This window comes from Bradyrhizobium sp. PMVTL-01 (genome assembly GCF_051861855.1).
Lineage (GTDB): Bacteria > Pseudomonadota > Alphaproteobacteria > Rhizobiales > Xanthobacteraceae > Bradyrhizobium.
Map to the genome: position 1 here is coordinate 6,949,444 of NZ_CP193982.1, position 55,699 is coordinate 7,005,142.

Annotated in this window: 54 protein-coding genes and 1 other RNA gene (2 of these 55 running past the window's edge); 14 read left to right on the top strand and 41 right to left on the bottom strand. The window is 65.1% G+C overall.

What is annotated here, in order from left to right; genetic code table 11:
* Positions 1–624, top strand: partial view of an ABC transporter substrate-binding protein gene (locus ACRQ5Q_RS33565; protein WP_439369887.1) — the 3' portion only. 357 nt of this gene lie to the left of the window's left edge; only the last 624 of its 981 coding nucleotides appear in the window; its start codon lies off the left edge, out of view; the stop codon is at positions 622–624.
* 124 nt (positions 625–748) lie between these two features.
* On the opposite strand, the gene ACRQ5Q_RS33570 is transcribed toward ACRQ5Q_RS33565, so the two are convergent.
* On the bottom strand, positions 749–1,195 hold the full coding sequence (locus ACRQ5Q_RS33570; RefSeq protein WP_439369889.1) for a hypothetical protein: 447 nt from the start codon (positions 1,193–1,195) through the stop codon (positions 749–751).
* Between the two features lie 319 nt (positions 1,196–1,514).
* Between ACRQ5Q_RS33570 and glgC the strand changes: the two genes are divergently transcribed.
* The 3 genes from glgC to ACRQ5Q_RS33585 all read left to right on the top strand — a co-directional run bounded on the left by glgC (position 1,515) and on the right by ACRQ5Q_RS33585 (position 4,750).
* The gene (gene glgC / locus ACRQ5Q_RS33575; RefSeq protein ID WP_439369891.1) at positions 1,515–2,777 is read left to right on the top strand and encodes a glucose-1-phosphate adenylyltransferase; all 1,263 of its coding nucleotides are present in this window, start codon (positions 1,515–1,517) and stop codon (positions 2,775–2,777) included.
* Complete coding sequence (gene glgA, locus ACRQ5Q_RS33580) at positions 2,774–4,228, top strand: glycogen synthase GlgA (RefSeq protein WP_439394217.1); 1,455 nt, start codon at positions 2,774–2,776, stop codon at positions 4,226–4,228. The genes glgC and glgA overlap by 4 nt, the downstream gene beginning before the upstream one ends.
* Positions 4,229–4,489: 261 nt before the next feature.
* On the top strand, positions 4,490–4,750 hold the full coding sequence (locus ACRQ5Q_RS33585) for a SemiSWEET transporter (protein ID WP_183241954.1): 261 nt from the start codon (positions 4,490–4,492) through the stop codon (positions 4,748–4,750).
* Positions 4,751–4,942: 192 nt separating this feature from the next.
* Here the strand turns inward: ACRQ5Q_RS33585 and ACRQ5Q_RS33590 are convergent, their stop codons facing one another.
* Complete coding sequence (locus ACRQ5Q_RS33590; protein WP_439369893.1) at positions 4,943–5,737, bottom strand: DODA-type extradiol aromatic ring-opening family dioxygenase; 795 nt, start codon at positions 5,735–5,737, stop codon at positions 4,943–4,945.
* Between the two features lie 157 nt (positions 5,738–5,894).
* On the opposite strand from ACRQ5Q_RS33590, the gene ACRQ5Q_RS33595 reads away from it, so the two are divergent.
* Positions 5,895–6,074: a hypothetical protein gene (locus tag ACRQ5Q_RS33595; RefSeq protein WP_027547875.1), complete on the top strand. Its 180-nt coding sequence runs from the start codon at positions 5,895–5,897 to the stop codon at positions 6,072–6,074.
* Between the two features lie 7 nt (positions 6,075–6,081).
* Here ACRQ5Q_RS33595 and ACRQ5Q_RS33600 read toward each other — a convergent pair whose 3' ends face one another.
* On the bottom strand, positions 6,082–7,557 hold the full coding sequence (locus ACRQ5Q_RS33600; protein WP_439394219.1) for a carboxylesterase/lipase family protein: 1,476 nt from the start codon (positions 7,555–7,557) through the stop codon (positions 6,082–6,084).
* Between the two features lie 273 nt (positions 7,558–7,830).
* Complete coding sequence (locus ACRQ5Q_RS33605) at positions 7,831–8,079, bottom strand: hypothetical protein (RefSeq protein WP_439369896.1); 249 nt, start codon at positions 8,077–8,079, stop codon at positions 7,831–7,833.
* Positions 8,080–8,269: 190 nt separating this feature from the next.
* Here ACRQ5Q_RS33605 and ACRQ5Q_RS33610 point away from each other — a divergent pair, with 190 nt between their 5' ends.
* The 3 genes from ACRQ5Q_RS33610 to ACRQ5Q_RS33620 all read left to right on the top strand — a co-directional run bounded on the left by ACRQ5Q_RS33610 (position 8,270) and on the right by ACRQ5Q_RS33620 (position 11,754).
* Complete coding sequence (locus ACRQ5Q_RS33610; RefSeq protein ID WP_439394221.1) at positions 8,270–10,960, top strand: flavin-containing monooxygenase; 2,691 nt, start codon at positions 8,270–8,272, stop codon at positions 10,958–10,960.
* A gap of 131 nt (positions 10,961–11,091) precedes the next feature.
* Positions 11,092–11,364, top strand: coding sequence for a hypothetical protein (locus tag ACRQ5Q_RS33615; RefSeq protein ID WP_439394223.1), 273 nt, complete (start codon positions 11,092–11,094; stop codon positions 11,362–11,364).
* Between the two features lie 84 nt (positions 11,365–11,448).
* Positions 11,449–11,754: a hypothetical protein gene (locus ACRQ5Q_RS33620; protein WP_439369899.1), complete on the top strand. Its 306-nt coding sequence runs from the start codon at positions 11,449–11,451 to the stop codon at positions 11,752–11,754.
* 269 nt (positions 11,755–12,023) lie between these two features.
* Here ACRQ5Q_RS33620 and ACRQ5Q_RS33625 read toward each other — a convergent pair whose 3' ends face one another.
* The 4 genes from ACRQ5Q_RS33625 to ACRQ5Q_RS33640 form a co-directional block, all read right to left on the bottom strand.
* Positions 12,024–12,179, bottom strand: a complete 156-nt coding sequence (locus ACRQ5Q_RS33625) for a hypothetical protein (protein WP_439394224.1) — start codon at positions 12,177–12,179, stop codon at positions 12,024–12,026.
* A 103-nt stretch (positions 12,180–12,282) separates the two neighbouring features.
* Complete coding sequence (locus ACRQ5Q_RS33630) at positions 12,283–12,801, bottom strand: septal ring lytic transglycosylase RlpA family protein (protein ID WP_439394226.1); 519 nt, start codon at positions 12,799–12,801, stop codon at positions 12,283–12,285.
* Positions 12,802–13,256: 455 nt separating this feature from the next.
* Positions 13,257–14,852: an NAD-dependent malic enzyme gene (locus tag ACRQ5Q_RS33635; protein ID WP_439375668.1), complete on the bottom strand. Its 1,596-nt coding sequence runs from the start codon at positions 14,850–14,852 to the stop codon at positions 13,257–13,259.
* A 600-nt stretch (positions 14,853–15,452) separates the two neighbouring features.
* Entirely contained in the window at positions 15,453–17,783 is a 2,331-nt protein-coding gene (locus ACRQ5Q_RS33640; protein ID WP_439394228.1) for a mechanosensitive ion channel domain-containing protein, read from the bottom strand.
* A gap of 725 nt (positions 17,784–18,508) precedes the next feature.
* On the opposite strand from ACRQ5Q_RS33640, the gene ACRQ5Q_RS33645 reads away from it, so the two are divergent.
* The gene (locus tag ACRQ5Q_RS33645; protein ID WP_439394230.1) at positions 18,509–19,393 is read left to right on the top strand and encodes an MBL fold metallo-hydrolase; all 885 of its coding nucleotides are present in this window, start codon (positions 18,509–18,511) and stop codon (positions 19,391–19,393) included.
* A 208-nt stretch (positions 19,394–19,601) separates the two neighbouring features.
* Here ACRQ5Q_RS33645 and ACRQ5Q_RS33650 read toward each other — a convergent pair whose 3' ends face one another.
* The 9 genes from ACRQ5Q_RS33650 to ACRQ5Q_RS33690 all read right to left on the bottom strand — a co-directional run bounded on the left by ACRQ5Q_RS33650 (position 19,602) and on the right by ACRQ5Q_RS33690 (position 28,081).
* Positions 19,602–20,639: a patatin-like phospholipase family protein gene (locus ACRQ5Q_RS33650; protein ID WP_439394232.1), complete on the bottom strand. Its 1,038-nt coding sequence runs from the start codon at positions 20,637–20,639 to the stop codon at positions 19,602–19,604.
* The gene (locus tag ACRQ5Q_RS33655; RefSeq protein ID WP_439394234.1) at positions 20,636–21,565 is read right to left on the bottom strand and encodes a polyphosphate kinase 2 family protein; all 930 of its coding nucleotides are present in this window, start codon (positions 21,563–21,565) and stop codon (positions 20,636–20,638) included. Before ACRQ5Q_RS33655 ends, ACRQ5Q_RS33650 begins: the two co-directional genes overlap by 4 nt.
* Positions 21,525–22,544 carry a branched-chain amino acid ABC transporter permease gene (locus ACRQ5Q_RS33660; protein WP_439369908.1) on the bottom strand — a complete coding sequence of 340 codons (1,020 nt, stop codon included), beginning with the start codon at positions 22,542–22,544 and terminating at the stop codon, positions 21,525–21,527. The genes ACRQ5Q_RS33655 and ACRQ5Q_RS33660 overlap by 41 nt, the downstream gene beginning before the upstream one ends.
* Entirely contained in the window at positions 22,541–23,422 is an 882-nt protein-coding gene (locus ACRQ5Q_RS33665; protein ID WP_439394236.1) for a branched-chain amino acid ABC transporter permease, read from the bottom strand. Before ACRQ5Q_RS33665 ends, ACRQ5Q_RS33660 begins: the two co-directional genes overlap by 4 nt.
* A gap of 5 nt (positions 23,423–23,427) precedes the next feature.
* Positions 23,428–24,132 carry an ABC transporter ATP-binding protein gene (locus ACRQ5Q_RS33670; protein WP_439375669.1) on the bottom strand — a complete coding sequence of 235 codons (705 nt, stop codon included), beginning with the start codon at positions 24,130–24,132 and terminating at the stop codon, positions 23,428–23,430.
* Positions 24,132–24,902, bottom strand: a complete 771-nt coding sequence (locus ACRQ5Q_RS33675; RefSeq protein WP_439394238.1) for an ABC transporter ATP-binding protein — start codon at positions 24,900–24,902, stop codon at positions 24,132–24,134. Before ACRQ5Q_RS33675 ends, ACRQ5Q_RS33670 begins: the two co-directional genes overlap by 1 nt.
* A gap of 12 nt (positions 24,903–24,914) precedes the next feature.
* Positions 24,915–26,225 carry an ABC transporter substrate-binding protein gene (locus ACRQ5Q_RS33680; protein ID WP_439394239.1) on the bottom strand — a complete coding sequence of 437 codons (1,311 nt, stop codon included), beginning with the start codon at positions 26,223–26,225 and terminating at the stop codon, positions 24,915–24,917.
* A 94-nt stretch (positions 26,226–26,319) separates the two neighbouring features.
* Complete coding sequence (locus ACRQ5Q_RS33685; RefSeq protein WP_439394240.1) at positions 26,320–27,027, bottom strand: NUDIX hydrolase; 708 nt, start codon at positions 27,025–27,027, stop codon at positions 26,320–26,322.
* 28 nt (positions 27,028–27,055) lie between these two features.
* Positions 27,056–28,081, bottom strand: a complete 1,026-nt coding sequence (locus ACRQ5Q_RS33690; protein ID WP_439369914.1) for an ABC transporter substrate-binding protein — start codon at positions 28,079–28,081, stop codon at positions 27,056–27,058.
* Between the two features lie 138 nt (positions 28,082–28,219).
* On the opposite strand from ACRQ5Q_RS33690, the gene ACRQ5Q_RS33695 reads away from it, so the two are divergent.
* A complete protein-coding gene (locus tag ACRQ5Q_RS33695; RefSeq protein WP_439394242.1) occupies positions 28,220–28,669 on the top strand; it encodes a cupin domain-containing protein in 450 nt (149 codons plus the stop codon).
* Positions 28,670–28,832: 163 nt separating this feature from the next.
* Here ACRQ5Q_RS33695 and ACRQ5Q_RS33700 read toward each other — a convergent pair whose 3' ends face one another.
* Positions 28,833–29,621, bottom strand: coding sequence for an ABC transporter permease (locus ACRQ5Q_RS33700; RefSeq protein ID WP_212376374.1), 789 nt, complete (start codon positions 29,619–29,621; stop codon positions 28,833–28,835).
* Positions 29,621–30,439, bottom strand: coding sequence for an ABC transporter ATP-binding protein (locus ACRQ5Q_RS33705; RefSeq protein ID WP_439394244.1), 819 nt, complete (start codon positions 30,437–30,439; stop codon positions 29,621–29,623). Before ACRQ5Q_RS33705 ends, ACRQ5Q_RS33700 begins: the two co-directional genes overlap by 1 nt.
* A 278-nt stretch (positions 30,440–30,717) precedes the next feature.
* Here ACRQ5Q_RS33705 and ACRQ5Q_RS33710 point away from each other — a divergent pair, with 278 nt between their 5' ends.
* Positions 30,718–31,500, top strand: coding sequence for an ATP-binding cassette domain-containing protein (locus ACRQ5Q_RS33710; protein WP_439369919.1), 783 nt, complete (start codon positions 30,718–30,720; stop codon positions 31,498–31,500).
* Complete coding sequence (locus ACRQ5Q_RS33715) at positions 31,497–33,053, top strand: glycine betaine ABC transporter substrate-binding protein (RefSeq protein ID WP_439394246.1); 1,557 nt, start codon at positions 31,497–31,499, stop codon at positions 33,051–33,053. Before ACRQ5Q_RS33710 ends, ACRQ5Q_RS33715 begins: the two co-directional genes overlap by 4 nt.
* Positions 33,054–33,092: 39 nt before the next feature.
* On the opposite strand, the gene ACRQ5Q_RS33720 is transcribed toward ACRQ5Q_RS33715, so the two are convergent.
* From ACRQ5Q_RS33720 to miaA, 10 genes are all read right to left on the bottom strand, one after another.
* Positions 33,093–34,805, bottom strand: a complete 1,713-nt coding sequence (locus ACRQ5Q_RS33720; protein WP_439394248.1) for a sulfatase-like hydrolase/transferase — start codon at positions 34,803–34,805, stop codon at positions 33,093–33,095.
* A 234-nt stretch (positions 34,806–35,039) separates the two neighbouring features.
* A complete protein-coding gene (locus ACRQ5Q_RS33725) occupies positions 35,040–35,474 on the bottom strand; it encodes a hypothetical protein (protein WP_439369924.1) in 435 nt (144 codons plus the stop codon).
* 44 nt (positions 35,475–35,518) lie between these two features.
* Complete coding sequence (gene ilvC, locus ACRQ5Q_RS33730) at positions 35,519–36,538, bottom strand: ketol-acid reductoisomerase (RefSeq protein ID WP_439394250.1); 1,020 nt, start codon at positions 36,536–36,538, stop codon at positions 35,519–35,521.
* 133 nt (positions 36,539–36,671) lie between these two features.
* Complete coding sequence (locus ACRQ5Q_RS33735) at positions 36,672–37,274, bottom strand: LysE family translocator (RefSeq protein ID WP_439369926.1); 603 nt, start codon at positions 37,272–37,274, stop codon at positions 36,672–36,674.
* 7 nt (positions 37,275–37,281) lie between these two features.
* On the bottom strand, positions 37,282–38,148 hold the full coding sequence (locus ACRQ5Q_RS33740) for an EamA family transporter (protein ID WP_439394252.1): 867 nt from the start codon (positions 38,146–38,148) through the stop codon (positions 37,282–37,284).
* Positions 38,149–38,194: 46 nt separating this feature from the next.
* Complete coding sequence (locus ACRQ5Q_RS33745; protein WP_439369928.1) at positions 38,195–38,890, bottom strand: class I SAM-dependent methyltransferase; 696 nt, start codon at positions 38,888–38,890, stop codon at positions 38,195–38,197.
* 3 nt (positions 38,891–38,893) lie between these two features.
* Positions 38,894–39,436 carry an acetolactate synthase small subunit gene (ilvN, locus tag ACRQ5Q_RS33750; RefSeq protein WP_080139379.1) on the bottom strand — a complete coding sequence of 181 codons (543 nt, stop codon included), beginning with the start codon at positions 39,434–39,436 and terminating at the stop codon, positions 38,894–38,896.
* A gap of 23 nt (positions 39,437–39,459) precedes the next feature.
* On the bottom strand, positions 39,460–40,431 hold the full coding sequence (locus ACRQ5Q_RS33755; protein ID WP_439394254.1) for a threonine dehydratase: 972 nt from the start codon (positions 40,429–40,431) through the stop codon (positions 39,460–39,462).
* Positions 40,432–40,654: 223 nt separating this feature from the next.
* Positions 40,655–42,430: an acetolactate synthase 3 large subunit gene (locus ACRQ5Q_RS33760; RefSeq protein WP_439394256.1), complete on the bottom strand. Its 1,776-nt coding sequence runs from the start codon at positions 42,428–42,430 to the stop codon at positions 40,655–40,657.
* Between the two features lie 327 nt (positions 42,431–42,757).
* Positions 42,758–43,699: a tRNA (adenosine(37)-N6)-dimethylallyltransferase MiaA gene (gene miaA / locus ACRQ5Q_RS33765; RefSeq protein ID WP_439369932.1), complete on the bottom strand. Its 942-nt coding sequence runs from the start codon at positions 43,697–43,699 to the stop codon at positions 42,758–42,760.
* 11 nt (positions 43,700–43,710) lie between these two features.
* Here miaA and serB point away from each other — a divergent pair, with 11 nt between their 5' ends.
* Positions 43,711–44,616, top strand: a complete 906-nt coding sequence (serB, locus tag ACRQ5Q_RS33770) for a phosphoserine phosphatase SerB (protein WP_439394258.1) — start codon at positions 43,711–43,713, stop codon at positions 44,614–44,616.
* A gap of 139 nt (positions 44,617–44,755) precedes the next feature.
* On the opposite strand, the gene ACRQ5Q_RS33775 is transcribed toward serB, so the two are convergent.
* The 12 genes from ACRQ5Q_RS33775 to ACRQ5Q_RS33830 form a co-directional block, all read right to left on the bottom strand.
* On the bottom strand, positions 44,756–46,264 hold the full coding sequence (locus tag ACRQ5Q_RS33775) for a Do family serine endopeptidase (protein ID WP_439369935.1): 1,509 nt from the start codon (positions 46,262–46,264) through the stop codon (positions 44,756–44,758).
* Positions 46,265–46,408: 144 nt separating this feature from the next.
* Positions 46,409–46,615 carry a DUF2065 domain-containing protein gene (locus ACRQ5Q_RS33780; protein WP_439369936.1) on the bottom strand — a complete coding sequence of 69 codons (207 nt, stop codon included), beginning with the start codon at positions 46,613–46,615 and terminating at the stop codon, positions 46,409–46,411.
* Positions 46,616–46,686: 71 nt separating this feature from the next.
* A complete protein-coding gene (hflC, locus tag ACRQ5Q_RS33785; protein ID WP_439369938.1) occupies positions 46,687–47,583 on the bottom strand; it encodes a protease modulator HflC in 897 nt (298 codons plus the stop codon).
* Positions 47,580–48,722 (bottom strand): FtsH protease activity modulator HflK, encoded by a 1,143-nt coding sequence (gene hflK, locus ACRQ5Q_RS33790; protein WP_439369940.1) that lies wholly within the window; start codon positions 48,720–48,722, stop codon positions 47,580–47,582. The genes hflC and hflK overlap by 4 nt, the downstream gene beginning before the upstream one ends.
* Before the next feature lie 152 nt (positions 48,723–48,874).
* On the bottom strand, positions 48,875–49,384 hold the full coding sequence (locus tag ACRQ5Q_RS33795) for a dihydrofolate reductase (protein WP_439369942.1): 510 nt from the start codon (positions 49,382–49,384) through the stop codon (positions 48,875–48,877).
* Positions 49,384–49,869 (bottom strand): GNAT family N-acetyltransferase, encoded by a 486-nt coding sequence (locus ACRQ5Q_RS33800; protein ID WP_439394260.1) that lies wholly within the window; start codon positions 49,867–49,869, stop codon positions 49,384–49,386. The genes ACRQ5Q_RS33795 and ACRQ5Q_RS33800 overlap by 1 nt, the downstream gene beginning before the upstream one ends.
* 61 nt (positions 49,870–49,930) lie before the next feature.
* Positions 49,931–50,725: a thymidylate synthase gene (locus ACRQ5Q_RS33805; RefSeq protein ID WP_439394261.1), complete on the bottom strand. Its 795-nt coding sequence runs from the start codon at positions 50,723–50,725 to the stop codon at positions 49,931–49,933.
* A 171-nt stretch (positions 50,726–50,896) separates the two neighbouring features.
* The gene (locus tag ACRQ5Q_RS33810) at positions 50,897–51,880 is read right to left on the bottom strand and encodes a tripartite tricarboxylate transporter substrate binding protein BugD (RefSeq protein ID WP_439394263.1); all 984 of its coding nucleotides are present in this window, start codon (positions 51,878–51,880) and stop codon (positions 50,897–50,899) included.
* A gap of 120 nt (positions 51,881–52,000) precedes the next feature.
* Complete coding sequence (locus tag ACRQ5Q_RS33815) at positions 52,001–53,518, bottom strand: tripartite tricarboxylate transporter permease (RefSeq protein WP_439369946.1); 1,518 nt, start codon at positions 53,516–53,518, stop codon at positions 52,001–52,003.
* 4 nt (positions 53,519–53,522) lie between these two features.
* Entirely contained in the window at positions 53,523–54,284 is a 762-nt protein-coding gene (locus ACRQ5Q_RS33820; protein WP_439394264.1) for a tripartite tricarboxylate transporter TctB family protein, read from the bottom strand.
* A 95-nt stretch (positions 54,285–54,379) separates the two neighbouring features.
* A complete protein-coding gene (locus tag ACRQ5Q_RS33825; protein WP_439394266.1) occupies positions 54,380–54,910 on the bottom strand; it encodes a chromate transporter in 531 nt (176 codons plus the stop codon).
* Positions 54,907–55,512 (bottom strand): chromate transporter, encoded by a 606-nt coding sequence (locus ACRQ5Q_RS33830; RefSeq protein WP_439394268.1) that lies wholly within the window; start codon positions 55,510–55,512, stop codon positions 54,907–54,909. Before ACRQ5Q_RS33830 ends, ACRQ5Q_RS33825 begins: the two co-directional genes overlap by 4 nt.
* 95 nt (positions 55,513–55,607) lie before the next feature.
* Here ACRQ5Q_RS33830 and ssrA point away from each other — a divergent pair.
* Positions 55,608–55,699: a transfer-messenger RNA gene (gene ssrA, locus ACRQ5Q_RS33835) on the top strand; it runs 275 nt beyond the window's last position.

The following is a 55,699-nucleotide window of genomic DNA, read 5'->3' on the forward strand; positions in this document are numbered from 1 at the left end:
ATCCTCGTGCGCCAGGATTCGCCGATCAAGTCGGCGGCCGATCTTAGGGGTAAGCGCCTCGCCGGCACGCGTGGCGGCTGGGGCCAGTTCCTGATCGATGCGACGCTGGAGAAGGCGCAGATCAGGCTGGAGGATGCGACCTTCGCGCCGCTCGGCCCCGTGGATGCCAAGATCGCGCTGGTCGCGGGCTCGATCGACGCCTGGGCGGTCTGGGAGCCCTATGTCTCGTTCGCGACCTTGAAGGACAAGGCGCGCGTGATCGCCGACGGCGAAGGCCTGACGCCGACCATCACCTTCATCGTCGCCTCGGACAACGCCATCGCCACCAAGCGCGCAGCGGTGCAGGACCTGGTGCAGCGGCTGAACAAGGCGCGGCTGTGGTCGCTGGACCATCTCGGGGAATACGCGAAGAACACGGCCGAGCTGACAAAATTGCCGGAGGACGTGCTGCTGTCGGCCTACACCGCGCAGCGCACCAGCCCGATCGTGATCGACGAGAACGTGGTGAAGGAGATCCAGGCCGCCTCGGATCGCTCGACGCGCTACGGCATCCTGCCGAAGCAGCTCGACGTCAGCAAAGCCGTGGACCGTAGCTTCACCGCCGCGGCCGCGGGATCGAACTAAACGGAGGCGGCAGGATGCGCAGGCCTCGCCCCAAGGCAGGCCCGCTGCATCTCGCCGCGATCGTGCTCATGCATTTCGCCTGCATGAGCCTGATCGTGTGGCTCTCGCTCTAGCCGCGCTAGGGTCACCAATAGGCGCGGTAGTACGGACGAGCGTACGGCCGATAATAGCCGTAGTAGGGCCGATAGTAGCGGCGGTAGCCATAGTATCGCGGATAGGCATACGGTCCGTAGCCGTAATAGGCCGGCGCGTAGCCGTAGGCGTAGCCCGGATATCCATAGCCGCCGTAATACGGTCCGCCATAATAGCCGTAGCCGTAAGGCGCGCTGCTGGCGATGGCGCCGCCGATGATTGCGCCGGCCGCGAGGGCGCCGACACCCCAGCCCCAGCCGCCGCCCCAACCGCCGCCCCAGCCGCGCCCGCGCCAATAGACCTGCGTGACATCATCGCCGACTGCCGCTTTCATGGCCGCGACATTGGTCGGCAGCGGGGCTGCTGCGGCCTGCCCGATTTGGCCGACCATGACCGCGCTCGCCAGTGAACAGGCAATTGCCGTTTTCCAGATCCTCATCGTCTTGCTCCCTGTCTGACGTTTCGCTTGGAAAAAGGATCGCAGGCCTATGATCGGGCAACGTTGCGCCAAGTCAAAGCCTCGATTTGGCGTGCGGCGCACAAGAGAGCGGGTGCATGCCTCAATTTTGGTCGGGGATCGCCGATAGGGCACCGACACGACGGCGCCGGGTCCCGGCGACCAGGGCAAAGCATTAAGCTTCCCGCGCGTTCGCAACCAACAACCATCTTCCTGATTTACTATTCCTACCGTTACTATCGGTTCCAATGGTGCGCGGCCGGGACGCATCGCGACGCGCCTGAGGTGTGGGGAGGATGGCATGAGTGCCGTGGGTAATGAGCCGCTCGCGCGTCAGGCGCTGGCGTTCGTCCTGGCTGGTGGACGTGGCAGCCGGCTGCTGGAGCTGACAGACCGGCGCGCCAAGCCCGCGGTCTATTTCGGCGGCAAGTCCCGCATCATCGATTTCGCGCTGTCGAACGCGGTGAATTCCGGCATCCGCCGCATCGCGGTCGCCACCCAGTACAAGGCGCACAGCCTGATCCGCCATCTCCAGATGGGCTGGAATTTCTTCCGCCCCGAGCGCAATGAGAGCTTCGACATCCTTCCCGCGAGCCAGCGCGTGTCCGAGAACATGTGGTATGTCGGCACGGCGGATGCGATCTACCAGAACATCGACATCATCGAGTCGCACGCGTGCCGCTTCATCGTCGTGCTGGCCGGCGACCACATCTACAAGATGGATTACGAGGTGATGCTGCGCCAGCACGTCGAGAGCGGCGCCGACGTCACCGTCGGCTGCCTGGAGATGCCACGCACCGAATCCTCGGGCTTCGGCATCATGCATATCGACGAGAACGGGTGGATCCAGCAGTTCCTGGAGAAACCGAAGGATCCGCCGCCGATGCCGGGCAAGCCGGACGTCTCGCTCGCCAGCATGGGCATCTATGTCTTCAATGCGAAATTCCTGTTCGACGAGCTCAAGCGCGACGCCGAGGACCCGAACTCGAACCACGATTTCGGCAAGGACATCATTCCCTATATCGTCAAGAACGGCCGCGCCATCGCGCACCAGTTCTCGACGTCATGCGTCCGCTCCGGCAGCGACGAGCGCGCCTACTGGCGCGACGTCGGCACGGTCGATGCCTATTGGGCCGCCAACATCGACCTCACCGACGTCGTGCCCGAGCTCGACCTGTTCGACCGCGCCTGGCCGATCTGGTCCTATGCCGAGATCACCCCACCGGCGAAATTCGTCCATGATGAGGAAAGCCGGCGCGGCCAGGCCGTGAGCTCGCTGGTCTCCGGCGGCTGCATCATCTCCGGCGCCTCGCTGCGCCGCTCGCTGCTGTTCACCGGCGTGCGCATCAACTCCTATGCCAATGTCGAGAACGCCGTGATCATGCCTTATGTGAATGTCGGGCGTGGCGCGCGGCTGAAGAACGTCGTGATCGACCGCGGGGTCGAGATACCCGAGGGCCTCGTCGTCGGCGACGATCCCGAGTTCGACGCCAAGCGCTTCCGGACCACCGAGCAGGGCGTCTCGCTGATCACCCAGCCGATGATCGACAGGCTCAATACATGACGCCTGTTCGCGTCCTCGCGGTCGCCTCTGAAGTCTACCCCATCGTCAAGACCGGCGGCCTTGCGGACGTCGCCGGCGCGCTGCCGATTGCATTGAAGGCGCATGGCGTCGAGATGCGCACGCTGATGCCGGGCTATCCCGACGTGATGCGGCTGGTGTCCGATGCGGAGGAAATCCGGCGCTGGCCGGATTATTTCGGCGGACCGGGCCGCCTGCTCGCCGGCTCCCGTGACGGGCTCGACCTGTTCGTGCTCGACGTGCCGCATCTCTATGCGCGACCGGGCAATCCTTACGTCACCGCCGAGGGCGTCGACTGGCCGGACAATGGCGTGCGTTTTGCGGCGCTGGCGCGCGTCGCGGCCGATATCGGCCACGGACTCGTGCCGGCGTTCGTGCCTGACGTCGTGCACGCCCATGACTGGCAGGCCGGGCTCGCGCCAGCCTATCTGCACTACGACAATCGCCCGCGGCCCGGCACCGTGATGACCATCCACAACATGGCCTATCAGGGCAAGTTCGCGCGCGAGCTGATCGGCGCGATCGGCCTGCCGTGGAGCTCCTTCGACGTCGACGGCCTCGAATATTTCGGCGGCATCAGCTTCCTCAAGGCCGGCCTGCAATTCGCCGATCGCATCACCACGGTGTCGCCGACCTACGCCCATGAGATCCAGAGCGACGAAGGCGGCATGGGGCTCGGCGGCGTGTTGCGTGCCCGCGCGGGCGCCCTGAGCGGCATCCTCAACGGCATTGACACCGAGGTGTGGAATCCGCAAACCGATCCCCACATCGCCTATCGCTTCGGCGCGCAGAACCTGACGTTCCGCGCCGCTAACAAGGCGGTGCTGCAGCAGCAGTTCAATCTCGATTGCTCCGACGAAGCACTGCTGCTCGGCGTCATCAGCCGGCTGTCCTGGCAGAAGGGGCTCGATCTTCTGCTCGAGGCCATTCCGACTATTTTGCGCGAAGGCATGCAGCTCGCGCTGCTCGGCAGCGGCGACCGCGATCTCCAGGACCGTTATCAGGCTGCCGGGCGCGCCAATCCCGGCCGGATCGGCGTCGTGATCGGCTATGACGAGATCTTGGCGCATCTGATCCAGGCCGGCTCGGACGCGATTCTGGTGCCGTCGCGGTTCGAGCCGTGCGGCCTGACCCAGCTCTGCGCGCTGCGCTACGGCGCGGTGCCCATCGTGTCGCGCGTCGGCGGCCTCGAGGATACCATCGTCGATGCCGGCGACGCCGACGTATCGGGGCGCGACGCGACCGGCTTCAAGTTCGGCCCGGTGACGGCGGATGCCTTCGCCGGTTCGCTGCGCAAGGCCAACACCGTCTTCCACGACAAGCTGACCTGGCGGCGGCTGCAACGAAGCGGCCTTGCGACCGACGTCTCCTGGCGCAACCGCGCCGGCGACTATGCCGCGCTGTATCGCAACCTGATCGCGGCCCGCGCTTGAGGGCGCAAGGCTCTCGTATGTGAAAAGCCTCCCTGCGGCCCCTCCTTCGAGACGCCCGCTGTAGCGGGCTCCTCAGGATGAGGGCGGAGTGCGTAGCGGCACTTTCGACGGACACCGATGCTGCTCAACCTCATCCTGATGAGGAGACCGCGAAACCCGGTCGCCTCGAAGGACGCGGCGCGTACAAGCTGCCGCCAGGAAGCCTTATGCGGCGCCCCCGCGAGAGGATGACCGACGTCGAATCCATGCTATAGAACCGGCATGGAACCCCTCATGATCAAGCTGATCGGCTTTGCCGCCGCCACCTGCACCACCGTGGCCTACGCGCCGCAAGCGATAAAGGTGTGGAAGACCCGCTCCACCGGCGACATCTCGCTCGGCATGTTCCTGGTGATGGTGCTGGGCCTCGCGCTCTGGCTCATCTACGGCCTGCTCTCGGGCGATGGCCCGCTGATCGCCTCGAACGCCGTCACCATGCTCCTCGCCGGCGGCATCCTGGTGATGAAGCTGCGATACGGGTGAGCGACGCTCCGCTCTTCATTCTCCCGTTGCGGGAGAAGGTGGGGCGAAGCGTCGGATGAGGGGTTCGCTCCACAAATTCACTGTGCGAGATTCCCGGGGCGGAGAGAGACCCCTCACCCGTCTCGCCGCTTGGCGGCGATCCACCCTCTCCCACAAGGGGAGAGGGTTAAGGCGCAATGCCGCTCCACGAACTCATCCAAACACATACGACGCCATCGCGACGCCCGCGACCTCGTCGACGAAGACGCGCTTGCCGACATCCTTGCCGGCGGCACCGGCGGCGACCATCAGCGGCAGCAGATGGTCCTCGCGCGGATGCGCCAGGCGTGCGCTCGGCGCGTTCTCCCACTCGACCAGCATGGCGTTGCGGCGCGCCGCATCCGGATTGCTGATCGCCTCGTTCAGATAGGCCTCGAAATCATACGAGACCGGCTTCGACTCCGGCCGGTTGAAGCCGCGCATGTTGTGATAGGTGAGCCCGCTGCCGACGATCAAAATGCCTTCGTCGCGGAGCGAAGTGATCGCCTCCCCGACCTTGATGTGCTCGGCCGCATCGTAGCTCGACTTCAGCGACAAGAGCACGATCGGCATGTCGGCGTTCGGATACATCAGGCCGAGCGGCACGAAGGTGCCGTGGTCAAAGCCCTGATTGGGATCTTCGCGGCAATCGAGGCCCGCGTGCTTGAGCAGCGCCCTCACCTCGGCGGCAAGCTCCGGCTTGCCCGGCGCCGGATATTTGAGATGATAGGTATGCTCGGGGAAACCGTAATAGTCGTACACCATCGGCGGATGCGCCGAGGTCGAGACGGTGAAGGCGTCGGCCTCCCAATGCCCGGTGATGACGAGCACGGCCTTCGGCTTCGCCGGGAGAAGCTGCGGCAGCCGGCCAAACTCCTCGGCGGTTTTGGCGTACTGCACCCGCCGGTCCTCCATGAAGGGCCACGGGCCGCCGCCGTGCGACAGGAAGAGGGTCGGAAATCGCGTCATGGGTAAAGGCTCGGCTCAAAGACAACATAGGTGCGTAGCGGCCGCAGGCGACCGGCGGCGAGCATAGGCAAACCCGTATGGTTAGCAAGCCGTTAACGATTTGCCTTCCAAAATCCCCGCCGTGGCCGAAGGAGCCGGTCAGAAGACGAGGACTGAGATGAGGAAGTTTGCGCTGGGGGACGTCGTCAACAGTGACAAGGGCCGCCGCGGCGTCGTTCGCGCCGCCTTCAAGTCGCGGGAAGGCCAGCAATTCTACGCGGTCGAGAAGGACGGCGCGATGGACTATCTCGAGGAAGACCGGCTGAGCCCGGCGCCGCGCGTCGAGCTCGCGGCCTAAGTCCAACTCATTTCCTGCTCTCATCTGCGAACCGGTCGAGGCGCTCCGCGAAGGGGTCGTCTCCGCTCGCGATGCGATCGTTCGCGATCAACAATAAGCGGTCGCGGTCTGCGGCCGCGTCCCAATGCGGCAGGTCCGGGCCGTTGGGATCGCCGCCTTTTGCAAAATTGATCCAGTAGCCGCGCATGCGGCTTGCGACCTCGCGATCGCGCCGCGACAGGATACCGGCCCCGGGCACGCCTTCGGCACCGAAGATGAATTGCAGCTCGCGTCCGTGACCACCTTCCGGATTGGCGCGTCGCGCCTCCGGCACATAGGCGAAGCGATAACGGAAGGTTGGCGCGCCCGTCGCAGCATGCAGGCGGGCCAGCAGCCGCACCGGCTCGGAGAACACCTTGTCGCTGTAGACTTGGGCTGCAAGGTCCGAAGGCCTGGCGAGGTCGGGATAGAGCTTGCGCAATTGTTCGGATGTCGCACCTGACGATGCAAGCGCCTCCGCGATCTCGGGTTCACTGTCGAATCCGGTCTCGTCATCGTTGGAGCCGATGATCATGGGAATCCGCTTCTCATGTCCGGCCGCAAAGCCGGCGGCAATGTCTTCCGTCACGAGACTTCCGTCGATCGCCGGCGCGAAGCCGCGCGGGGATTTCGCCAGCAGCTTCCGTTCGGCCGCAAGCAGCCGCACCGTCGGGATCGTGCGCGGATCGGTGTCATCCTGCCCGAGCGTCGCGACGAACTGCAGGCCGAACGCCTCTGCCTCCTGCCGGGAGCGCAGGCGCACGCGGCCGGGCGGCGATTGCAGGATGGCTTTCTGAAACAGCTCGCGCGTCTCGCCGCACAGCATCAACAACGCGATCGATGTCGCACCCGCGCCACTGCCGAACAGCGTGACGTTGCCGGGATCGCCGCCGAACGCCGCGATATTGTCGTGCACCCAGCGCAGCGCCGCGACCTGGTCCATCAGACCGTAGTTTCCCGAGCCGCCTTGCGACAGCGCGGGATGCGTGAGCCAGCCGAGCACGCCGAGACGATAATTCACGGTGACCATGATGAGACTGGCCTGCGCGAGCCTGGCACCGTCGAACAGCGGATCGTTCGCGGTGCCGCCGACGAAGCCGCCGTCATGGATGAACACCATCACCGGCAGCGGGCCGTCGACGCCGAACGGACGGAATACGTTGAGCGTGAGGCAATCCTCGCGCGCGCTTGGCAGCGACGGTTGAAGGCACGGCGCAGCGTACTCATAGGCCGTGCGCATCTCCGAGCTTTCCACGGTCGCCTCTGGCGGACGCCAGCGCAGCGGCCCGACCGGCGGGGCCGCATAAGCCAGTCCCTTGAAGAAAGCCACCTCGCCTTCGACGCCGCCGAGCATCTGGCCTTCGCGCGTCAGCGCAAACGGAAACTGTCCGACCGGCTGGGCTGCGGCCGGGCCGGCAAGGCAAAGGCATGCGGAAGCCGTAACGAGCGCAAGCAGGGACCGCATCTTGGAGGATCTCGATGCGCGGAAGGTCTCCTAGAAGGTTACGTCTGCGATACGCGAACAGGCAAGCCGCCTCTAACCTCTCCCCGCTTGCGGGGATAGGTCGGATTGCATCGAAGATGCACTCCGGGTGAGGGGGTACAGGTATCTCGGCAGATGTACGTGTGGAGAGAGGCCCCTCGCCCCAACCCACTCAGCGCGAGCGAAGCTCGTCGCGGCCCCGCAAGAACGGGGCGAGGGAGCGCAGCGTCGCGGCAGCGAAAAGCTGCGCCACAGCTAACCGCCCTTGGCAATGATCTCCGCCAGCGCGCGGCGCGCGATGATGCCGAGTTCACCGAGCGTGGAGTGTCCCGCCTGCGCCGCCTCGATCAGGCGCTCGGCGATGAACCTGCGGCTGTCGTGATCGCCGCCATGCGGCAATTGGCGACACGTCTGCTCCAGGACGACGTCCATGTTGGCTTTGGTCCGTTCACTCAACTCTGTCATGACGCCCGGCCGGCACGCGTGGCTTGTAGCCGCAAGCATACACAGACGGATCGGGCATGATTAGCCCGGACAATCACGGCCATTGTGCATCGCGATGCGTGCAATGGGGCCAACGTTCGCGCGGCCACGGCACCATCGAAATCGACTACCGACGATTGCACTTGCTCTGATGACAAGCCGAGCCTGCAGGACTAGCCTGCCGGCAAAACAAAACGCGGGAGGAAATGCCATGCCGGAAGCAATGGTTGCTGCGCGTGAGTCCAAAGCGGCGAACGGAACAGCCCAGCAAGTCGACGTCGCCGTGGTCGGCGCCGGATTTGCCGGCCTCTATCTTCTCCACCGCCTGCGCAAGGCCGGATTCACGGCGGTTGGCCTCGAAGAGGCCGGCGATGTCGGGGGAACCTGGTACTGGAACCGCTATCCCGGCGCGCGCTGCGATATCCAGACCATCGACTACAGCTACACCTTCGATCCCGAACTCGAGGCGGCCTGGACCTGGTCGGAGAAATACGCGACCCAGCCCGAGATCCTGCGCTACCTCGGCTTCGTCGCGGACCGATATGATCTCCGCCGCGACATCCGCTTCAAGACCAGGGTCACCGAAGCCAGATGGGACGAGGCCACCGAGCGCTGGCAGCTCACCACCGACAATGGCGCGCCTGTTTCCTGCCGCCATTACATCATGGCCACCGGCTGCCTCTCCGCGCCCAAGCCGCCGGAGATCGACGGCGTCAAGGACTTCGAGGGCGAGGTCTATTTCACCGGGCGCTGGCCGCATGACGGCGTCAATCTCGCCGGCAAGCGCGTCGCCGTGATCGGCACGGGATCGTCGGCGATCCAGTCGATCCCGCTGATCGCCGAACAGGCCGCGCATCTCACCGTGTTCCAGCGTACGCCGAATTTCGCGCTGCCGGCGCACAATGGCCCCGCTCCAGACGACCGCATGAGCCTGCTGCAGGGCAACCGCGCGGCCTATCGCGAGCAGGCGCGGCAGTCGATGGCCGGCGTGCCCTATCCGCAGCAGACCGTCGTGAGCTGGCAATTGAGCGACGCCGAGCGTCGTGAGCGGTTCGAACGCGCCTGGGCCGCCGGCGACCTCGTCCACATCCTGACGCAGCTCTGGGCCGACCAGGCCGTCGATGTCGACGGCAACAAGATCGTCCAGGACCTGATCCGCGAGAAGATCCGCGCCGCCGTGAGGGATCCCGAGACCGCCGCGGCACTCACGCCGCATGACCATCCCTTCGGCGCCAAGCGGCCCTGTCTCGACACCAATTACTACGCCACCTACAACCGGCCGAACGTCACGCTGGTCAATCTGCGCCAGGAGCCGATCAAGGCGATCACCGCGAGCGGCATCTCCACGAACGGCCGCAGCTTCGAGCTCGACGTCATCGTGTTCGCGACCGGCTTCGACGCCATGACCGGAGCGATCCGCGCCGTGCATCCGATCACCGGGCGCGCCGGCAAGTCGCTCAGCGATGTCTGGGCGCAGGGGCCGCAGACCTATCTCGGGCTCACGGTGGAAGGCTTCCCGAACTTCTTCATGATCACCGGCCCCGGCAGCCCGTCGGTGCTGTCGAACATGGCGGTATCGATCGAGCAGCATGTCGACTGGGTCGTCGATCGCCTTGCCGCGTTGCGCGATGCCGGCTTCACCACGATGGAGCCGACCGAGACGGCGCAGGCCGGCTGGGACCGGCACATGGCCGACTGCTCGATGCTGACGCTGCACCGGCTCGCCAACACCTGGTACACGGGCGCCAACGTGCCCGGCAAGGTGCAGGGCCTGATGCCCTATACCGGCGGCGTCGGCCCCTATCGCAGCATCTGCGACGAGGTCGTCAGCCGCGGCATGCTCGGCTTCAAGCTCACCGGCCCCAATGGCGCCGCGCAATGCAATGACGGCGAGGTGGTGCGGCTGCAGCCGGATGTGCGGCTGGTGCTGAACCTGCTGGCAACGCTCAACCTGCCGCCGATCGAGTCGATGGGCGCAGCAGGCGCGCGCGCCTTCGTCAACGAGTTCAACAAGGGCCGTCCCGCCGGACGGCCGATCGGCGAGATCGTCGACGGCACCCTGCCCGGTGGCGACCGCCCGCTGCCCTACCGCGTCTTCAAGCCCGCGACCGCGGGGCCGCACCCGGTCGTGGTCTATTTCCACGGCGGCGGCTGGGTGCTCGGCGACGAGCAGTCGGACGAGCCGTTCTGCCGCGACATGGTGCGCAGGACCGGCATGATGTTCGTCAGCGTCGGCTATCGCCACGCGCCGGAGCATCGCTTCCCGGCGGCGGCCGAAGACGGCTATGCGGCAACGCGCTGGATCGCCGAGCACGCAACCGAACTCGGTGGCAGGCCGGGGCCGGTGCTGGTCGCTGGCTGGAGCGCGGGCGGCAACATCGCCGCCGTCACCTGCCAGCTTGCGCGTGATCGCGGCGGACCCGAGATTGCGGGCCAGTTGCTGATCTGTCCGGTCACCGACTGCAGCTTCGATCGCCCTTCCTACAACGACAATGCGACCGGCTATTTCCTGACGCGCTCGCTGATGTACTGGTTCTGGGACCTCTACTGCTCACCGGCCGACCGCACCGATCCGCGCGTCTCGCCGCTGCGCGGCAAGGTCGCGGGCCTGCCGCCGGCCTTCGTCGTCACCTGCGAGTTCGATCCGCTGCGCGACGAAGGCATCGCCTATGCCGAGGCGATGCAGGCTGCCGGCGTCCCGGTCGAGCAACTCAAGGCGCGCGGCCATTTCCACTCGTCTTTCACGATGGTCGACGTGGTGATCACGGGCGCCCCAGGCCGGGTGCAGATGGCCGAAGCCCTGCGGCGCTTTGCCGGGCTTCCGCCGGAGGTCAGTCGCGGCGATGAGAACAGCCAGGGTCATGCGAGCCCGGCGCACAAGATCGCGGCAGCTGCGAGCTGAGACGGGCCGGAGCAGCCCGGAACCTTTTCCCGGCTGCTGCGTTAGGTGGCCGTGGCTTTGAGATGCAGCGATAGGCGTAGGCCCCGGCGCGCAAACCCGCGCGCTGGGGTTCTTTTTGCGTGAGGGGGACGATGGGGGACGTTGTTGCGGAGTCAAAAGTCGATTTCGGCGCGCTTGCGGCCCTGCATAAATGGCCGTCGCTGGCCAACCAGCGCCGCCCGGACCGCGAGCCCTATCAGGTGAGCGAGGGGACGCTCGACGAATGCATCTCGGCCTTCATGCGGAAGCCGGCGGCAACCCGGCACCTCTATGAGATTCGCACGGCGCCGCAGCCGCCGCTGGTGACCGCCGTTCTCTCACCCGAGCACGTCATCGAGCTGTCGCGCTTGCGGGAATTTCTCTGACGGCCTTCACAAGCACGTGCGCAGGAACCTTCTTCCGGTTTTTCCCGTTATCGGGGATCGGAAGTCAAATCGTGAGCGCCTCACATGCTTGAAGCTGGCGTTGCATCTCCCGTCGTGCCCTATGGCGCGGACCAAACTCTCTTCGTCGTCGTCGACCGTCTCGACCTTGCGACTGAAGTCCGCATCGAGCGCAGCGATCTCGAAACCACCATCGGCGAGTTCGTCGCCGGCTGCTTCAACGATCCCGTCAAGGTGATCTCGTTCAATACGCTCGAACACTGGATGAAGGACATCTCAAGCGACGTCGCCGGGGCGATAAAGGCACGCTGCGACATCTATGGCATAGAGCTGCCCGACTATCTCAGCGACTTCGTCGAGAGCCATAGCTGAGGGCGCATCGCGCCTCAAGCGTTTCAAATCCCAGGCAATAAAAAAGCGCCGCGTCCGCGGCGCTTTTCGTGTGGCAACCTCAGTGGTGCCAGAACAATGCCAGCAGCAGAATGATCGGCAGCGGCACGCCAAGCAACCAAAGCAATGCACCTCGTCCAAATCCCATGATGTCCTCCTCCTCTCTCACGCCCAAATGACGCAGGAGTCGAGCGGAAGTTCCCCGCTTCGCGGGAAGGACGAATGCGCCTACAGCATGGGTTACGGGAGTCTTATGCGCGCCGATACTTGCCGGTGATGATCTCGATCTCGCGGCGGCGTTCGCCGGCGAAGGTCAGAAGCTTTTCGATCGTCAGCGTATCCGTGATCCTCTTGGCGAGCCGCTCGGCACGTGCGGCCTGATCTTCGAGATACTGGATCGTGTTCAAGCGTCCGCCTCCACAAAAGCCCCGATTTGTTTGGGCAACCATGGTGCTTGAGAAGCGCCTAACAGCCGGTTAAGCGCGGCGCCTCACCTCGACGAACCGCGCTTCATCGCACGACGTCGAGGCGGACATTGGCAAGGCCTTTGTCGACCATGCCGAGCGCTTCGGCCGCGGACGGCGAGATGTCGACCACACGCCCGCGAACGAAGGGGCCGCGATCGTTGACCCGGACGGTCACGAACCGGCCGGAGGACACGTCGGTGACGCGCAGCTTGGTGCCGAACGGCAGCGTGGGATGCGCCGCGGTCAATTCGTTCTTGTCGAACTTCTCGCCGCTCGCGGTTTCAGTATCCGAGTAGAAGCTGGCGAGGCCATGCGATGCGGTTCGCCTTGCCTCACCACCGGGGACGCGCGCCCGGCCGATCGGCCGCGGGTGCAGCGCCGCCACGCGGTGCGGCCGCTCGATTGCGGCCTGCCGGGTCGTGCCGGCGAGATCGGCTTTCTGGCGGCCGACCGGCGACTGCGCGCAGGCGGCGAGAGATGCGGCACCCAGGACAGCGAGCAGCAAGCGGCTCGAGGTTGCCAGCGACATTCGGGCAGTTTCGGCACGTGCAATGCGAGACATGATGCGCCCTCCGAACAACCGCAAGTTTCGGTGGGCAATCGGGGCAGAACCTTGTCGGAACAAAAGCGGCCTTGCGGCCCGCCATCGTTTCGCGCCGGCTGTGACGATTCCATCACAGTGGATGTCCCGAATTGGGACAGATCAGCGGACCATCTGCACGATACGGTGCGCAAACACACGCGTTCGGCGGGGCCTGGCCGATCTCGACGTCGCCCCGGAGTCGGATGGACTTTCGACGCGGCTAGCAGGGTGCCCTGCCCTCACCCGGATTGCGCCGGACGATGCTTCGCATCGCCGGAGCGATCCGACCTCTTCCCGCAGAAGAGGGGAGAGGTTAAGGGGGCAGGCTGGTTTCACTCCCTCTCCCGTCCTTACGGGCGCCGCGACGAGCTTCGCTCGCGACGAGAGGGTGGGGTGAGGGGCTATCTCGGCCAACTCAGCTGAAATTGTCAGCCTCAGTACTTTGGCTCATACATCTCCGACTGGACCAGGGCCTTCACGTCGTTCGGCGCGGGTCCGTCCGCCAAGCCACGCTGATAGGCAACGTCTGCGACGGCAGCGGCGATGCGGACCGAGACCTCGCGGATGCGGGGCAGCGCCGGATAGAGGCTGCCCTGGGCGAGGTCCTCCTTGCCGACGCAATCGGCGAGCGTATGGGCGGCCGCCATGAACATCTCGTCCGTCACCAGCCTGGAGCCGCTGGCGATGACGCCGAGGCCGACGCCGGGGAAGATGTAGGAGTTGTTGCCCTGGCGCGGCACGAAGGTGCGGCCGCTGAGCGTGACCGGATCGTAGGGGCTGCCGCAGGCGAACAGCCCGCGGCCCTCGGTATAGCGATAGGCGTCCTCCGCCGAGCATTCCGCCTTCGAGGTCGGATTGGAGAGCGCGAACACGATCGGCTGCTCGTTGAGCTCGGCCATCGCCTTCAGCACCTCGGGCGTGAAGGCGCCGCCGACCGCGGCCACGCCGATGATCGCCGTCGGCTTCAGCGTTTTGATCGCGGTGAGGAAGTCGGCAATCGGCGCCTGGCCGGTGTGAGCGTAGCGCAGCTTGTGACCGGAGAGACCTTCACGGCCGCTGACGACGAGGCCACGGGAATCCACCAGCCAGTTGCGCCGGAGCGCTTCGGCTTCCGTGGCGCCCTCCGCCATCATGGCGGAGACCACGAGATCGGCGATGCCGGTCGCCGCCTCGCCCGCGCCAAGGAACAGGATCTTCTGATCCTTCAGCTTGCCGCCGGAAACGCGCAGGGCAGAGAACAGGCCGGCGAGCGCCACCGCAGCAGTACCCTGGATGTCGTCGTTGAAGACGCAGGCCTCGTCGCGATATTTGTGCAGCAGCTTGAAGGCCGAATGGTTGGCGAAATCCTCGAACTGGATCAGCACGCCCGGGAAGGTCTTTCGCGCGGCAGTCATGAACTCCTCGACGAAGCTGTCGTAAGCTTCGCCCGTGAGCCTGCGTTCGCGCAGGCCGATATAATAGGGATCGTTCAGGAGTTCTTCGTTGTTGGTGCCGACGTCGAGCAGGATAGGCAGGCACTGCTCGGGATGGACGCCGGCGCAGGCCGAATAGAGCGACAGCTTGCCGACCGGAATGCCCATGCCGTTGGCGCCGAGATCGCCAAGTCCCAAAATGCGCTCGCCGTCGGTGACGACGATCAGCTTGGCCGGATAGGGCCAGTTCTTCAGGATCTCGGCGATCTGGCCGCGATCGCGCGAGGAGATGAACATGCCGCGCGGTCGCTGGAAGATCAGGCCGTATTTCTGGCAGGCGAGCCCGACGGTCGGCGTGTAGATGATCGGCTGGATCTCGTCGATGTTGTCGACGACGACACGGAAGAACAGCGCCTCGTTGCGGTCGTGCAGCGCGTTCAGCGCGACGTATTTTTCGAGATCGGTCGGCAGCGTGCGCAGATTGGTGAGCACGCGCTCAGCTTGCGTCTCTATCGTCAGCACGCAGGGCGGCAGCAGGCCGCGCAGGCCGAGCGCCTCGCGCTCCGCTTCCGTGAAGGCGGTGCCCTTGTTGAGCAAGGGATCGCGCAGCAGCGTCATGCCGTGCGCGGTGTCGGATGATGTCGAATGGGCGCTGACCCGAGCAGGTCTATTCACGAAATCCCCCAGGGAGTTTCTTATTGAAGGGGCAACCATTGTCGGCCAGCGGTCCCCCGAGATCAAGGACGTTGCCATCGCAGCATCGATTGTGATCTCGCACCGCAGCGAGATTTTCGCCTATGGGTAGGGGAATCGCATATGGCGTGCACGATGCTGCGGCATCGCTCTGGGCTCCCTCTCCCGCTTGCGGGCAGGGAATCGCATATGGGAGTGATATCGCCTGTGGCCATCCTTCGAGACGCCCGCCGTTGGCGGGCCCCTCAGGATGAGGACCGAGTACGTTTCGCCAATTCAACGGGCTCTGATGCCACTTAGCCTCATCCTGAGGAGACCGCGAAGCGAACGTCTCGAAGGACGAGGCGCGCGCTCAGCTCGCGCAAAGAGCCAAATGCGATAGCCCTACGCTTGCGGAGGAGGCTGGTGTGGGGGTGTCTCCGGGTTGGGATCGTTGAATTGTGGAGGGCATCTCTGCGTGGCGAGAGCCCTCACCCGCCGCGCGCTGCCGGACGAGGGCAGGCAAGCTGGAATTTTGCGGAGCCGCTATCCGATCGCCCGCCGCGGCGTCAGGTTGACGGCCCCCTCTGCCGGCGGCGCGACATGCATCAGAATGGTCTGGGTCGCGGAGGCAACCTCGATGCCGTGCTGCTGGAAGCGCAGCTTCATGCGGCGGTTGAATTCGCGCTGCACCGGCCAGCGGCCGGCCTCGGTGCAGCGGATCTGGCCGACGATCGAGACCATCGCGCCGTCGACCTTGTCGACGCCCCACAGCTCGAGATCGCCGCGGATCAGCGCGCGGAAGTCCGCTTCGCGCCGCATCTCCTCGACGATGTCCTTGAGGATCTGGCCGGCGCGGTCGGTGTCCTCCTTGTAGGCGACGTTGACGCTGACGGAGGCGTTGCCGGCGCCGCGGCTGGCATTGGTGATGGTGGTGACCGCGCTGAACGGCACGATGTGCACCGCGCCGTCGCCGGCGCGAAGCCTGATGGTGCGGATCGAAACGTTCTCGACGACGCCCGAAAGGCCGGACACGCTGACGGTGTCGCCGACCTGCACCGTGTTCTCCAGCAGCAGGAACAGGCCGGTGATGAGGTCCTGGACCAGCTTCTGCGAACCGAAGCCTATGGCGATGCCGACGATGCCGGCGCCCGCCAGCAGCGGGGCGACATTGACGCCGATCTCGCTCAGCGCGGTGAGGCCGACCACAGTCGCGATCACACAGAGCAGCGCAGTGCGCAGCATCGGCTGGAAGGTGCGCAGGCGCGCCGCGCGGGCGTAATGCCCGTCGCGCGACAGCGCATTGATCTGGCGATCGAGCAGCGCATTGCTGATTTCCCAGATCGCAGCGGCGATGAACACGGCAATGCCGATCGTCACCACCGCCGAGATCAGCCGGCCGCCGACCTGGCCGCCGTAGAACCAGACGATGGCGTCCACGCCCCAGACCTCGAGCACGGCCACGAAGCCGATGAAGGCGATTACGCCCGAGACGACCTTGCGCAGCAGCGGCAGATAGCGGTTGGCGCGGGTCTCCAATCCCGGAAAGCGCTGCAGGATCTCCGGCTTGATGCGGAAGCCGCGGTCGATCAGCCCCAGCGTCAGCATGATGGCGACGCGCGTGATCAGCGCCACCACGATGGTGCCGACGAAATACTGCAGCAGCAGCGAGTAGCCGTTGCGGATGTTGAGCGCCCACACCGCCCATAGCGCCAGATCGAGCGCGATGGCGAGATAGTGCCAGCCGCCGGCAATGCGATTGCGCATGCCGGCCGCGATGCCCTGCCGGTCGGCCGGCGCGCGGATGGCTGCAGCGACCTGGCGACGACATTGCAGAATGATGACGACGATGAAGAGGTGCACGACCAGCATCACCATGCGCAGCAGCGCGGCGTAACCGGCGCGATGCAGGCCGAGCAGCAGCGCCACATTGGCGAAGGCGATGCCGGTGACGCCGACACCGACGATGCGGCGTGCCCAGATCTCGATATAGGCCGCCGTCTCGGCCCGCACCGGAAACAGGCCGAACGGCCCCGCCAGCGCCCGGACCAGGCAGATCAGCCCGCGCGAGAACGCGTAGGCGTTGACGACCGCCAGGATCACGAGGCGGACGGTCGTGGGCTCGCCGATCTCCGTTCCCAGCAGCGCGGTGGCGATGCAGACGAATACCAACACGGGAAGCAGCTCGAGCACGAAACGGCTGAGCACGAAGGGCAGCCGCAGCATGACCTGCCAGATCCGCGCCAGGCTGTGACGTCGCTTCTGCAACTCAGGGGCCGGCGTCACGTCGGCGACCGACGATGGCGGATCGGCGATCGGCAGCGCCTGCGCCGGCAGGCGGGCGGTCTGCGGCACGCGTCCTTCCAGGAATACGACCGGGCGGCGGATCAGGCGGAAGATCACCCATTCGGCCGCGAGGGCGCAGCCGAGCACGAGCGCCAGCTTCCAGGCGATCTCGAACAGGAGGTTGTAGGCCGCCGGATCGTTCGCGGTGCGCATGATCCAGTAATAGAAGGCCGGGAAATGCGTGATCGTCCGCGCCATGCTGGCGATCTCGCTCGAGATCTCGCCGATCTGCTCGGACACCGTGAGCATGAGCTGCGCACCGAGGCCGTCGGCCGCAAGCGGGATCGGCGATTTCGGTTCGGGCGCAGCCTGCTGCGGACCGGACGCATTGGCGATCGCGCGCAGCGTGTCGATCATCTGTGCGCGCTTCTTGTCGTCCTGAAGGGTCTCCAGCGCGCGCTTCGCCTCGTCGGGCGACAGCGCGGCCGCACCCTTGGGTTCCGGCGCGGGCGGCGCGGCGCGAGCCGGGGAGAAAGACGAGATGACAAAGAAGAGCGCTGCGAGAAGCGCCGGGACAAGCTTAGGCGACACGCGGATTCCCTGAAAAATGAATGCGCCTGCGGCGACAGGACCGTCCCCGCCGAAGCACTTGCGTCATGTCGGATGACAGCTATTCGCCGCGACCCTGTGTCGGAAATTGGCCTTTGAGGCGACATTCTCTTGGCATTTGCCGCAATGCAGGATCAGAGCAGGCGCCGTCTCGGCCAGGAGAAACCCCATTCAAACGCTGCGCGCGCGAAGGGCTCGCCCGTCATTCCGGGGTTCGGCCCGGAATGACGGCGAGGAGGAGGAGGAGAGTGAACAGAAGATGGAAATGCATTCGTCGAGGCGGCCTTGGAGCTGCCATCAAACGATGTGATGCAAATTACAGCGCCGGGAAGGTAGGGGCTATGCCTCACTGATGCAGCCCGCTAAACCTTGACCCGGCGTGCCGTTCGCGGTTTGCACCGCTATGCGATAGTCCGAACGAGCTCCATCGCAATTAACGCGGCTGGATTTGCGGAGGTGGTGTCATAGACCTCCCCTTGCTCTGAGGTGGACGTTACGCGTCGCGTATTCCGCGACCGTGGCCATGCTCCTCCTGCGACATAAAACTGTCAAGCGGGATCAATGGCTCTCAAATCACATTTGCTGCAGCGTTCCACATTGTTCCGGCACAGATTGGCCAGCGAAACAGCGGAATAAATCCCTCGACGCAGCGTTGGTGTCGAAGGAGTATTCCATTCCCGCCTCTCCGTCGTTTCAGAAGCCCAGAGATGAAAGTATTGTTTTGCATCCCCGTTCTCGTGACTCTCGTGACCGGATCGGCTTCCGCGCAGACTCCACCGCAGACCTCGACCACGAAGGTCGACGGCACCGACAACGTCTACGTCTTCCGCTACGGCGGACATCAGTCGATGTTCGTGGTGACGCCGCAGGGCGTGATCGCGACCGATCCGATCTCGTATCTGCGGCCCGCGAAGCCCTATATCGACGCGATCAAGGCCGTCACCGACAAGCCGATCAAATACGTCATCTACAGCCACCATCATTACGACCACATCGCCGGCGGCCAGCCCTTCAAGGATCTCGGCGCCACCTTCATCGCGCACCGGCGAGCCAGGGAACGCCTGCTCGAGCTGAAGAAGCAGAAGTCCCTGCTCCCCGACGTCGTGATGCCGGATCAGGTGGTGGACGACAAGAAGAGCATCACGCTCGGCGGCACCACGCTGGAGCTGAACTATGTCGGCCGCAATCATTCCGACAACTCGCTGGTGATGCGGCTGCCCAAGGAGAAGATCGTCTTCGTGGTCGACTTCGCGCCGATCGAGAGCGTCCAGTTCCGCAACATCCCCGACAATGCCTCGCCGCTGGAGTACATCGCCTCGCTGAAGAAGCTGGCCTCGCTCGACTGGGAGCGCGTGATTCCCGGCCATCCCTATGCCGGCGGGCGCTTCGGCACCAAGAAGGACGTCGACGACGACATCGCCTACATGGAGGACCTCTCCGCCGAGGTGAAGAAGGCGGCGGACGCCGGCAAGTGCTTCGACGCCGCGATGAAGGAGGTGAAGCTGCCGAAATACGAGAAGTGGGCGAATTACGAGGCGAGCCTTCCGGCCAATGTCGAGCGCTTCTGCTACTGGTGGGGACGCGGATACTGAGAGTCGGCTTGCCAGGACGCGACGAACTTCGGCTTTGCCCACCCTGCCCGGTCCCCGGCGATGATGGCATCATACCCCTGTTTTGCCCGACGGGTCAAACGGACTTCTTGAAATCCGAACAACACCCCGCCAAGCCATTCATTCCGCTGGCACCGCCTACTGTGCATGGGGTTGTTTTCGTGCTTTTGTCCATTGCCGGCTCAGCGGCCTAAAGAAACATGTCTGCCAGGTCGACCGTCGAGGACTTTCCGATCTGGTCGAAGTTTCGCGCCAGCCAGCTTCGCGCCGCGTCGCGGCCTTCGTCGCGCAGGCGACACAATAGGCTCCATTCGGGATGGAATTGCGTGGCCGTGCCGAGTTGCGACATCAACAGGTCGTTGCCGATCCAATGCATGTACATGCGGCTATGCCTGTCGCTGTCGAGCTCGCCGTCGTCGATCAGCCGCGTGGCGAAGGCGATCGCGCGCATCTCGCGCATCAGGGACGAATTGAAGCTGATCTCGTTGATGCGGTGCAGGACATCGGCCGCACTGGTCGGCAGCTCGTTGCGCCGGATCGCCGTGACCTGCACGATGATGACGTCGTGACTGCCCTTGCGGTAGATCAACGGAAAGATCGCGGGATTGCCGAGATAGCCGCCATCCCAATAATGCTCGCCGTCGATCTCGACCGCCTGGAAATAGGGCGGCAGGCAGGCCGAGGCGAGCACGGTTTCCGCCGTGAGATGCGGACTCTGGAACACCTTGATCTTGCCGCTGCGGACGTTGGTGGCGTTGAGAAACAACTTCGGCGCCTCGGGCGAGGAATTGAGCTGGTCGAAATCGACCACGCGCTGCAGCAGCGCGCGGAGCGGATTGAAATGAAAGGGATTGAGCAGGTTCGGCGGCAGCGTGTGCGTCAGCGTGTGGATGACGGCGTGGACCGGATGATATTCCGGCGGCAGCTTCAGGGCCTGGATCCACTGGTTCAGTGGCGACATCAAATCGTACGCCATGTCCATGCGCGACACTTCGTACCAGAATGCATGCAGGCTCTCCCGCGCCGCCTCCGCGCCTCCGTGCGCCATGCCGGAGGCCATCGCGACCGCATTCATGGCACCGGCACTGGTGGCGCTGATCGCCTCGATCGCGAGCCTGCCGTCCTCGAGCACCTGGTCGAGCACGCCCCAGACGAAGGCGCCGTGCGCGCCGCCGCCCTGGAGCGCGAAGTTGACGTTCTTGCAATTCGTGGTCGTGTGGGCTGTCACTTTGCTTTCTTCTTGCCTCCCGTCCCCTCTTTCTCCAGCGCCTTGCGCACCTGCTCGAACTCTTCCAGCGAAGCCTTGTCGGCACGGGGGAAGCGCAGGTCGAGCTTTTCCAGCGCGGCATTGATCACCGAGCCGATCACGACGCGGGCGAACCATTTGTGATCGGCGGGCACCACGTACCAGGGCGCCTGCGGCGTGGAGGTGTGCCGGACGATGTCCTGGTAGACCGCCTGGTAGCGCGGCCACAGCGCGCGCTCCTTGATGTCGTCCATGGAGAACTTCCACTGCTTGGCCGGATCCTCTAGGCGGTCGAGAAAGCGCTCGCGCTGCTCGTCCTTGGAGACGTTGAGGAAGAACTTCAGCACCACGGTGCCGTTGCGGCAGAGATAGCGCTCGAAGGCCGAGATGTCCTCGAACCGCTCCTTCCAGATGTTCTTGGTGACGAGCTTTGGCGGCAGCTTCTCCCTGGCGAGGATCTCCGGGTGCACCCGCGTGACGAGGCACTCTTCGTAGTGGGAACGGTTGAAGATGCCGATATGGCCGCGCTCGGGCAGCGCGATGACGTGGCGCCAGAGGAAGTCGTGGTCGAGCTCCTTGCTGCCCGGCGCCTTGAAGGCCCTGACTTCGCAGCCCTGCGGATTGATGCCCTCGAAGATCGCCTTGATCGCACTGTCCTTGCCGGCCGCGTCCATGGCCTGGAACACGATGAGCAGCGACCAGCGGTCCTGGGCGTAGAGCTTCTCCTGGAACTCGATCAGCTGCTTCTTGTTGGCGTCGAGAATCGCCTGCGCATTCTCCTTGTCGAGATCGCCCTTCTCGTTGGTCTTGTGGTCCTTGAGGTGAAACTTGCCCGAGCCATCGTAGCGAAATGGCGTGATGTAGCGGTCAAGTTCCTGGGCGAGGGATTTGGACGGCTTCTTGCTCATGAGCGCGGGGCACCTTGCGTTGCGGCTTCAGTCGGTCGAGCAAGCTACCAAGGATGCCCTTGGGAAGGAATATGATGAAGAGCACGAGCAGCACGCCGTAGACGAGGTTGTCCCAGCCGACCGCCTTGGTGCCGAAGCCGATGCGCAGGGTCTCGGCCAGGAGGATGGTGATGATGGCGCCGACGGTCGGGCCGAGCGAGACGAACAGACCGCCGACGATCGCCGCGAACACCATCTGCAGCGACACCGCGATGCCGCTGACCGTGTCGGGGGTGATGAACATCTGGTACTGGCAGTAGATCGCGCCGGCGAGCGCCGTCATCAGCGCGCTGAGCAGCGTGATCTTCAGCTTCTCGGCGGTGACGTCGACGCCGGCCGCGGCCGCGGCGTCCTCGTCCTCAGAAATCGCCTCCAGCGCATAGCGGGCCATGCTGCGGTCGACCCAGTGCCAGACCACGATGCCGAACAGCCACACCGCGAGCGCGATCAGATACCAGGTTGTCTTGTCGTCGAATTGCAGCGCCAGCAGCCTGTTGCCGGACGCGCGGTTCGGGGTGTAGCCGAGCGAGCCGCCCGTATAGTCGCGCGTTGCCGTGATCACCTGGAGCACGATGCCTGACAGCGCTAGCGTCACCAGCACGAAATAATGCCCGGTGATGCGGAAGCGGAAGCAGGGATAGCCGACGATCATCGCCAGCGCGCCGGCCGCCGCCATGCTGATGGGAATGCCGATCCAGGGCGACAGTCCGAGGTGATTCCACAACAGCGCGGTGACGTAGGCGCCAATGCCCATGAAGCCGCCATGCCCGAGTGAGACCAGGCCGAACCGCCCCATCATCGACCACGATGTATAGGCGAACGACCAGATCAGGATCAGCACCAGGATGTGCAGATGATAGGGATCGCGATAGACGAAGGGCAGCGCGACCAGCGCCGCCAGCCCTGCCCCCCATGCCGCAAGCCGCCCCTGCCCCATCATCGGCGCCTCGCAAGCAGGCCCGCGGGCCGGATGAACATCATGACGATGAAGAAGGCGAAGGCGAGCACGTAGCCCCATTCGAGGTCGGAGAACAGGCCGCCGAGCGAGATGATCTCCGCGAACAGGAAAGAGGCGATGAAGCCGCCGATGAAGTTGCCGAGCCCCCCGAGCACGCAGATCAGGAAGGTGATCGGCCCGAAGGAGAGGCCGACGAAGGGATGCACGTCGTATTGCAGCACCAGCAGGCACGCCGCGAGGCCGGCGAGCGCGCCACCGAGCGCGGAGGTGATGAGATAGATGCGCCTGGTGTCGACGCCCATCAATGCCATGATCTGCCGGTCCTGAGAGATCGCGCGGATCGCGGTACCGGTGAAGGTGCGCGTCATGAAGAGATAGACGGCGACCATGCCGACCAGCGCGGCGACGAAGGACAGCAGCCGCGCGTAGCTGAAATTCATGTCGCCGAAGGCGAGCACCGGCAGGCGGATGCCGAGATTGCGGAAGTCGATGCCGAAGGCGACGGTGGCAAAGCTCTGCAGCACGAACAGCACGCCACCTGTCGCGAGCAGCTGGTTGATCGGAGGTGCTGTCAGCAGTGGCGCGATGACGAGGTAGTGCAGCGCCGCGCCAAGCACGGCGACCAGCAGGATGGTGAGCGGGGCGGCAACGAAATAGCTGACGCCGTAATACTGCACCATGAAATACATGGCATACATGCCGATCATCACCAGCTCGGCGTAGCAGATCCAGGTCACGTCGATGACGCCGAAGATCAAATTGAGCCCGAGCGCGAGCAGCGCCAGCACGCCGCCGAGCAGGATGCCGTTGATCACGGCCTCCAGCAGGTAGATGTCGAAAATGTCCAGGAACGCCTGCATGCCCATCACACCCCGAGATACGCTTCCTTGACCGTGTCGCTCGCCAGCATCTCGGCCGAGGTGCCGGACGCGCGGATCGTGCCCGCCTCGATCAGATAGGCACGATCGACCACCTTCAGGACCTGCTGCACGTTCTGCTCGACGATCAGCACGGTCAGCCCGCTGGCGCGGATCCGCTTCACCAGCTCGAACACCTGCTGCACCACGACCGGCGCCAGTCCTGCCGACGGCTCATCGAGCAGCAGCAGCTTCGGATTGGACATCATCGCGCGGCCGATCGCGCACATCTGCTGCTCGCCGCCGGACATCGTCCCGGCCATCTGGTGGCGGCGCTCCTTCAGGCGCGGGAACAGGTCGAACACGATCTCCAGCTGCTCGGCGTAGTGCCCTCGCGCCTCCTTCATGAAGGCGCCCATCTTGAGGTTGTCGTCGACCGTGAGCTGGGGAAAGAGCCGCCGGTTCTCCGGCACATGCGCAATGCCGAGGCTGACGATCTTGTGCGCCGGCGTCGCGATGACGTCGACGCCCTCCATCTTGATCGACCCGCGCGAGGGACGGATCAGCCCGGAAATGACCCGCATCAGGGTGGTCTTGCCGGCGCCGTTGGGGCCGATGACGCCGACGGCTTCGCCGGCCTTCACGTCGAGATTGAGGTCGAACAGCGCCTGGAAGGTGCCGTAGCCGGCATTGACGCCGCGAAGCTCCAGCATCATTGCCCTCCCGCGCGGCGGCGCGCTTCGGCGGCCGCGGCCTGCGTGGTCTCGGCGTCGGTGCCGAGATAGACCTCGATGACGCGCGGATCGCCGGCGACCGCGCTCGGCAGGCCTTCCGAGATCTTCTCGCCATGATCGAGCACCATGACGCGATCCACGACGCGCATCAGGACGCCCATGATGTGCTCGACCCAGATGATGGTGATGCTGAGCTCGTCGCGGATGTTGCGCAGCATGTCGGCGGCCTGGTCCATCTCGGCCTCGTCGAGGCCGCCGAGGCTCTCGTCGGCGAGCAACAGCTTTGGCGCGGTGGCGAGCGCCTTCGCAAGCTCGAGCTTCTTCAGCCCCGCAGCGCCGAGGCCATCGACGCTGGCATGGCGATCGGTCGGCAGGCCGACCATCGCCAGCGCGCGCTCGGCCGCCTCCTCGGCCTTGATGCGGCTGTGGCGTCCCTGGCCGTAGAAGCCAGCGAGCGCGACGTTCTCGAAAATGGAGAGGCGGCGGAACGGCCGCGGAATCTGGAAGGTCCGCCCGATGCCGCGATTTATGATCCGGTGCGGCGCAAGGCCTGCGATCTCGTGGCCCGCAAACAGGATCGAGCCCGAGGTCGGGGCCAGCGTGCCGGAGAGCATGTTGAAGATCGTGCTCTTGCCCGACCCGTTGGGACCGATCAGGCCGAGGATCTCGCCCTGGTCGAGCCTGAACGACACGTTGTTCACGGCGGTGAAGCCGCCAAACCGCTTCACCAGCCCGCTGACTTCCAACACCGGAGCGCTCCGCTATTGGTTGCTGTAGGTGGTGCCCTTGGGCAGCGGCAGCACGGCTTCGCGCTGCGCCTGGCTCTTGGGCCACACCACATGGGACTTGTCGTCGAGATACTGGATCACGACCGGGAACGAGCGCTCGTTCTGGCCCGCCATCGGCGTGCCATCGCCGTAGAACTTGACGCCGAAGCCAAGCATGGTGCCGCCCTCGGGAATGTCGGTATCGAGTGCGGCCTTGCGCAGCGCGTCGGGATCGACCCCGCCATACTTCTTGATGGCGCGCGGCAGCACGTCGCTCATGAACACGTAGGTATTCGAGGCGCCGATACCGACATGGGCCGAGCGGATCGCAACGCCCGGCTTGAGCTTGTCGAACTCCTCGCCGACCATCTTGATGACGGCCGGAAGTTTCGGATCCATGGTCTTCTGGTTGGAGAGCCAGATCGAGATCGGATCGGCGTTGAAGATGTAGGTCGCGTCCGCACCCATGCCCTCCTTGAGCTTCTCATAGACACCGTAGCCGGCGCCATGCCCCATCAGCGCAGCGAATTTCAGGCCCTGCTCGCGAGCCTGCCGCAGTAGCAGCGTGATGTCCGGGTTGTAGCCGGTGTGGAAGATCACATCGGGCTTCGCACGCTTCAGCTTGGTGACGAGCGCCGATAGATCCGGCGCGGTGGCCGAATAGCCTTCCTTGAGCACGACATTGAAGCCGGCCTTCTTCGCGCCGGCCTCGTTGCCCTTGGAGACGTCGACGCCATAGGCGCCGTCCTCGTGGATGATGGCAACGCGCAGGTCCTTCGGCTCCTTGCCGAGCTTGGCGCTGGCATTCTGCGCGATGAAATCCATCGTCATCATGCCGAACTGGTCGCCGCTCGCCTGCGGGCGGAAGACGTATTTGTAGCCCTTCTCGTTGAACACGGCCGACGAGATGCAGGTCGTCATCCACATGAACTTCTTGAGCTGCTCGACGCGCGCGGCAACCGGCACGCATTGCGCCGAGGAGAAGAAGCCGAGCACCATGTCGACCTTCTCCTGCTCCAGCAGGCGGACGGATTCATTGATGGCGATGTCGGGCTTGCTCTGTGCGTCGGCGTAGACCGCCTCGATCTTGTAGCCCTCGACGCCGGACTTGGCGAAATGGTCGAGGATGATCTTGGTGCCGACATAGTTGAGCTCGGAGCCGCCCCCCGCGAGAGGCCCGGTCAGGTCGAAAACGACGCCGATCTTGATCTTCTTGTCCTGGGCCTCGGCCGTAGCCACCAAGCCCGTCGCTGATATCGCGACCACCAGCCCACGTACCAAGCGGGCAGCCATGCGCAGGCGCATCTAAACCTCCCTGGACGATTGTGCATTGCATTCTTGTTGCTTTTGCTTTTTTACCCATCACATGGGCTGCGCGCGGCGATGTCAAGCCTCGCGCTCAGCGCGAGGCGAACTGCTGCTCGACGAAGGCCGTGACAAATCGCGGCATGGCCGGCGTGAGATCGCTCATCCCGCGCACGAGATGAATGGCCGACAGTTCCGGCTCGGTCTCGCGCGCGAGGTTGGCCTCGATCCGGGCGCGGGCGACATCTCCCGGCATATTCAGGTTGAGGATCTGCAGCATTGCAATCGCGGGGCCGGTGACCACGCAATGCCAATCCGGCTCGGCCCGATAGTCGGCCGCGATCAGGCCGGTCTCCTCGGCGAGCTCGCGGGCGACGCTGCCGGGAATGTCGAGCGCGCCCTCCCTGACATCGTCGAGATCCGGCGTGCCCGAGGGGAAATAGATGCGGCCCGCATTGGCGGTGTGGGGCGCCATCTCGCCCATGATGAAGGCCCCGTCGGACGCGCGCAGCGCGCCCATGCCAAAGCCGTTGAACACGGCCTTGTCGGGAAAGCCCCAGTCGCGCCAGGCGAGGAAGCTTGCGAAATCGGTCTCGAAATAGGTCGCGGTAAGATGACCGTCGCTGAACACGGCATCGCGCCCGAGCAGGACGCGGCCGTTCCAGATCTTCGGCCGCTCCCGCTGCTTCTCGGCGAAATGCGCCGCGATCTCGGCGCGCCGTTCCTCCGCGAACGGCCAGACGATCGGCCGCACCGCAAGATCAAGCGTCGTGACGCGATGAATGACCGGTGGTGACGTCATGACGCCTGCTACCACGCCTTCGCGTCGGCTATTTGGCGCTGCCCGTGGTCTTCTTGGCCTGGTCGACGAATCTGTTGGTGAAGGTCTTGCTGACGTCGATCTTGGCGTTCGCCACCTCGGGCGAGCCGACGCTGAACACCGCAAGCACCGCGTCGGCTCCCTTCGGGTCCATCTTGCCGGTCTCGGAGAACATGGGAATCGTGTTCTTCAATGCGGCGAGATAGAGGTCCTTGTTCTTGCCGACCATCTCCTCCGGCATCTTCGCCATGATCTCCTCGGGCGAATGCGAATGGATCCAGGCGAGCGTCGCCAGGATCGCATTGGTCAGCGCCTGCGTCTCCTTCTCGTGGCCGTTGACCCACGCCACCGTCGAGTACAGCGCGCCACCGGGATACTCGCCGCCAAACGTCTCGAGCGTATCCTTCTGGGTGCGGGTGTCGCTGAGGATGCGCAGATCCTTGTGGCTGCCCTGGAGCACGGTCACGGAGGGATCGAGCATCACGGCCGCGTCGATCTGCCCCTGCTCCATCGCGGCGACCGCGGTGGCGCCAAGGCCGACGCCGATCACGGCGGCACTGGTGGGATCGAGCCCGTTCTTCTTCAGCATGTATTTGAGGAAGAAGTCGGTGGAGGAGCCTGGCGCGCTGACGCCGACCTTCTTGCCGGCGAGATCCTTGACCGACTTGATGTCGTTGGTGCGCGAGGGCGCGACCACCAGCACGAGGCCGGGATAGCGGTCATAGACCACGAAGGACTGCAGCTCCTGCTTCTTGGCCGCGAGGTTGACGCAATGGTCAAAATAGCCGGAGACGACGTCGGCGCTGCCGCCGAGCACGGCCTTGAGCGCATCCGAGCCGCCCTTGAGGTCGACCAGCTCGACATTGAGGCCGGCCTTCTCGTACTCGCCGAGTTGCTTGGCCAGCACCGTCGGCAGGTAGCACAGGCAAGAGCCGCCGCCGACCGCGACGGTGACCTTGCTTTGGGCTGCGGCAAGCGAGGTGGTGAGCGTCAGCACGAGCAGCGCGCCGGCGAGCCTTGCAATCGTGTTCTTCATTGGTTTCCTCCGTTCGGCCCGCGGCACCATAGAGCAGCGGGACTGGCTTGAGAAGCACTGCCTAAGTGGGCTGGCCATCGGCCTTTCGGCGCAATAGCATGGCTGAACAAGAACAATTCATGATGGGGAGAATGATCCATGAATCGCCTTGTTGCCGGGCTGTCGCTCGCCGCCGCCTTTGCCGCCGGGTGCGGCGCGAACCAGCTGCTTCGGCCGGCGCTGGCCGCCGAGAACATCACCGCACAGCTCATCCACACCGGCGAGATGGAGGGCGATGCGCTCGGCCCTGCCAACAATGTCGGCTTCCGGTCCAAGATGTTCGCAAGCGCCGACGGCGCCACCATCTCGATCCAGGTCGGCAACGTGCCCAAGCACATGCATCCCAACACCAACGAGATCCAGTACATCCTCGACGGGACCGGGACGATCTGGCTCGGCGACAAGGAGGTCACGGTCAAGCCGGGCGACCTCGTCATCATTCCGAAGGGCACGGCGCATGGCGGCACCAAGCCGATCAGCGGCCAGGTCAAGGCAATCGCCATCAAGACGCCGCCGCAGGCGCCCGACGACACCAAGCTGCTGGATTGAGCTCTTTCACCTCTCCCGCTTGCGGGAGAGGTCGGGGCGAAGGCGCGGGTGAGGGTTCTGTCCTCTGGGAGATTGTCCCATCGTGGAAACACCCTCTCCCCAGCCCTCCCCCGCAAGCGGGGAGGGAGCGTACCTAGCATTTGGCTCGCAATCAGAGTCTGATCTACCCGCGCCCATCCGACGCGGTCGGCCGCCACACCAGGAGACGCCGCTCGACCAGCGTGACGCCGTAATCGATCAGGATGACGAAGGCCGACAGCACGAACATGCCGGCGAACACGCCGGCGACGTCGAACACGCCTTCGGCCTGCTGGATCAGATAGCCGAGCCCCGCCGCCGATCCCAGATATTCGCCGACGACCGCGCCGACCACGGCGAAGCCGACCGAGGTGTGTAGCGAGGAGAACATCCACGACAGCGCCGACGGCCAATAGACGTGCTGCATCAGCTGCCGCTCGCTCATGCCGAGCATGCGGCCGTTGTCGAGCACCGTGCGGCTCACTTCCTTGACGCCCTGGTAGACGTTGAAGAACACGATGAAGAACACCAGGGTCACGCCGAGCGCGACCTTGGACCAGATGCCGAGCCCGAGCCACAGCGCGAAGATCGGCGCCAGCACCACGCGCGGCAGTGCGTTGACCATCTTGACGTAGGGGTCGAACACCGCGGCGACCAGCGGCTGGCGCGCGAACCAGAAGCCGACGAGGACGCCGCCGAGCGATCCGATCACGAAGGCGAGGATCGATTCCGCCAGCGTGATGCCCAGATGCTTCCAGATCACGCCGGACGCGAACCACTTCACGATCTGGCTGAACACGTCGAACGGATTGGAGAAGAAGAACGGCGGCAGCAGGATCTTGCCGAAGACGGGGACGGTCGACAGCACCTGCCACAACACGATGCACACGACCGCGACCAGGACCTGCAGCGCAAACAGCGTCGGGCGCGACATCAGACCGCCTCCGCCGCATGGGTGGACTGCGCGTATCCCTTCATCACCTCGTCCTTCAGCACGCTCCAGATCTCGCGATGGAGCGCGTGGAACTCCTTGTCGAGGCGCACCTCGAAGATGTCGCGCGGGCGCGGCAGGCTGACGCGCCAGTCGCCGATGATGCGCGAGGATGGCCCCGCCGACATGATCACCACGCGGTCGGCGAGCGCGATCGCCTCTTCCAGATCGTGGGTGACGAACAGCACGGCCTTGCGGTCGGCATTCCACAGGTCGAGCAGCAGGTTGCCCATGACCTGGCGCGTCTGCGCATCGAGCGGTCCGAACGGCTCGTCCATCAGCAGGATTTTTGGATCGCGAATCAGCACCTGCGCCAGCGCCACGCGCTTGCGCTGGCCGCCGGAGAGCATGTGCGGATAGCGGTTCGCGAAGGCCCCGAGGCCCACCGAGGTCAGCCATTTCCGGGCCTGCGGCAGCGCTTCAGTGCGCGGTGTGCCCTTGATCTCGAGCCCGATCGCGACATTGTCGAGCGCGGTCTTCCAGGGGAACAGCGCGTCGGCCTGGAACAGGTAGCCGGCCTCCCGGTTCAGCCCCGCGAGCGGCTGGTCGAAGATCCTGACGCTGCCGGCGGCCGGCTTGAGCAGGCCCGCGGCGACATTGAGCAGCGTCGATTTCCCGCAGCCGGTCGGGCCGACGATGGCGACGAACTCGCCCTGCGCGACCGTCAGATGCGCCTTCTCCACCGCCGTATAGACCCGGCCGTCTCCCAGGCGGAACGCGACCTTGGCATCTTCCAGTGCCACTGCCGTGGGCGTTGTCATGTGTTTCCTCCGAACTCAGGCCGATGCCTTAGCCTCTCGCGCGGTCAAGTTCAATCAAGCCGCCAAGCGTGCTACGCATGGGCTTGGCCGTGCTCTTACCCTCCCCTGGAGGAGGAGGGTCGGCTCACACGAGCGCAGCGAAATGTGAGACCGGGTGCGGTGACAGTCTCTCCACAGAGGCGGTGCCCGCGTGGACAGATCACCCCACCCCGCTCGCGCTGCGCGCGATCGGCCCTCCCCTTCCAGGGGAGGGCAAGAGAAAAGCGAGCCGAGCCGCGATGCCTTCCAAGTTGGCGATCAGCTACCAAACGGTCAGCAAGAGCTTCGGCTCCGTCACAGCCGTCGACGGCGTGTCGCTCGACGTTGCCGAGGGCGAGTTTCTGGCCGTCGTCGGCGGGTCGGGATCGGGCAAGACCACGCTGCTGCGGCTCGCGAACCGCCTGATCGAGGCCGATGGCGGCACGATCATGGTTGAGGGCGAGAACGTGCGGAATGTCGATCCGGTCGCGCTGCGGCGCCGGATCGGCTACGTCTTCCAGAGCGGCGGGCTGTTTCCGCACTTAAGCGTCGCCGACAATATCGGGATCACGCCAAGGCTGCTGGGCGAACCAGCAGCGGCGATCGCTGGGCGCGTCGACGAGCTGCTGGAGCTCGTGCAGCTCGACCGCGCATCGCATCGGGATCGTCTGCCCGAGGCACTCTCCGGCGGCCAGCGCCAGCGCGTCGGTGTGGCGCGGGCGCTCGCAGCAAGCCCTCGCATCGTGCTGATGGACGAGCCGTTCGGCGCGCTCGATCCCCTCACCCGCGATGCGCTCGGTGACGACTTTCGCGCGCTGCACCGCAGGCTCAGCCTGACCACCGTGATGATCACGCATGACATGACCGAGGCGATCCTGCTCGCCGATCGCATCGCGGTGATGCGCGGCGGAAAATTGCTGGCGCAGGGCACGCCGGCGGAGCTCTCGAGCAGCCGCGACGATTACGTGCTCGAGCTGCTGCGCACGCCGCGGCGCCAGGTCGAGCGGCTGAATGCCCTACTGCCGAAAAGCGGTGCGGCATGAGCGTCCTCTCCGATCCGCGCTGGGGCGAGGCGCTGTCGCATCTGCCCGATTATCTCGGCAACCATGTGCGGGTGAGCCTTGCCGCGCTCGCGCTTGGCCTCGCCGTCAGCCTGCCGCTGGCGATCCTGACACGCAACCGTCCGGCGCCGCGCGGCATCCTGCTCGCGCTCGCCAGCATCGTGCAGACCGTGCCGGGACTGGCGCTGCTCGCGCTGTTCTATCCGCTGCTGCTCCTTGCGGCTTCGGTCACGCTGGCCTGGTTCGGCATTTCCTTTTCCGCCTTCGGCTTCCTGCCGGCGATGCTGGCACTGGCGCTCTATTCGATGCTGCCGGTGCTGCGCAACGGCATCACCGGCCTCAACGGCATCGATCCGGCGCTGATCGAGGCTGCCAAGGGCGTCGGCATGACCGCACGGCAGTCGCTTGCGATGGTCGAACTGCCGCTGGCACTGCCGGTGATGATGGCGGGCGTCCGCACCGCGGCTGTGTGGGTGATCGGCACCGCGACGCTCTCGACGCCGATCGGGCAGACCAGCCTCGGCAACTACATCTTTGCCGGCCTGCAGACCCAGAACTGGGTGTTCGTGCTCTTCGGCTGCGTCGCCTCGGCCCTGCTCGCGCTCGCCGTCGATCAGCTGCTCGGCCTGATCGAGAGCGGCCTGCGACGCCGCAGCCGCTTGCGCAGCGGGCTCGGCGCGGTCGGGCTCGCGGCACTGGTCGCCGCGACGCTGGTGCCCACCATCGGACGCTCGTCGCAAGGCTATGTGGTCGGCGCAAAAACCTTCGCCGAGCAATATGTGCTCTCGGCGTTGCTGAGAGACCGCCTCCAGGCGGCAGACCTCTCGGCCACGGCGCGGTCGGGCCTCGGCTCCAGCGTGATCTTCGAGGCGCTGAAGGCGGGCGACATCGATCTCTATGTCGATTATTCCGGCACGCTCTGGGCCAACCAGCTGCATCGCAACGACATCAAGCCCCGCGCAGAACTGGTGGCGGAATTGAAGACGGCGCTCGCCAAGGACAACATCACCCTGCTCGGCGAGCTCGGCTTCGAGAATGCCTATGCGCTGGTGATGCCGAGGAAGCAAGCCGAGGCGCTCGGTATCCGCGACATCGCCGACCTCGCCTCACATGCCGCGACGCTGTCGATTGCCGGGGACTACGAATTCTTCTCACGCCCCGAATGGGCGGCGCTGCAGAGGGCGTATGGGCTGCAGTTCGGCGCTCAGCGCCAGATGCAGCCGGACTTCATGTATGCGGCGGTCGCCAGCGGCGAAGTCGACGTCATCGCCGGCTACACCAGCGACGGCCTGATCGCGAAATACGATCTCATAACGCTCGACGACCCCAAACACGCGATCCCGCCCTACGATGCCATCCTGCTGCTCGCCCCGAAGCGCGCAGGCGATGAGCGATTGCAGGCGGCGCTCAAGCCGCTGCTCGGCAAGATCGACATCGCCACCATGCGCGAGGCGAACTTGCGCGCCAGCGGCAATGACGCCAACTCCTCGCCTGATGTGGTGGCGAAGTGGCTGTTGGGAAAGATCAAGCAGTAGGTTCGCGGCAGGTTGACGGTCCGCGACCCGAGCGAGAGGCTACAGCCCCCGGATCATCCCCGCATTGATCAGCAGCCGGTTCAGCCGCCGCGCTTCCGCGCCGTCCTTGCAGCCGTAGAAAAGACCCTTGCAGCGGAGCATGATCGTCTTCTGCTCGGCAAAGGACGGGTCGAGCGGAATGCCGGCGGCTTCCTGGATCACCAGCGGCAGATAGGGGCCGTCGATCGTGTCCATTACTGCCTCGCTCCTGACCGGCTCGAAATTGACGGCGTCGATGGCGTAATAGGTCGCGTAGAGCCGCGGATCGTAGGCGTCGAGCTTCTTGCCGATCGCGCCCTCGTCGAGCCCGGGCTCGAGCAGGTTCGGCGCAAATTCAGGCTGATGATCGCCATAGCGCACGATCAGGAAGGGCTCGCCGGGAAAGGTCTTCTTCAGGCCGGCAACGAACGCCTTGTACTGCTCGGCGCTCATCTCCTGTCGGCGCAGATATTCGTCGATCGACGCCGCATTGCCCGGCGCGCGCCAGTTCGGCAGCAGGTCCGGGCGGAAGCGCGTTTCCCAGGGGAAATGATTGGCGCCGAGATAGATGAAGGTGAACAGCGGCTTGTTCGGCGGCTGCTGTCCCATCAGCTGGAGCGCCTTTTCGTAGAAGAAGCTGTCGGGCTCGACGTCCTTGGCACCGAGATCCTTCGAATCGAGAAAGCGCTCGATGCCGGTCGTCATCTGGAAGCTGCGCGCGCCCATGAAGCCGCCATGGGCGGGATAGAGAGACAGCGTGTCGTAGCCGCAGCGGCGCAGCGCCAGCGGCAGGCCGCGCTCGACGCGGTTCGAGGCAATGCGCGTCACGAAATAGGCGAAGCGGCCGAACGAGCGCGAGGAGAGCCCTGCGAGCACGTTGTATTCGGTGAACCAGCTCGGCCCGCCATTGCTCTCGGCGAGGAACGTGCGCTGCTTGCCGTCCCACGATTTGAAATGATCGCCGTAGCGCGGCGGCACCTTGATGCCCTGCGCGGCGCGGATGTCGAAGCTGGATTCATCGTGGATCATGATGATGTTCGGCCGGCGGCCGGCGGGATGGCAGGCATCGACCAGCGGCATGTCGAGCCGCTCGTTGGTCGCGGCCGCAGACTCCATGAGACCATACTGGATGAAGTCGGAGACCGAACTGACGCCGGAGCGGAAGAATTTCGAGAGATAGCCGTCGTCGTAATAGCCGCGCCAGGCCTCATCCGGACGATAAAGCGAATAGCCGACCAGCGCGGCGAGACAGGCGAGCTTGCAGGCGAGCGCCGGCAGGCGGCGGATGCGGAACGGATCGAGCCACCACAGCGCATACATCAGCGGCAGCGTGACGAGGCCGGCCAGGATCACCGACCAGCGCAAATTCGGGAAGATCGTGAACAGGAACGCGACGGTGTCGCGGTCGATCATCATCAGGTCGATGAAGTTGACGGTCATCTGGACGACGTCGTGCTTGAGCCGCGAGAGCAGCACCAGCAGGACGACCATGGTCAGGGACAGCGCGCCCGACAGCGCCGGGCGCCGCAACAGCGTGATCCAGAAGAAGTTCAGGATGCCCCAGGCAAGAGCGAAGGACAGGCGCGAGCCGAAATCGGTCTCCGTCTCGTACATCAGCGCCAGCGCAGCCAGATGCGGCGCTGCAACGGCGAGCAGCCGCCAGATGCCGAGCGCGGCGACGCTCGCCAGTACGGCGGTCGTGGCAGAAGGACCTGGATTCGGCGCGGACGCCATCGACGGCACGCAACTCTGGTCCGGCGCGGGTATGCGAAGCCGTCTGGCCGGTCCTCGAGACGGCTAGGGCGTCCGGCGCAGCCGGAAACCTGCACCGTGTCATAAAACTGTAACGGAATGGTCAATGACAGGCAACGTGCGCCGCGGCCCGACCTTCGCTTAATGGCGGTGGGTGGCGAAGCGCCGCGCGCCTTGTGCCTCAGCCCTTAACGATCCCCGCGAGGAAAAGGTCGATCACCCCGTCCGCCCACCGCTCGACCTCGCTCTCCCCGACGCCCCAGCGAGGAAACGGCCGCCGAGGTTCATCCGGGCGAAACCGTAGACCAGGGCGCAGCCGGCAATCTGGATGCGCTTGAGGTCGGTCGACCGCAGCAGGCCCTGGGCGGCGCGGCCGAAATAAAGAGCAGGATCCTTAGCCTTGAAGACGCATCGCTTTTGATGAAATCGGGCTTCTGAAAAAGCTCTGAAAACGACGCGATGCCAAGAATGTGGTTTAAGCGTCAGTTCTTGGCGCTCTATGACCGCGCCAACTCGCGAAGAATTTGAATGAAGCAACAATGCTTCGCGCGAGAAGGAAAGAGCGAGACCGCAGTCCGCGATCTCGCTCCACCATGGCCGCGACGGTTTAAGATTTGGTTTGGCGAGTGAAGCTTGTGCTTCGCTCGTCATTCCGGGGCGCGCGTTAGCGCGAACCCGGAATGACGGCGTAGCCGTCAGTTCTTCGACTTGTCGACCAGCGCGCCCTTCTTGATCCAGGGCATCATGTCGCGCAGCTTCGCGCCGACCTCCTCGATCGGGTGCGCGGCGAGCTTGGCCCGGGTGGCCTTGAACGAGGTCTGGTTGACCTTGTTCTCGAGCATCCAGTCGCGGGCGAACTTGCCGCCCTGGATGTCGGCGAGGACCTTGCGCATCTCCTTCTTGGTCTCGTCGGTGATGATGCGCGGACCGGTGACGTACTCGCCGTACTCGGCGGTGTTGGAGATCGAGTAGTTCATGTTGGCGATGCCGCCTTCATAGATCAGGTCGACGATCAGCTTCACCTCGTGCAGGCACTCGAAATAGGCCATCTCGGGCGCATAGCCGGCTTCGACCAGGGTCTCGTAACCGCCCTTGATCAGCTCGACCAGGCCGCCGCAGAGCACCACCTGCTCGCCGAACAGGTCGGTCTCGCACTCTTCCTTGAAGGTGGTCTCGATGATGCCGGCACGGCCGCCGCCGATGGCGGAGGCGTAGGAGAGGCCGAGGTCATGGGCGTTGCCCGAGACGTCCTTGGCGATAGCGATCAGGCAGGGCACGCCGCCGCCGCGCTGATACTCCGAGCGCACGGTGTGGCCGGGGCCCTTCGGCGCGATCATCAGCACGTCCAGGTCGGCGCGCGGATCGAGCAGGTTGAAGTGGACGTTGAGCCCGTGCGCGAACACGAGGGCGGCGCCCTTCTTCATGTTGTCGTGCAGGTGCTCGCGATAGATGTCGCCCTGGAGTTCGTCCGGGGTCAGCATCATGACGAGGTCGGCCCATTTGGCGGCTTCCGCAACTTCCAGCACCTTGAAGCCGGCAGCTTCCGCCTTCTTGGCCGAGGCCGAGCCCTTGCGCAGCGCAATGGCGACTTCGTTGACGCCGGAATCCTTCAGGTTGAGCGCATGGGCGTGGCCCTGGCTGCCGTACCCGACGATGGCGACCTTCTTGCCCTTGATCAGGTTCAGGTCGGCGTCGCGATCGTAATAAACACGCATAGGTCGTTTCCTCGTTCAGGGCCGAAATCGGCCGATGGTCAGTGTCCGAAGGGTGAAATTTGCGGATTTCGGGGGCTGTCTAGAGCATTTTCAGCCCTGAGGGAAACCCGTTTCTGCATGGAAATCCGCGACATCATGCATCCATGAAAACGGGGTAGAGGGAGGCCAGCAGCAGGATCGCCATCAGGATATTGAAGGCGCGGACCAGTCGCTCGGAGGTCAGGATCGGCCGCAATGCAGTGCCGAACAGCGCCCAGACCACGGTCGAGACGGTGCCGACGAGCAGGCTGATCAGGGTCTGGATCACGATGTTGATGGGAAAGTGGGCAATCGCCGCGTAAGCGGTGATGGTGCCGATCACGATCACCCAGCCCTTGGCGTTGATCCACTGGAACATGGCCGCCCCCCAAAACGTCATCGGACCGCGACCGTCTTCCTCGCCCGGCCTGGTCGGACCGGACATGCCGATCACCGCGGCAAGATAGATCAGGTAGACCGCACCGGCGTATTTCAGAATGCCCTGGAGGATCGGATAGGCCAGGAACACTGTGCCAAGCCCGAGGCCCACGGTGGCCACCATGAAGGCAAAGCCGATGACGATGCCGACGATGTGCGGGATGGTGCGGCGGAAGCCGTAGGTCAGGCCGGAGGACAGCAGCATGATGTTGTTCGGCCCGGGCGTGAAGTACATCACCACCATGAAGGCAAGGAAGGCATAGAACAGCGAGTAGGCCATGTTCACCTCACGCCGTCTTCGGCAGGACTTGCGGGCGCTTCGCCAGCACCATCACGGCGATACCGCCGATCACGGTCAGCATGCCGGCGAGGCGCAGCGGGCCGAACCGTTCGCCGAACACGATGCTGGAGGCGGCGGAGCCGACGAAGGGCACCAGCAGCGCGAAGGGCACCACCTGCGCCGCCGGATGGTCGCGCAAGAGACGGCCCCACAGCCAATAGGCAATGCTGGTGGAAATGCCGCCGAGCATCAGCATGCAGAGCGCCGATCTCAGCGACATGTGCGTCAGCGACGTCCAGGTCGAGGCCGGCCCGTTGGCGATCAGCGCCAGCGCGAACAAAGGCACGGCCGAGGCGAGGCACAACCAGGCGAACAGGTCGAACATCGGCACGCCGCGGGCGCGGCGCAGCAGCAGATTGCCGACGGCAAAGCTGACCGGCGAGATCATCAGCACCGCAAAGGCGGGAACGCTGAAATCATAGCCGACGGTGCCGCAGATCATCAGCAGGCCGACCGCAGCCACGACGATGCCCAGCGTCTGCATCGGCGTCGGCCGCTCCCCGAACGCGAGCACGGCAAAGCCGATCGTGAACAGCGCCTGGCTCTGCACGACGACGCTCGTCAGGCCCACCGGGGCGATGCCGTAGGCCTGCGACAGGAACTGACCGAGGAACAGCGTGAAGCTGATCGCGATCAGCAGCGACCAGGCGACCTTCGGCCTGCGGACAAACAGGCACGGCACCGCGGCGATCGTAAAGCGCAACGCCGTCATCAACTCCGGCGACAGCTCGTCGAGCGCGATCCGGCTCGCCAGGAAGGCAAGCCCCCAGATGATCGCCACCATGACGGCGATGAGGATGTCGGCCGGCTTCATTGTTCTTTACGGTTCTGCCTTGTCGTGCAGCCCTGTTTGTTTCGGTCTAGCCTTGCTCGCCGGCTTTCGGTTTCCGCAGCAGATACGTGCCGTGCATCGGCGCGTGGTAGTCGGCCGAGACCAGCGTGAAGCCGACGTCGGTCAGCATCCGCTCCATCACCCAGCCGAAGGTGGAATACTCGTCGCGCATGTGCGCCACCACGCCCTCGCGCGAGAAATCGTGGTTTTTGATCTGAAAGTCGGCCCATTGCTCGACGTCGCGCTCGACGGCGTCAGGCATCGACGCGTAGACGATGTCGCGCAGGTAAAAGCTCGCTCCCGGCTTCAGCGCGCGAAAGATCCGCGACATCGCCACCGCCTTCCAGAAATCCGGCAGGTGATGCAGCGTGAATTCGCTGACGATGAGGTCATAGGACTCGGGTCGATAAGCGAAGCTGAGCAGGCCGGCGGACTGGGTGCGCACCGGCGCCTTGCGATCGCGTGCGTAGATCTCGGCGAGCGCCAGCATCGCCGGCGAGATATCGATGGCGTCGACCTCGGCGCCCATCAGCGCCGCCTCGGTGGCAAGCACGCCATTGCCGCAGCCGATATCGGCGATGCGCCATCCGCGCTGGACCCCGAGCGTTTTCAGCGCGGCGCGCGCACGCAGATCGGCATCGTCATGGTTGTCGTAGATCGACGCCACCGCGGGCTCGATCCCCATCCGGTTCCGCTCGTTGTAATACCAGTCGCGCGCCAGCATGGTTCACATCCCCTCAGGCCCGCGACCGATCGCGGCAACACCCGTGCGCGAGACCTCGACGAGGCCGAGCGGGCGCATCAGGTCGATAAACTGGTTGATCTTGTCCGTATTGCCTGTGATCTCGAACACGAAGCTCTCGGTGGTGGCGTCGATCACCCTGGCGCGGAACGCGTCCGCGAGCCTGAGCGCCTCGACCCGATGCTCGCCCTGCCCGCGCACCTTCACCATCGCGAGCTCGCGCTCGATCGAGCGCTTGGTCTGGGTCATGTCGACGACCTGGTAGACCGGGATCATGCGGTCGAGCTGGTTCTTGATCTGCGCGATCACCATCGGCGTGCCCGTCGTGACGATGGTGATGCGCGACAGATGTTTCTGAGCCTCGGTCTCCGAGACCGTGAGGCTCTCGATGTTGTAGCCGCGACCAGAGAACAGGCCGATGACGCGCGCGAGCACGCCCGGCTCGTTCTGCACGAGCACCGCGAGCGTATGCGTCTCGTTGGGATCGTGGCGGTCTTCGATGAAATAGGCGGATGCGGGCTGGTTCATGGTCGTCCCCTCTTGTCTCTCCGTCACGCCAATGCCGGCGCGTCCGTCCCGACCCAACGGCGGAACAGATCGAAATCGATATTGCCGCCGGACAGCACGAGACCGACGCGCTTGCCCTTCAGCTTGCTCTTTTCCTGCAGCGCCGCCGCCAGCGCGGCTGCGCCGGCACCTTCGGCGAGATTGTGGGTGTCGGTCCAATAGGCGCGGATCGCGGCGGCGACCTCGTCGTCGGTGACCTGCACGATCCGCGCAGCCCCCTTTCGGATCAGCGCGAACGCGTCCTCGTCGGGGATGCGCGTTGCCATGCCGTCGGCGCGCGTGTTGCTGGTCTCGGTCGTCACGATCTTGCCGGCCGCGAACGACAGCGCATAGGACGGCGCTTCCGTCGACTGCACGCCGACGATCTCGGTCTTCATGCCGAGCAGGTCGCGCGCCATGATGCAGCCGCAGATCCCGGAGCCCTGCCCGATCGGCACGTAGAGCACGTCGAGATCGGGTGCGGACCTGAACAGCTCCAGTGCGTAGGTCGCGACACCCAGCACGAGGTCAGGATGGAACGACGGCACCATGTGAAGCCCGGCGAACTGCGCGCGGCGCTCGGCTTCCTCGCGTGCCGCCTGAAAGTCCTCGCCGTGTTCGACGAGCTCGGCACCAAAGGCCTTCATCGCGCGGTTCTTCTCGACCGAGTTGCCGCGCGGCACATAGATTACCGCCGGCACGCCGTGGCGGCTTGCGGCAAAGGCGAGGCTCTGACCATGGTTACCGCGCGTCGCGGAGATGATGCCCGGCGTATTCGGCCGCTCGCGCTTCAGTCGTTCGAGATAGACGAGGCCGCCGCGCACCTTGAAGGCGCCGATCGGCGTGTGGTTCTCATGCTTGACCACGACCTCGGTGCCGAGCCGTTCAGCGAGTAGCGGCCAGCCGCGCGCCGGCGTTGCCGGCACCGCCTGCCCCACGATCGCATGTGCGCGCTCGAGCTCCGTCAGGTCGAACATTGTAGCCCCACGGTCGGTCTGCTCCCTCGCCCCGCTTGCGGGGCCGCGACGAGCTTCGCTCGCGCTGAGAGGGTAGGGGTGAGGGGGAGTCTCCACGGGGACGGTGCCAGCTGGACTCGCGGAGACTCCCCCTCGCCCGGATTGCGCTTACGCGCAATCCGGCCTCTCCCCGCAAGCGGGGAGAGGCGAAGGAAGGCCGCTCGTCGCTGCTGCATCATCGCGCTTACACCAGAGCCTTGCCGGCGGCGAACGCCTTGGCCGTGGCTTCGTCGTTGGCCTGCTCCGGCAACAGCATCTCGTTGTGCGCCTTGCCGGAGGGGATCATCGGGAAGCAGTTTTCGAGCGCGGCGACGCGGCAGTCGAACAGTACCGGGCGCTTGACCGAGATCATCTCCTGGATCGCGCCATCGAGATCGCCCGGCTTGTGCACCTGGAGGCCGACGGCACCATAGGCTTCCGCGAGCTTCACGAAATCCGGCAGCGCCTCGGAGTAGGAATGCGACAAGCGGTTGCCATGCAGCAGTTGCTGCCACTGGCGCACCATGCCCATGTACTGGTTGTTGAGGATGAAGATCTTGATCGGCAGCTCGTACTGAACCGCCGTCGACATCTCCTGCATCGTCATCTGCACAGAGGCGTCGCCCGCGATGTCGATGACGAGGCTATCCGGGTGCGCCACCTGCACGCCGACCGCGGCCGGCAGGCCGTAGCCCATGGTGCCGAGACCGCCCGAGGTCATCCAGCGATGCGGCTCCTCGAAGCCGTAGAACTGCGCGGCCCACATCTGGTGCTGGCCGACCTCTGTCGTGATGTAGGTATCCTTGCCGCGCGTCGCCTCGAACAGGCTCTGGATCGCGTGCTGCGGCAGGATGACGTCATTGCTTTTCTTGTAATAGAGCGAGTTGCGGGCGCGCCACTGCGCGATCTGCTGCCACCACGACCTGATGTCCGGCCTCTTCGCCTCCGCCTTGAACACCTGGAGGATGTCGCCGAGGACGTTGCCGCAGTCGCCGATGATCGGCACGTCGACGCGGATGTTCTTGTTGATCGAAGACGGATCGATGTCGATGTGGATCTTCTTCGAGCCCGGCGAGAACGCATCGACGCGGCCGGTGATACGGTCGTCGAAGCGCGCGCCGACGCACAGCATGACGTCGCAATCATGCATCGTCATGTTGGCCTCGTAGGTGCCGTGCATGCCGAGCATGCCGAGCCAGTTCTTGCCCGAGGCCGGATAGGCGCCGAGGCCCATCAGAGTCGAGGTGATCGGAAAACCGGTGACCTCGACCAGCTCGCGCAGCAACCTGGTCGCTTCGGGGCCGGAATTGATCACGCCGCCGCCGCTGTAGATCACGGGACGCTTGGCGTTCGCGAGCAAAGAGACCGCCTTGCGGATCTGCGTCGCATCGCCCTTGACGCGCGGCGCGTAGGACCGGTGCACGTCGGACTTGCGCGGCGGATGATAGGTGCCGGTTGCGAACTGCACGTCCTTGGGCACGTCGACCAGCACCGGGCCGGGACGGCCCGAGGTCGCAACGTAGAAGGCCTCATGCAGGATCTTGGCGAGGTCGTTGACGTCGCGCACCAGCCAGTTGTGCTTGGTGCAGGGACGCGTGATGCCGACCGTGTCGCATTCCTGGAAGGCGTCATTGCCGATCAGATGCGTCGGCACCTGGCCGGAGATGCAGACCAACGGGATCGAGTCCATCAGGGCGTCGGTCAGCGGCGTCACCATGTTGGTGGCGCCGGGACCGGAGGTCACCAGCGCAACGCCGGGCTTGCCGGTCGAGCGCGCATAGCCCTCGGCGGCGTGGCCCGCGCCCTGCTCGTGGCGGACCAGGATGTGCTGGACCTCGCTCTGCTGGAAGATCTCGTCATAGATCGGAAGCACCGCGCCGCCGGGATAGCCGAAAATGTCGGTCACGCCATGATCGATGAGCGCGCGGACGATCATCGCGGCGCCGGTCATCTGGTTCGGATCGTGGCTCTTGTCGCTCATTGGCTTGCTCCGGATGCGCTGTTGTCAGCGGCTTTGTTCAGTCTGGTTCGGGAAATAAAAAAGGCCCCGAAGAGGGCCCATGCACACCGCCTGTCTTGTGGATGGCAGCTAGCCATCCCCGGCGGTGTACCTCGGTACGACGGCGATGAGGAGTTTGGTAATAATATTACGCATGGCGGGCGCCCGGCTTCCCAAAGGTTGCGCGAAACATAGCGGCCAAAGCTTGGATGTCAAGGCAATGCGGCCGTTCCCGCGCGATTTTGGCAGTGTAGCGGCGTTCCCGGGCTTCGGCGAGAGGTAAATTCGGGAACTCGGCACAAATGCGCGTCAGTCCCGCTCCCGCTCCGCGCTCACCGCCGCCGCGAGCCATCCCCTCGCCTCCTCCGGCTTGACCCATTCGAATTCCGGCAATTGATGCCGGAACCAGGTGAACTGGCGCTTGGCGTAGTGGCGGGTGTCGGCACGGCCGGTCGTGGCGGCCTCCTCCAGGCTGAGTTCTCCGCGCAGATGCCGGATCAGCGCCGGAACGCCGTGGGCCTTCATCGCCGGCAGCAGCGGATCAAGACCGCGGGCGGCGAGCCGCTCCACTTCCCGCAAGGCGCCACCGCCCAGCATGGCATCAAATCGGGCGTCGATGCGGGCATAGAGGTCGTCGCGCTCGGGAGCGAGGAATACCGCGCGAAAACTGTGCCTGGGCAACAGCGGCGGCTGGCCCTCCTGATGCCAGTCGAGCAGCGAGCGCCCGGTCGCTTCGACCACCTCGAGTGCGCGCGCGATCCGGGTGCGGTCGCGCAGGTTCAATCGCCCGGCGGCGCGCGGATCGCGGGCGGCGAGTTCCCCATGCAGCGCCTCGACGCCGTTCCGCTCCAGCCGCCCCCGCACGTCCTCGCGCACCTCGGCGGGGATTGGCGGCACCACGGAGAGGCCGGTCGTCAGCGCCTTGAAATAGAGCCCGGTGCCGCCGATGAAGATCGGCAACCGGCCTTCGGCCCGCGCCTCCTCGAGCGCCTTCGCAGCATCCACGACCCAGCCCCCGGCCGAGAAATTCACGGCCGCATCGACATGGCCGTAGAGGCGGTGCGGAACGCGCGCCTCATCGCCATGGGTCGGACGTGCCGTGATGATGCGGAGGTCGCGATAGACCTGCATGGAATCGGCATTGATGACAGTGCCGCCGGCGCTGAGCGCAAGCTCGAGCGCCAGCGCTGACTTGCCGCTGGCGGTCGGGCCTGCGATAAGCACGGCCTTGCTCGAATGCCCCTCACTCACGAAAACCTCAAATGTCGCTCGTCGCCACGCTGATCTGCCACCCTGACAACCCCGCGCTCGACTCTACCATCGTCGACGGCGCTCGCGCCGTCCTGCCTCAGGCAGCTCCCGCGCACTGGCTGTTCGACGGGGTTGCCGTCGACATCCCCTTCGGCGCCGACAGTAACCTCGAAGGCGACCGCCACGCCATCGAGCAGCGGTTGCGCGAGCTTCGCGGCGACCTGCCGATCGACATCGTCGTGCAGCCTGCGCGCTTCCGGCGCAAGAAGCTTTTTCTCGCCGACATGGATTCCACCATGATCGGCCAGGAATGCATCGACGAGCTCGCCGACCTCGTCGGGATGAAGGCCCATGTGGCCGCCATCACCGAGCGCGCGATGCGCGGCGAGATCGAGTTCGAGCCGGCGTTGCGCGAGCGCGTCGCACTGCTGAAGGGCCTTCCCGCCAGTGTCGTCGACGAGGTGCTGGACAAGCGCATCACGCTGACGCCGGGCGGCCCTGAGGTGGTGGCGACCATGCGCGCGCACGGCGCCTATACCTGCCTCGTCTCCGGCGGCTTCACGCTGTTCACGAGCGCCGTCGCCGCCAAGATCGGCTTCCAGGAGAACCGCGCCAACGAGTTGGTCGTGCGCGACGGCAAGTTCACCGGTGAGGTCAAGGAGCCGATTTTGGGCCGCGCCGCGAAGCTGGCGACGCTGGTTGATTTGATGGAGTCCTTCGATCTCGACGACGTCGACTCGGTCGTGGTCGGCGATGGCGCCAATGATCTGGCGATGATCCAGGCGGCCGGGCTGGGCGTGGCCTATCACGCCAAGCCGGCGGTGGCAGCGGCCGCAGCGGCGCGGATCGACCACGGCGATCTCACCGCGCTGCTCTATGCGCAGGGGTATCGGCGCGACGAGTTCGTCGAGAAGTAGCCTCTCCCGTCTTCTCTCGCCACCCGCTCGGCAGCCGTCGGGTAGGAAAAGGCGCGCTTGCGCCGTGCCCGCCACCCTTGCTGCAACGGTGGAAGGCGGGCACGCTTCGCTTTGCCCACCCTGCGGGACCGTGCCTCGACTACTGCACGCTCAGCGCCACGAAGCGCAGCTCGCCGTCGGCGTTCGAGACCAGCAGCAGCACCGACTTCTTGCCGTCCTTCTTGAGCTGGTCGACGCGCTTCTGGATATCGGCACCGCTGGAGACCGCTTCCTGGGCGACCTCGACGATGACGTCACCGGCCGAGAGGCGCTTTTCGGCGGCATCCGAATTGGCCTCGACATTGGTGACGACCACGCCCTTGACGCTCTCCTTGATCTTGTAGCGCGTGCGCAGGTCCTTGTTCAGCGCCGCGAGATCGAGACCGAGCGCCTTCTGCGTCACCGGCTTCTCGGGCGCCGGCTCGTCGGTCTTCACCGCGGCCTGCACCTTCTCGGGATCCTGCAGGCGGCCGAGCGTGACCTTCTTGGTCTCTTCCAGGCCCTTGCGGATGATGACGACGTCGACCTCCTTGCCGACCGCGGTATCGGCGACGACGCGGGACAGGTCCTTCGGGTCCTTGACGTCCTTGCCGTCGAACTTGACGACGACGTCGCCGGGCTCGATGCCGGCGGGCTTGGCCGGGCCCTTGTCATCGACGCCGGCAACCAGCGCGCCGCGCGGCGGCTTGATGTTGAGGCTCTCGGCGATCTCGTCGGTGACGCCCTGGATGCGCACACCCAGCCAGCCGCGGCGCAGCTCGCCGAACTGGCGGAGCTGGTCGACGACGCCCGCGACCGTCTTCGACGGCACGGCGAAGCCGATGCCGATCGAGCCGCCGGAGGGCGAGATGATCAGGGTGTTGACGCCGATGACATCGCCTTCGAGGTTGAACAGCGGGCCGCCGGAATTGCCGCGGTTGATGGCCGCGTCGGTCTGGATGTAGCTGTCATAGGGACCGGAAGAAATGTCGCGGTTCTTGGCCGAGACGATGCCGGCCGTCACCGTGCCGCCGAGGCTGAACGGGTTGCCGATCGCGACCACCCAGTCACCGAGGCGCAGCTTGTCGCTGTCGCCGAACTTCACCGCGACCAGCGGCTTGGTCGGCTTGAACTTCAGCACCGCGAGGTCGGTCTTCTTGTCGACACCGACCAGCTCCGCCTTGATCTTGGTGCCGTCGTTGAGGATGACGTTGATCTCGTCGGCATCCGCAATGACGTGGTTGTTGGTAACGACGACGCCCGACGTGTCGATGATGAAGCCGCTTCCGAGCGAATTGGTCTTGCGCGGCGGGCCGCTGCCATTGTCGCCGCCCTTGCTGCCGCCACCGGGGCCGCGGCGGTTCTTGAAGAAGTCGTCGAAGAATTCCTCGAAGGGCGAGCCGGGCGGCAGTTGCGGCATGGTGTTGGCGCCGCTCTTGGCCTCGACGGTCTGCGAGGTCGAGATGTTGACCACGGCGTCGATCACCTTCTCGGCGACGTCGGCGATGCCCTCCGGTCCGCGCGCCTGAGCCGGGGTGCCGAGCGCGCAGAAAGCACTGACGGCGAGCGCGGCCAGCCCAATTCGCACACCATGGCGCAAGCGGGTTGGGGCAATGATGGCAGCGGTCATTGTGATCTCCAGAGAATAAGGATTCGGCGCCAGACTGCGCTCGAACGGGGGCATGGCGCAAGCGCGGACCTTAACGGGTGTCAACCACCCGCATAATATGGCGAAAACCGGCTTCTCGCCTTCACTTTGGCGTTGGCTTTGCGGCTAAATCGGGCGACGCATAACCCAGATCAGAATCAGGCCGGCGACGGCCGAACCGATCCCCACCGCCCGCAGGACGTGGTCCGGAGTGGCCATCGCACTCTTCATGGCCTTGCGCATCCAGTTTGGACTTGCCGCAAACATCAAGCCTTCCAGCACGAACAGGATGCCTAAGCCGATGAGGAAGTCGGCGAACGCAATGGACCTCATCGGATTGGAACCTCCCGTGATGCTGTTCTTGTCGGAACGAAGGGCGGCCAGAACGGCCGCCCCTGTCTAGCTTAGGGCTTCGCCGGCGGCGCGTCGGCCGTCTTGCCGGCCGGGCTACCGAAATACCGGAAGAAATCCGAATCCGGCCGCAGCAGGAAGCGGGTATCGTTCGACTTCAGCCCGTTCTCATAGGCCGTCATCGACCGATAGAAGGCGAAGAAGTCGGCATCCTTGCCGTAGGCTTCGGCGAACAGGCGGTTGCGCTCGGCATCGCCGACGCCGCGCGTCTGCTCGGCCTGCGACCTCGCTTCGGCCTCGATCACGGTCGCCTCGCGGTCGGCCTTCGAGCGGATCTCCTGAGCCTTCTGGCCGCCCTGCGCGCGGAACTCGGCCGCCTCGCGCTCGCGCTCGGTCTTCATGCGCAGATAGACCGCCTGGCTGTTCTGCTCCGGCAGGTCGGCGCGCCGGATCCGGACGTCGACGACCTGGATGCCGTAGCCGTCGGCCTCGCGATCGAGCTGGTCGCGGATGCGCAGCATCAGCTTCTCGCGGTCGTCGCGCACCACGTTGATGAAGGTGACCTCGCCGAGCACGCGGCGCAGCGCCGCATTCAGGAGCGTGGTGAGCTGGATGTTGGCGGCCTGGATCGAGCCGACGCTCTGATAGAAGCGCAGCGCGTCCTTGATGCGGTAGCGCGCGAAGGCGTCGACGACGAGCCGCTTCTGGTCGGACGCGATCGCTTCCTGCGACGGGTTCTCCAGATCGAGAATCCGCTTGTCGATGTTGATCACCGAATTCCACGGCGCCTTGAAGTGCAGGCCGGGATCGGTGACGACGTCGACGGGCTTGCCGAACTGGAGCACGATGGTCTGTTCGGTCTGCTGTACCGTGAACAGCGACATGTAGCCGACGACCACGACGACCAGGAGTCCGAGCAGCGTGACGATGCCTGTGACCGGAGACCTCATCGGTTGCCTCCGCTCGACTGCTGGCCGGCGGCAGGCGGCCGCCTGGTCGTCAATTCATTGAGAGGCAGATAGGGCACGACGCCCTGGCCGGAGGGGCCGCCGTCATAGACGAGCTTGTCCGCGCCGCCGAGCACGCGCTCCATCGTCTCGAGATAGATCCGTTCACGCGTCACGTCGGGCGCCTTCTTGTATTCCTCGTAAACTTTGAGGAAGCGCGCGCTCTGGCCCTTGGCCTCGGCGACCGCCTGCTCCTTGTAGCCTTCGGCGGCCTGCAGGATCTGCGCCGCACGTCCGCGCGCCTGCGGCACGACCTGGTTGGCGTAGGTCTGTGCTTCGTTCTGCAGCTGCTCGAGATTGGCACGCGCCGCCTGCACGTCACGGAAGGCGTCGATCACCTGCGCCGGCGGGTCGACCTTCTGCATCTGCACCTGGGTGACGAGAATGCCGGCGCCGTAGCTGTCGAGCGTCTTCTGGATCAGCTCCTGCACGCCCTGCTCGATCGTGGTGCGAGCGCCGGTCAGGATCGGCTGGATCTGCGAGCGGCCGATCACCTCGCGCATCGCGCTCTCGGCCACCGCCTTCACGGTGCCTTCGGGGTTCTGGATGTTGAAGAGGAAGTCGCCGACGCCGCCCGGGTCCGGCTTGATGCGCCACAGCACGGTGAAGTCGACATCGACGATGTTCTCGTCACCGGTGAGCATCAGGCTCTCCTCCGGCACGTCGCGGATGGAGCGGCCGCGCCGCGCCGGATCGTCGATCAAGGTCATGCCGATGGAGATGGTGTTGACGCGCAGCGCCTTCGGCAGCAGCACGGTCTCGATCGGATAGGGCAGATGATAATTCAGGCCGGGGTCCACGGTGCGGACATGCTTGCCGAAGCGCAGCACGACACCGCGCTCTTCGGACTGCACGCGGAAGAAGCCCGACAGCAGCCAGAACGCGATGATGAGCAGGATGATCAGCGTGATGCCGACGCCGGAGAAATAGCCGCCCGGCATGATCTGCTGAAGGCGGTCCTGGCCGCGCCGCAGAAGATCTTCCAGATCCGGCGGCCTCGGCCCGACCGGTTGCGGGCCTGTGCCCCATGGTCCTTTCGGACCCGAGCCCCATGGGCCACCGCCCTGATTCTTCCACGGCATTCGACGCTCTCCTCGGCAGGGTGAGATGCCCCTGCCCGCTTTGTCCGGTCCGGCTTTATAGGGGACAGGCAGGTCCCTTACAACGCGGCCTTGGCCGCCTTTCGAGCTAAGCCCGAAGGCAGAAAAGTCAATGTTAACATTGCCGAATGCGGTTAACGGGGCGACCGCCGACGATATGTCACATAGGAGAAGTCGGCGCTGTCGTCGGGGCCGGCAGGATGACGGACGCGCGCCATCTCGTCCCATTCTGCCTTGTCGATGTCGAAACGGGTGTCGCCGTCGGGCCGCGCATGCACTTCGGTGATTTCGAGGCGACCGGCACGATCGAGCCATTGCCGATAGATCTCGGCGCCGCCGATCACCGCGATCTCGGTGACCGAACGCCGCAGGGCATCACCGCGCGCGACCGCCTCCGCATCCGCAGCCGAGGTCGTGACGACGGCTCCTGCGGCGCGATAAGCCGCATCGCGCGTGATGACGATGTTGGTACGCCCGGGAAGCGGACGAGGCAGGGATTCGAAGGTCTTGCGGCCCATGATTATGGGCTTGCCGATCGTGAGCGCCTTGAAGCGCGCCATGTCGGACTTCAAGCGCCACGGGATCGCGTTGCCGGCGCCGATGACGCCGTTTTCCGCAATCGCAACGACGAAGACGATCTCCATCAGGACTTGCTCCCGGCGAGCCGCGTCAGCGCAGGACCGGTGACGCGGCACAGTGTCCAGTCGTCCATCATCACGGCGCCCAGCGACTTGTAGAATGCGATCGACGGCGCGTTCCAGTCGAGCACGGCCCATTGCAGCCGCGACCAGCCGTTGTCGACGCATTCCTTCGCCAGATAGACCAGCAACGCCTTTCCGAGGCCCTTGCCGCGATGCGACGGCCGCACATAGAGATCTTCGAGATAGATGCCGTGGCGGCCGCTGAAGGTGGAAAAATTGGCGAACCACACCGCAAAGCCGACCGGCTCGCCGTTCCACTCGGCGATCGCGCAATAGAGTTGCGGCCTCTCGCCGAACAGCGCCTCCGCGATGTCAGCCTCGGTCGCCTCGAGCTCGTGCGACAGCTTTTCGTACTCGGCAAGCTCGCGGATGAAAGCAAGAACGAGCCCGGCTTCGCCGGAGCGCGCGCGGCGGATGTTGACCGACATCGCTTTAAAGAGCCCGCATGATCATATCGGAAAACCGCTGCACACTTTTCCGGATCATGCGTTAGACCGCGACTTCCGCCTTGATGTGCGGATGCGGATCGTACCCCACCAGTACGAAATCCTCGTAGCGGAAGGAGAAGATATCCTTCACGTCAGGATTGATCCGCATCACCGGCAGCGCGCGCGGTGCTCGCGTGAGCTGAAGCCGCGCCTGCTCGAGATGGTTGGAGTAGAGATGGGTATCGCCGAGCGAGTGCACGAAGTCGCCGGGCTTCAGGCCGGTGACCTGCGCGACCATCATGGTGAGCAGCGCGTAGGAGGCGATGTTGAAGGGCACGCCGAGGAAGACGTCGGCCGAGCGCTGATAGAGCTGGCACGACAGCTTGCCGTTCGCGACGTAGAACTGGAACAGCAGGTGGCAGGGCGGCAGCGCCATCTTCTCGACATCCGCCGGATTCCAGGCGGTGACGATCAGCCGGCGGGAATCCGGGGTGCGATTGATCATGTCGACGACATTGGCGATCTGGTCGATGCTGCGCCCGTCGGCGGTGGGCCAGGACCGCCACTGATGGCCGTACACCGGGCCGAGATCGCCATTGGCGTCCGCCCATTCGTCCCAGATGGTGACGCCGTTGTCGCGCAGATATTTGATGTTGGTGTCGCCCTTCAGGAACCACAACAGCTCGTGCACGATGGCCTTCAGCGGCAGGCGCTTGGTGGTCAGCATCGGGAAGCCGGCCGACAGGTTGAAGCGCATCTGGTGGCCGAACACCGACAGCGTGCCGGTGCCGGTCCGGTCGGTCTTTTCGGCGCCGTCTGAAAGAATCCGCTCGAGCAGGTCCTGATATTGGTGCATGTGCGATAGAGCCTTTGGGGAAGCGGCGAACTTAACCGCCACCCCCGCGCTGCGACAGCGGCGATTCGCTGGTCCCACAGATTATACAAGGAAAAGGTGAGCGTTCCCGCGGCAAACGACAAGGGGCGGAACTCAGCGTCCCGGCCCTCCCTATCGACCTGAAAGTGCTGGCTAAGTTGCCGGCTTGAGCACCGGGCTCCATTTGGCGATTTCGTTTTTGACGAGGGTCGCCAGCGCCTCCGGCGTCCGGTCCTTGGGCGCCGGGATGACGCTGCCGAGCTCGAGCAGGCGCTTCTTCACGTTTCCGTCGTCGAGCGCCTTGATGGCTGCGGCGTTCAGGCTTGCGATGATCGCGGGCGAAGTTCCCTTGGGCGCGAACATCGCGTTCCAGGCCTGGGCGTGGAACGCAGGCAGCCCCGCTTCCGTCGTGGTCGGCACGTCCGGCAGCGACGGATTGCGCTCAAGCGTTGCGATCGCATAGGCCTTGATGGTACCGGCGTTGATCTGCGGCACGGCATTGACGATCTGGTCGCACATGTAATCGACCTGGCCCGCCACCAGCGCATTCATCGCGGGGCCGGTGCCGTTGAAGGGCACGCCAACGGGCTTGACGCCGAGGATGGAGTGCAGGAGCTCGCAGGAGACGTGCGAGACCGAGCCGACGCCGGCATGCGCGGCGTTCACCTTCTCGGCATTGGCCTTCACGTAAGCCACGAAATCCTTGAGATCCTTCGGCGGAAGGTCCTTGCGCGCGAGGATCAGGATCGGTGTGCCCGCGAGCAGCGCGATCGGCTCGAAATCCTTTTCGGGATGATAGGCGAGCTTCGGATAGAGCGGCACGGACGCCGCATGCGTGCCCATATGCCCGGTGATGAGCGTATAACCGTCATTGGCGGCACGCGCGGCGCGCGTGGTGGCGGTGGTGCCGCCGGCGCCGACCACGTTCTCGATGATGATGCTTTGGCCGAGCGTCTGCGCCATGTGTGCGGTGACGATGCGCGAGATGACATCGGTCGGCCCGCCGGCGGCGAACGGCACGATCATGGTGATGCTGCGCGTCGGATAGTTTTGCGCCTTCGCAGGTGCGACAATGGCGCACAGCGATGCGAGCGCGGCAGCACATGCGCCCGTAGCAAGCGCGCGAAGAGAGGTCATGTCGTTTCCCCGGAACACAAACAAAATGCCGGCCACGAGGGCCGGCATTTTCATGTCACGAAGACATTACATACGTCGATTCGACTTCCGAATGCGGCGCGCGGACGCAGGGCGCAGCGATCAATTCTCGGACTCGGTAAACACCTCGTCGCGCTTTGCACGCAGCACCGGCAGCACCGTGAGGATCAGCAGGCTCGCTGCGACGGCCAGCAGCACCGCCGACAGCGGACGCGTCAGGAACACGCTCCAGTCGCCGCGCGAGATCAGCAGCGCACGGCGCAGGTTCTCCTCCATCAATGGTCCCAGCACCATGCCGAGCAGCAGCGGCGCCGGCTCGAAATCGTGCTTGATCAACCAGTAGCCGACGAGCCCGAACACGCCGGCGAGGATGACGTCGACGGGCGCGTTGTTCACCGAGTAGATGCCGATCGCGCAGAAGATCACGATCGAGGGGAACATCAGCCGGTAGGGCACGCGCAACAGGCGGACCCAGATTCCGACCAGCGGCAGGTTGATGATGATCAGCATGAGGTTGCCGATCCACATCGAGGCGATCATGCCCCAGACGAGATCCGGCTGCTTCTGCATCACCTGCGGACCCGGCACGATGCCGTGAATGGTCATCGCGCCGACCATCAGCGCCATCACCGCGTTCGGCGGGATGCCGAGGGTGAGCAGCGGGATGAAGGAGGTCTGCGCCGCGGCGTTGTTGGCGCTTTCCGGCGCCGCCACGCCCTCGATCGCACCGCGGCCGAACCGCTTCGGATCCTTCGCGAGCTTCTTCTCGAGCGTGTAGGCCGCAAACGAGGCGATGACGGCGCCGCCGCCCGGCAGAATGCCGAGGATCGAGCCGAGCACGGTGCCGCGCAGGATCGGCGGCGTCGAGTCGACCAGGTCCTTCCTGGTCGGCATCAGGCCGGTGATCTTCTGCTGCACGAGGTCGCGGTTCATCTCGGCGCCGGCGTCGAGATTACGGATGATCTCGGCGAAGCCGAACACCCCCATCGCCACCGTTGCAAAGCCAAGACCGTCGGCGAGTTCCGGAATGTTGAAGGCCATGCGCGAGGCACCGGTCTCGATGTCGGAGCCGACCATCGAGAGCAACAGGCCGAACACGATCATAGCGATCGCCTTCAGCACCGAGCCCTTGGCCAGCACCACCGCGAAGATCAGGCCGAGCACCATGAGCGAGAAATACTCCGCCGGGCCGAACGCCAGCGCGAGCTTTGTCAGCGGCGCGCCGAGCACGGCAATCAAAACGGTCGCGACGCAGCCGGCGAAGAACGAACCGATCGCCGCGATCGCCAGCGCCGGGCCGGCGCGGCCCTGCTTGGCCATCTGATGGCCATCGATGGCGGTGACGACCGATGTCGCCTCGCCGGGAATGTTGACCAGGATCGACGTGGTCGAGCCGCCATATTGCGCGCCGTAATAGATGCCGGCGAGCATGATCAGCGCGCCGACCGGCGGCAGGCCGAAGGTGATCGGCAGCAGCATTGCGACCGTCGCAATGGTGCCGATACCGGGGAGAACACCGACCAGCGTGCCGACGAGGGCACCGATCAGGCACATCAGCAGGTTGATGGGAGAGAGCGCGACGGCAAAGCCGTGAGCGAGGTTGGCAAAGATATCCATCACGCCCTCACTGGATCAGGAAACGCGGAAACATCGGCATCGGCAACCCGAGCACGTAGGGGAACAGGATCGCACAGCCGAGCGTCAGGCAGGCTCCGACGATGGCGGCCTCCAGCCAGCGCGTCTCATGCGACCCTGTCGCTGCGATCATGAAGCTCGCGAAGGCAGTGACCACGAGGCCGAGCGGCCGGATCGCCAGCGCGAAGAACAGGATTGCGACCATCACGAACAGCGGGCCGCGCCAGGAATAATGCGCCATCGACGGCCCGTCGGCCAAAAGGCCGCTCAGGGCGATGGCGGCGGACAGGGCGACCAGAAGCCCGCCGAACATCCGCGGCGCGGTGCCCGCGCCGAAGGAGAAGCCGCGCATGCCCTGCAGATCGCTCGACGCCCACAGCGCGAACAGCGCGACCGCCATCAGAATGACGCCGCCGACATAGTCCTGTGCCGACCGGATGGTCATGAACAGCGTGACGATCGCCACCGCGAGGATCGGATAGGAATAGATCAGCGCCAGCAGCACATCGGAGGACGCCTTCTTGCTCTCACCGCCGGCCGCTCCGATCAGCGCTGCGGGAGCACCCGCGACCAGCGCGGTGGCGTGGCTGATCAGGACGGTCGCCGGGCCGCGCCCCGCGCCCCAGCCGAAGAGGGTCCCGATCGACCAGATGAATTCGAAGATCTGCGGCGCTATCGCCAGCAGGCAGAAACCGATCACCATCCTGGTGTTTCGGGTGGCTGTCGCTGAGTGGCCCATCGTCTCGGCCATGCATGTCTCCTCCGCGACCCGTAAGTCACGAGCACTGTTATTCTAAATCGGCTGGAAAGGGATCCCCGGGCCGCAGCCCTGCCTAGCGATTTTCATCACACAATGCCAGCAAAACCCAACAGGCCGCCGGCGAGCAAGAGCCAGAGCGGATGGATGCGCGAGACCGATGCGATCACCGCAACCATCGCGGTCAGGAGCACTGCAGCAATCGTCCGGTCAGTCGACTGCGCCAGGATCAGGGCACTCGCCGCCATCAATCCGATCGAGAGCGGAACCAGCGCAGCCTGGATCAGGGCCGGCCAGCGCGACTGTCCGGGCCGATTGAGGAGACGGCTGACATGATAGGCAACGAGCGCGGTCGGCAGGCACATCGCCAGCGTGGCCGCGAGCGCCCCGGGGATGCCGGCAACCGCATAGCCGATTAACGTCACGATTAGCACGTTCGGACCTGGCGAGAGCTGCGCGATCGCATAGGCATCGGCGAACTGTTTGTCGGTCATCCAGTGATGCACGTCGACCGCGATGCGATGCATCTCGGGCACCGCCGCGGCGGCGCCGCCAACCGCGAACAACGACATCAGGCCGAAGGTCGAGATCAGCGTCCACACCGGGCTCTCGGCGTTCACGCTGCTACCTTCCGCCGCAGGAGGGAGGTGGCGCCGATGCTCACGGGGATTGCGACCAGCAGCACAGCCTGCAGCGGCAGGCGGACCACGCCGATGGCGAGGAAGACGCCGAGCATCAGGATCAGCGCGACCGCCTCCATACGCTTCAGGAGCGGCGTCATCATGCGGAAGACCACTGCGATCAACAGGCCGACTGCGGCGCAGGAGATGCCTGCGAGGATGCGACGCAGCACCTCGAGGTCGCCGAACCGGGCATAGGCGATCGCGAGCACGATCATGACCAGCGTCGGCGGCAGCAGCAGCCCGGCAAAGGCGGCGACACCTCCGGCGATCCCCCGCAGCCGCGCACCAAACACCATCGACAGATTGACGATGTTGGGCCCGGGCAGGAAGTGGCAGAGCGCGAAGGTCTCGTTGAACTCGTCCGCCGTCATCCAGCGGTGCTGCTCGACGATCGCCCGCCGCGCAAACACCAGGACCCCGCCGAAACCGGCCAGCGACATCCGGGCGAAGGCCGTGAACAGCGCACCGAGGCTAGGCGGAGGCCCGCTCAGTGCGGCGCGATCCGGCTCTTGGGCGGCCGGTACTGAATCGGTGGACATCTCAGGAGCTTAGAACGGTAGCCGCTGCGCGGCCAAGATCCGACCGCCGGCGAACCGGAACCTATCCAAAGGGAACCGCGGATCGCTGCTCGAAACCTCTGTTTTTTGAAACCTTTGCCCCCTATATTGGGGGTGCTGGTTCGCCGGCTATGGAAATAAACGGTCGTCGCAATAAACCATTCGGACC

What these genes read in the sequence shown, in the direction of transcription:
- ACRQ5Q_RS33700 (WP_212376374.1), bottom strand. Translation starts at nt 29,621, where the DNA reads ATGTCGCGCCCGACGCTGTTTGCGCTGCAGGTCCTGGTCGCGGTCGTG.
- ilvN (WP_080139379.1), bottom strand. Translation starts at nt 39,436, where the DNA reads ATGAACCAGCCCGCATCCGCCTATTTCATCGAAGACCGCCACGATCCC.
- hflC (WP_439369938.1), bottom strand. Translation starts at nt 47,583, where the DNA reads ATGAGGTCTCCGGTCACAGGCATCGTCACGCTGCTCGGACTCCTGGTC.
- ACRQ5Q_RS33810 (WP_439394263.1), bottom strand. Translation starts at nt 51,880, where the DNA reads ATGACCTCTCTTCGCGCGCTTGCTACGGGCGCATGTGCTGCCGCGCTC.
- ACRQ5Q_RS33740 (WP_439394252.1), bottom strand. Translation starts at nt 38,148, where the DNA reads ATGAAGCCGGCCGACATCCTCATCGCCGTCATGGTGGCGATCATCTGG.
- serB (WP_439394258.1), top strand. Translation starts at nt 43,711, where the DNA reads ATGTCGCTCGTCGCCACGCTGATCTGCCACCCTGACAACCCCGCGCTC.
- ACRQ5Q_RS33670 (WP_439375669.1), bottom strand. Translation starts at nt 24,132, where the DNA reads ATGCTGGAGCTTCGCGGCGTCAATGCCGGCTACGGCACCTTCCAGGCG.
- ACRQ5Q_RS33760 (WP_439394256.1), bottom strand. Translation starts at nt 42,430, where the DNA reads ATGAGCGACAAGAGCCACGATCCGAACCAGATGACCGGCGCCGCGATG.
- glgA (WP_439394217.1), top strand. Translation starts at nt 2,774, where the DNA reads ATGACGCCTGTTCGCGTCCTCGCGGTCGCCTCTGAAGTCTACCCCATC.
- ACRQ5Q_RS33660 (WP_439369908.1), bottom strand. Translation starts at nt 22,544, where the DNA reads ATGATGGGGCAGGGGCGGCTTGCGGCATGGGGGGCAGGGCTGGCGGCG.
- ACRQ5Q_RS33720 (WP_439394248.1), bottom strand. Translation starts at nt 34,805, where the DNA reads ATGGCGTCCGCGCCGAATCCAGGTCCTTCTGCCACGACCGCCGTACTG.
- ACRQ5Q_RS33755 (WP_439394254.1), bottom strand. Translation starts at nt 40,431, where the DNA reads ATGTTCGACCTGACGGAGCTCGAGCGCGCACATGCGATCGTGGGGCAG.
- ACRQ5Q_RS33570 (WP_439369889.1), bottom strand. Translation starts at nt 1,195, where the DNA reads ATGAGGATCTGGAAAACGGCAATTGCCTGTTCACTGGCGAGCGCGGTC.
- glgC (WP_439369891.1), top strand. Translation starts at nt 1,515, where the DNA reads ATGAGTGCCGTGGGTAATGAGCCGCTCGCGCGTCAGGCGCTGGCGTTC.
- ACRQ5Q_RS33820 (WP_439394264.1), bottom strand. Translation starts at nt 54,284, where the DNA reads ATGGCCGAGACGATGGGCCACTCAGCGACAGCCACCCGAAACACCAGG.
- ACRQ5Q_RS33775 (WP_439369935.1), bottom strand. Translation starts at nt 46,264, where the DNA reads ATGACCGCTGCCATCATTGCCCCAACCCGCTTGCGCCATGGTGTGCGA.
- ACRQ5Q_RS33635 (WP_439375668.1), bottom strand. Translation starts at nt 14,852, where the DNA reads ATGACGCTGCTGCGCGATCCCTTGCTCAACAAGGGCACCGCCTTCACG.
- ACRQ5Q_RS33590 (WP_439369893.1), bottom strand. Translation starts at nt 5,737, where the DNA reads ATGACGCGATTTCCGACCCTCTTCCTGTCGCACGGCGGCGGCCCGTGG.
- ACRQ5Q_RS33665 (WP_439394236.1), bottom strand. Translation starts at nt 23,422, where the DNA reads ATGCAGGCGTTCCTGGACATTTTCGACATCTACCTGCTGGAGGCCGTG.
- ilvC (WP_439394250.1), bottom strand. Translation starts at nt 36,538, where the DNA reads ATGCGTGTTTATTACGATCGCGACGCCGACCTGAACCTGATCAAGGGC.
- ACRQ5Q_RS33600 (WP_439394219.1), bottom strand. Translation starts at nt 7,557, where the DNA reads ATGCGGTCCCTGCTTGCGCTCGTTACGGCTTCCGCATGCCTTTGCCTT.
- ACRQ5Q_RS33610 (WP_439394221.1), top strand. Translation starts at nt 8,270, where the DNA reads ATGCCGGAAGCAATGGTTGCTGCGCGTGAGTCCAAAGCGGCGAACGGA.
- ACRQ5Q_RS33805 (WP_439394261.1), bottom strand. Translation starts at nt 50,725, where the DNA reads ATGCACCAATATCAGGACCTGCTCGAGCGGATTCTTTCAGACGGCGCC.
- ACRQ5Q_RS33695 (WP_439394242.1), top strand. Translation starts at nt 28,220, where the DNA reads ATGAATCGCCTTGTTGCCGGGCTGTCGCTCGCCGCCGCCTTTGCCGCC.
- ACRQ5Q_RS33655 (WP_439394234.1), bottom strand. Translation starts at nt 21,565, where the DNA reads ATGAGCAAGAAGCCGTCCAAATCCCTCGCCCAGGAACTTGACCGCTAC.
- ACRQ5Q_RS33715 (WP_439394246.1), top strand. Translation starts at nt 31,497, where the DNA reads ATGAGCGTCCTCTCCGATCCGCGCTGGGGCGAGGCGCTGTCGCATCTG.
- hflK (WP_439369940.1), bottom strand. Translation starts at nt 48,722, where the DNA reads ATGCCGTGGAAGAATCAGGGCGGTGGCCCATGGGGCTCGGGTCCGAAA.
- ACRQ5Q_RS33725 (WP_439369924.1), bottom strand. Translation starts at nt 35,474, where the DNA reads ATGACGAGCGAAGCACAAGCTTCACTCGCCAAACCAAATCTTAAACCG.
- ACRQ5Q_RS33645 (WP_439394230.1), top strand. Translation starts at nt 18,509, where the DNA reads ATGAAAGTATTGTTTTGCATCCCCGTTCTCGTGACTCTCGTGACCGGA.
- ACRQ5Q_RS33735 (WP_439369926.1), bottom strand. Translation starts at nt 37,274, where the DNA reads ATGGCCTACTCGCTGTTCTATGCCTTCCTTGCCTTCATGGTGGTGATG.
- ACRQ5Q_RS33680 (WP_439394239.1), bottom strand. Translation starts at nt 26,225, where the DNA reads ATGCGCCTGCGCATGGCTGCCCGCTTGGTACGTGGGCTGGTGGTCGCG.
- ACRQ5Q_RS33585 (WP_183241954.1), top strand. Translation starts at nt 4,490, where the DNA reads ATGGAACCCCTCATGATCAAGCTGATCGGCTTTGCCGCCGCCACCTGC.
- ACRQ5Q_RS33615 (WP_439394223.1), top strand. Translation starts at nt 11,092, where the DNA reads ATGGGGGACGTTGTTGCGGAGTCAAAAGTCGATTTCGGCGCGCTTGCG.
- ACRQ5Q_RS33595 (WP_027547875.1), top strand. Translation starts at nt 5,895, where the DNA reads ATGAGGAAGTTTGCGCTGGGGGACGTCGTCAACAGTGACAAGGGCCGC.
- ACRQ5Q_RS33605 (WP_439369896.1), bottom strand. Translation starts at nt 8,079, where the DNA reads ATGCTTGCGGCTACAAGCCACGCGTGCCGGCCGGGCGTCATGACAGAG.
- ACRQ5Q_RS33685 (WP_439394240.1), bottom strand. Translation starts at nt 27,027, where the DNA reads ATGACGTCACCACCGGTCATTCATCGCGTCACGACGCTTGATCTTGCG.
- ACRQ5Q_RS33800 (WP_439394260.1), bottom strand. Translation starts at nt 49,869, where the DNA reads ATGTCGGTCAACATCCGCCGCGCGCGCTCCGGCGAAGCCGGGCTCGTT.
- ACRQ5Q_RS33630 (WP_439394226.1), bottom strand. Translation starts at nt 12,801, where the DNA reads ATGTCTCGCATTGCACGTGCCGAAACTGCCCGAATGTCGCTGGCAACC.
- ACRQ5Q_RS33620 (WP_439369899.1), top strand. Translation starts at nt 11,449, where the DNA reads ATGCTTGAAGCTGGCGTTGCATCTCCCGTCGTGCCCTATGGCGCGGAC.
- ACRQ5Q_RS33690 (WP_439369914.1), bottom strand. Translation starts at nt 28,081, where the DNA reads ATGAAGAACACGATTGCAAGGCTCGCCGGCGCGCTGCTCGTGCTGACG.
- ACRQ5Q_RS33780 (WP_439369936.1), bottom strand. Translation starts at nt 46,615, where the DNA reads ATGAGGTCCATTGCGTTCGCCGACTTCCTCATCGGCTTAGGCATCCTG.
- ACRQ5Q_RS33795 (WP_439369942.1), bottom strand. Translation starts at nt 49,384, where the DNA reads ATGGAGATCGTCTTCGTCGTTGCGATTGCGGAAAACGGCGTCATCGGC.
- ACRQ5Q_RS33710 (WP_439369919.1), top strand. Translation starts at nt 30,718, where the DNA reads ATGCCTTCCAAGTTGGCGATCAGCTACCAAACGGTCAGCAAGAGCTTC.
- ACRQ5Q_RS33745 (WP_439369928.1), bottom strand. Translation starts at nt 38,890, where the DNA reads ATGCTGGCGCGCGACTGGTATTACAACGAGCGGAACCGGATGGGGATC.
- ACRQ5Q_RS33830 (WP_439394268.1), bottom strand. Translation starts at nt 55,512, where the DNA reads ATGTCCACCGATTCAGTACCGGCCGCCCAAGAGCCGGATCGCGCCGCA.
- ACRQ5Q_RS33705 (WP_439394244.1), bottom strand. Translation starts at nt 30,439, where the DNA reads ATGACAACGCCCACGGCAGTGGCACTGGAAGATGCCAAGGTCGCGTTC.